General features: G+C 62.0%; 36 protein-coding genes and 2 tRNA genes. 13 read left to right on the top strand and 25 right to left on the bottom strand.

Features of this window, described 5'->3' with window-relative positions; genetic code table 11:
- Positions 1–630: 630 nt before the first annotated feature.
- The 3 genes from bamJ to ACIGHL_RS05275 all read right to left on the bottom strand — a co-directional run bounded on the left by bamJ (position 631) and on the right by ACIGHL_RS05275 (position 1,781).
- A complete protein-coding gene (gene bamJ / locus ACIGHL_RS05285) occupies positions 631–1,383 on the bottom strand; it encodes a BamJ family beta-barrel-assembly machinery protein (RefSeq protein WP_181689953.1) in 753 nt (250 codons plus the stop codon).
- Positions 1,384–1,615: 232 nt separating this feature from the next.
- Positions 1,616–1,692: transfer RNA gene (locus tag ACIGHL_RS05280), tRNA-Asp, on the bottom strand.
- A 13-nt stretch (positions 1,693–1,705) separates the two neighbouring features.
- A tRNA-Val gene (locus tag ACIGHL_RS05275) sits at positions 1,706–1,781 on the bottom strand.
- Positions 1,782–1,996: 215 nt separating this feature from the next.
- Here ACIGHL_RS05275 and rdgC point away from each other — a divergent pair.
- The 3 genes from rdgC (at position 1,997) to sugE (ending at position 4,369) form a co-directional block, all read left to right on the top strand.
- Complete coding sequence (rdgC, locus tag ACIGHL_RS05270; RefSeq protein ID WP_128119565.1) at positions 1,997–2,917, top strand: recombination-associated protein RdgC; 921 nt, start codon at positions 1,997–1,999, stop codon at positions 2,915–2,917.
- Between the two features lie 62 nt (positions 2,918–2,979).
- On the top strand, positions 2,980–3,924 hold the full coding sequence (locus tag ACIGHL_RS05265; RefSeq protein WP_128119343.1) for a bile acid:sodium symporter family protein: 945 nt from the start codon (positions 2,980–2,982) through the stop codon (positions 3,922–3,924).
- A 130-nt stretch (positions 3,925–4,054) separates the two neighbouring features.
- Complete coding sequence (gene sugE, locus ACIGHL_RS05260; RefSeq protein ID WP_128119344.1) at positions 4,055–4,369, top strand: quaternary ammonium compound efflux SMR transporter SugE; 315 nt, start codon at positions 4,055–4,057, stop codon at positions 4,367–4,369.
- 57 nt (positions 4,370–4,426) lie between these two features.
- On the opposite strand, the gene malK is transcribed toward sugE, so the two are convergent.
- Both malK and ACIGHL_RS05250 read right to left on the bottom strand, forming a co-directional pair.
- Positions 4,427–5,542 carry a maltose/maltodextrin ABC transporter ATP-binding protein MalK gene (gene malK / locus ACIGHL_RS05255; protein WP_128119345.1) on the bottom strand — a complete coding sequence of 372 codons (1,116 nt, stop codon included), beginning with the start codon at positions 5,540–5,542 and terminating at the stop codon, positions 4,427–4,429.
- 105 nt (positions 5,543–5,647) lie between these two features.
- Positions 5,648–7,267, bottom strand: a complete 1,620-nt coding sequence (locus ACIGHL_RS05250) for an alpha-glucosidase family protein (RefSeq protein WP_216706875.1) — start codon at positions 7,265–7,267, stop codon at positions 5,648–5,650.
- A 335-nt stretch (positions 7,268–7,602) separates the two neighbouring features.
- Here ACIGHL_RS05250 and ACIGHL_RS05245 point away from each other — a divergent pair, with 335 nt between their 5' ends.
- Positions 7,603–8,880, top strand: coding sequence for a hypothetical protein (locus tag ACIGHL_RS05245; protein ID WP_128119346.1), 1,278 nt, complete (start codon positions 7,603–7,605; stop codon positions 8,878–8,880).
- 47 nt (positions 8,881–8,927) lie between these two features.
- On the opposite strand, the gene ACIGHL_RS05240 is transcribed toward ACIGHL_RS05245, so the two are convergent.
- From ACIGHL_RS05240 to malE, 5 genes are all read right to left on the bottom strand, one after another.
- Positions 8,928–9,476, bottom strand: a complete 549-nt coding sequence (locus tag ACIGHL_RS05240) for a sugar O-acetyltransferase (protein ID WP_128119347.1) — start codon at positions 9,474–9,476, stop codon at positions 8,928–8,930.
- Positions 9,477–9,551: 75 nt separating this feature from the next.
- Positions 9,552–12,296: an HTH-type transcriptional regulator MalT gene (gene malT, locus ACIGHL_RS05235; protein ID WP_216706876.1), complete on the bottom strand. Its 2,745-nt coding sequence runs from the start codon at positions 12,294–12,296 to the stop codon at positions 9,552–9,554.
- Between the two features lie 63 nt (positions 12,297–12,359).
- Entirely contained in the window at positions 12,360–13,250 is an 891-nt protein-coding gene (gene malG, locus ACIGHL_RS05230) for a maltose ABC transporter permease MalG (protein ID WP_045428621.1), read from the bottom strand.
- An 11-nt stretch (positions 13,251–13,261) separates the two neighbouring features.
- Positions 13,262–14,827 carry a maltose ABC transporter permease MalF gene (malF, locus tag ACIGHL_RS05225; RefSeq protein WP_128119348.1) on the bottom strand — a complete coding sequence of 522 codons (1,566 nt, stop codon included), beginning with the start codon at positions 14,825–14,827 and terminating at the stop codon, positions 13,262–13,264.
- A gap of 67 nt (positions 14,828–14,894) precedes the next feature.
- Positions 14,895–16,082, bottom strand: coding sequence for a maltose/maltodextrin ABC transporter substrate-binding protein MalE (malE, locus tag ACIGHL_RS05220; protein ID WP_446697512.1), 1,188 nt, complete (start codon positions 16,080–16,082; stop codon positions 14,895–14,897).
- A 259-nt stretch (positions 16,083–16,341) separates the two neighbouring features.
- Here malE and ACIGHL_RS05215 point away from each other — a divergent pair, with 259 nt between their 5' ends.
- The gene (locus tag ACIGHL_RS05215; protein ID WP_446697513.1) at positions 16,342–18,417 is read left to right on the top strand and encodes an alpha-amylase; all 2,076 of its coding nucleotides are present in this window, start codon (positions 16,342–16,344) and stop codon (positions 18,415–18,417) included.
- Here ACIGHL_RS05215 and ACIGHL_RS05210 read toward each other — a convergent pair.
- Complete coding sequence (locus ACIGHL_RS05210; protein WP_046162117.1) at positions 18,407–18,739, bottom strand: thioredoxin family protein; 333 nt, start codon at positions 18,737–18,739, stop codon at positions 18,407–18,409. The genes ACIGHL_RS05215 and ACIGHL_RS05210 overlap by 11 nt on opposite strands.
- Before the next feature lie 94 nt (positions 18,740–18,833).
- Here ACIGHL_RS05210 and ACIGHL_RS05205 point away from each other — a divergent pair, with 94 nt between their 5' ends.
- Positions 18,834–19,901 carry a protein kinase family protein gene (locus tag ACIGHL_RS05205; protein WP_446697514.1) on the top strand — a complete coding sequence of 356 codons (1,068 nt, stop codon included), beginning with the start codon at positions 18,834–18,836 and terminating at the stop codon, positions 19,899–19,901.
- 66 nt (positions 19,902–19,967) lie between these two features.
- Here ACIGHL_RS05205 and ACIGHL_RS05200 read toward each other — a convergent pair whose 3' ends face one another.
- Positions 19,968–21,629 (bottom strand): glucan 1,4-alpha-maltotetraohydrolase domain-containing protein, encoded by a 1,662-nt coding sequence (locus tag ACIGHL_RS05200; protein WP_128119352.1) that lies wholly within the window; start codon positions 21,627–21,629, stop codon positions 19,968–19,970.
- Positions 21,630–22,037: 408 nt separating this feature from the next.
- Here ACIGHL_RS05200 and ACIGHL_RS05195 point away from each other — a divergent pair, with 408 nt between their 5' ends.
- Both ACIGHL_RS05195 and ACIGHL_RS05190 read left to right on the top strand, forming a co-directional pair.
- Positions 22,038–23,327 carry a maltoporin gene (locus tag ACIGHL_RS05195; RefSeq protein ID WP_128119353.1) on the top strand — a complete coding sequence of 430 codons (1,290 nt, stop codon included), beginning with the start codon at positions 22,038–22,040 and terminating at the stop codon, positions 23,325–23,327.
- Between the two features lie 156 nt (positions 23,328–23,483).
- Positions 23,484–24,407, top strand: a complete 924-nt coding sequence (locus ACIGHL_RS05190; RefSeq protein ID WP_128119354.1) for a MalM family protein — start codon at positions 23,484–23,486, stop codon at positions 24,405–24,407.
- A gap of 24 nt (positions 24,408–24,431) precedes the next feature.
- On the opposite strand, the gene ACIGHL_RS05185 is transcribed toward ACIGHL_RS05190, so the two are convergent.
- The 4 genes from ACIGHL_RS05185 to ACIGHL_RS05170 all read right to left on the bottom strand — a co-directional run bounded on the left by ACIGHL_RS05185 (position 24,432) and on the right by ACIGHL_RS05170 (position 28,240).
- On the bottom strand, positions 24,432–26,309 hold the full coding sequence (locus ACIGHL_RS05185; protein WP_128119355.1) for an MFS transporter: 1,878 nt from the start codon (positions 26,307–26,309) through the stop codon (positions 24,432–24,434).
- A 97-nt stretch (positions 26,310–26,406) separates the two neighbouring features.
- Positions 26,407–26,733, bottom strand: coding sequence for an AzlD domain-containing protein (locus ACIGHL_RS05180; RefSeq protein WP_045428637.1), 327 nt, complete (start codon positions 26,731–26,733; stop codon positions 26,407–26,409).
- Entirely contained in the window at positions 26,733–27,446 is a 714-nt protein-coding gene (locus ACIGHL_RS05175; protein WP_128119356.1) for an AzlC family ABC transporter permease, read from the bottom strand. Before ACIGHL_RS05175 ends, ACIGHL_RS05180 begins: the two co-directional genes overlap by 1 nt.
- Positions 27,447–27,673: 227 nt before the next feature.
- Positions 27,674–28,240: a GNAT family N-acetyltransferase gene (locus ACIGHL_RS05170; RefSeq protein ID WP_045428641.1), complete on the bottom strand. Its 567-nt coding sequence runs from the start codon at positions 28,238–28,240 to the stop codon at positions 27,674–27,676.
- Between the two features lie 512 nt (positions 28,241–28,752).
- Between ACIGHL_RS05170 and ACIGHL_RS05165 the strand changes: the two genes are divergently transcribed.
- Together ACIGHL_RS05165 and ACIGHL_RS05160 are read left to right on the top strand one after the other, a co-directional pair.
- Entirely contained in the window at positions 28,753–32,223 is a 3,471-nt protein-coding gene (locus tag ACIGHL_RS05165) for a hybrid sensor histidine kinase/response regulator (protein ID WP_046161893.1), read from the top strand.
- A gap of 82 nt (positions 32,224–32,305) precedes the next feature.
- Entirely contained in the window at positions 32,306–33,550 is a 1,245-nt protein-coding gene (locus ACIGHL_RS05160) for an MgtC/SapB family protein (RefSeq protein ID WP_128119357.1), read from the top strand.
- 15 nt (positions 33,551–33,565) lie between these two features.
- Here ACIGHL_RS05160 and ACIGHL_RS05155 read toward each other — a convergent pair whose 3' ends face one another.
- Positions 33,566–35,038 carry a DNA recombination protein RmuC gene (locus tag ACIGHL_RS05155; protein WP_128119358.1) on the bottom strand — a complete coding sequence of 491 codons (1,473 nt, stop codon included), beginning with the start codon at positions 35,036–35,038 and terminating at the stop codon, positions 33,566–33,568.
- A 79-nt stretch (positions 35,039–35,117) separates the two neighbouring features.
- Positions 35,118–35,471, bottom strand: a complete 354-nt coding sequence (locus ACIGHL_RS05150) for a tetratricopeptide repeat protein (protein WP_413818158.1) — start codon at positions 35,469–35,471, stop codon at positions 35,118–35,120.
- A gap of 558 nt (positions 35,472–36,029) precedes the next feature.
- Between ACIGHL_RS05150 and ACIGHL_RS05145 the strand changes: the two genes are divergently transcribed.
- From ACIGHL_RS05145 to ACIGHL_RS05135, 3 genes are read left to right on the top strand one after another with little or no spacing between them, the layout of a single operon-like run.
- Positions 36,030–38,594 (top strand): intermembrane phospholipid transport YdbH family protein, encoded by a 2,565-nt coding sequence (locus ACIGHL_RS05145; protein ID WP_128119359.1) that lies wholly within the window; start codon positions 36,030–36,032, stop codon positions 38,592–38,594.
- A 38-nt stretch (positions 38,595–38,632) separates the two neighbouring features.
- On the top strand, positions 38,633–38,824 hold the full coding sequence (locus tag ACIGHL_RS05140) for a YnbE family lipoprotein (RefSeq protein ID WP_045431992.1): 192 nt from the start codon (positions 38,633–38,635) through the stop codon (positions 38,822–38,824).
- Between the two features lie 8 nt (positions 38,825–38,832).
- Positions 38,833–39,177, top strand: a complete 345-nt coding sequence (locus tag ACIGHL_RS05135; protein ID WP_128119360.1) for a YdbL family probable chaperone protein — start codon at positions 38,833–38,835, stop codon at positions 39,175–39,177.
- Between the two features lie 40 nt (positions 39,178–39,217).
- On the opposite strand, the gene ACIGHL_RS05130 is transcribed toward ACIGHL_RS05135, so the two are convergent.
- The 7 genes from ACIGHL_RS05130 to ACIGHL_RS05100 form a co-directional block, all read right to left on the bottom strand.
- Complete coding sequence (locus tag ACIGHL_RS05130) at positions 39,218–40,201, bottom strand: lipid A deacylase LpxR family protein (protein WP_128119361.1); 984 nt, start codon at positions 40,199–40,201, stop codon at positions 39,218–39,220.
- A 132-nt stretch (positions 40,202–40,333) separates the two neighbouring features.
- Positions 40,334–42,295: a PhoX family protein gene (locus tag ACIGHL_RS05125; RefSeq protein WP_128119362.1), complete on the bottom strand. Its 1,962-nt coding sequence runs from the start codon at positions 42,293–42,295 to the stop codon at positions 40,334–40,336.
- A gap of 34 nt (positions 42,296–42,329) precedes the next feature.
- Positions 42,330–43,166, bottom strand: coding sequence for an energy transducer TonB (locus ACIGHL_RS05120; RefSeq protein WP_241509019.1), 837 nt, complete (start codon positions 43,164–43,166; stop codon positions 42,330–42,332).
- A gap of 11 nt (positions 43,167–43,177) precedes the next feature.
- On the bottom strand, positions 43,178–43,639 hold the full coding sequence (tolR, locus tag ACIGHL_RS05115; protein ID WP_216706877.1) for a protein TolR: 462 nt from the start codon (positions 43,637–43,639) through the stop codon (positions 43,178–43,180).
- A gap of 12 nt (positions 43,640–43,651) precedes the next feature.
- Positions 43,652–44,365, bottom strand: a complete 714-nt coding sequence (tolQ, locus tag ACIGHL_RS05110; RefSeq protein WP_128119567.1) for a protein TolQ — start codon at positions 44,363–44,365, stop codon at positions 43,652–43,654.
- Between the two features lie 96 nt (positions 44,366–44,461).
- Positions 44,462–46,393 (bottom strand): phytase, encoded by a 1,932-nt coding sequence (locus tag ACIGHL_RS05105; RefSeq protein ID WP_216706878.1) that lies wholly within the window; start codon positions 46,391–46,393, stop codon positions 44,462–44,464.
- Between the two features lie 86 nt (positions 46,394–46,479).
- Positions 46,480–48,963 (bottom strand): TonB-dependent receptor, encoded by a 2,484-nt coding sequence (locus ACIGHL_RS05100; RefSeq protein WP_128119364.1) that lies wholly within the window; start codon positions 48,961–48,963, stop codon positions 46,480–46,482.
- Positions 48,964–49,360: the final 397 nt, after the last annotated feature.

Here is a 49,360-nt window from a genome sequence, read left to right as displayed (position 1 = left end):
CAGGTGATTCGCTTCGCTCACCCCTTCGGGGCCGCGCTGAAGCGCGTTCTGCTGCGCAGTCGAGTCCAGGTCGCGGAGCCAACTTCAAAGCCTCAGGTGAAAATCTGAGGCTTTTTTGTTTCCGTCGGACTCTCACCAGGGACGCTGTCCCAGGTGATTCGCTTCGCTCACCCCTTCGGGGCCGCGCTGAAGCGCGTTCTGCTGCGCAGTCGAGTCCAGGTCGCGGAGCCAACTTCAAAGCCTCAGATGAAAATCTGGGGCTTTTTTGTTTCCGTCGGACTCTCACCAGGGACGCTGCCCCAGGTGATTCGCTTCGCTCACCCCTTCAGGGCCGCGCTGAAGCGCGTTCTGCTGCGCAGTCGAGTCCAGGTCGCGGAGCCAAATTCAAAGCATCAGACCAGTGCCCGGCTTTACTTTGTAGGCGCTAACCTCTCACTCCCCACCAACAACGGTCTGTAGGAGCTCGCGTGCTGGCGAACCAAACACAGCCGTTATGCAGAACCGCATCACCACTGATCGCGCGCAAGCTCGCTCCTACAATGCGTAATCGGCGAACCAATTCTCACACAACGCTGACACTGGAAACTAAAACGCCCCGCATATGCGGGGCGTTTGGAACGCAAGGATCTGTTATTCCTTGGCAGCCTCGACAGCCTCTTCGACAGCTTCCGGTGGAGGCGTCGCCTCACCCTCTTCACCCTTGATGCCCAGGAGCTCAAGGTCGAAGACCAGAACGGAGTTGGCAGGAATCAGCGGGCTCGGGCTCTGCTCGCCATAGGCGAGTTCGCTCGGGATATACAGCTTGTACTTTTCGCCGACATGCATCAGCTGCAGCCCTTCGACCCAGCCTGGAATCACGCCGCTGACAGGAAGATCGATCGGGGTGCCACGCTTGATCGAGCTATCGAAGACCGTGCCGTCAGTAAGGCTGCCTTCGTAGTGGACAGTGACGACATCGTCCGGACCCGGCTGGGCGCCGTCGGCTTCTTTGATCACTTCGTACTGCAGGCCAGATTCGGTGGTCTTAACGCCTTCACGCTTGGCGTTTTCTTCCAAGAATTTCTTGCCAGCGGCGACGGATTCTTTGTTCATCTCGACCATGCGCTCTTCGGCACGAGTCTGCAGATAAGCGAAGGCTTCCATCAGCTCTTCATCGGTCAGCTTCTGATCTTTCTTGCCGATGGCATCATCGATGCCTTGCGCGACGGCCGTCGAATCCAGATCAGCCAAGCCTTCCTGCGCCAGGCTCTTGCCCATATTCAGGCCGATGCCATAGGAGGCTTTCTGCGCTGGCGTTTCCAGCTTAGCGCTGGTTTCCGAATCACAGCCCGCCAGGACCAGGCCAACCAGGGCTATCGCCGACGCCAAACGTTGAGGTCTCATTCTGTTTCCTTATTACCCAAGAAGTGGTGCAAAAACATTGCCGGAGCTTAGCAGCGAGCTCGGACAGTGGCTACCGAGCACACCGCGCTAATAGGTAAAGACAGTGAAAAGTACAGAAGTGCCGCACGAAACGGCGAAACAGGCAGAAGTGAATTCGAGGGCAAAAAAAAAGCGACCCTAAGGTCGCTTTTTTCGGGCCATCAAGGCGTTCAGTGGTCCTTGATGGCAAATATGGCGCAGCGGACGGGACTCGAACCCGCGACCCCCGGCGTGACAGGCCGGTATTCTAACCGACTGAACTACCGCTGCGCTAAACCTCGAGTGGTGGGTGATGACGGGATCGAACCGCCGACCCTCTGCTTGTAAGGCAGATGCTCTCCCAGCTGAGCTAATCACCCGTTTGCTCTCGAAGTGGGGCGCATTCTAGAGAGGGATCTGGACCTTGGCAACCCCCTTTTGAAAAAAAAATTGAAGAACTTACAAAGACTTAGGAAAGCCTCTGTTTATAGCCCGTTTTTGTGGTTTCCATCGGCATTGCCCTTGCGCAGGGTTGGCCTGCGTTCGCCGGAGGGGAATAATGCGCGCTTTGCTTTTACCGGAGTTTCAAATCGCCATGTGGTTTCGCAACCTGCTCGTCTACCGTCTCACCCAGAACGTCCCTTTCGATGTCGAGACACTTGAAGCTGCATTGGCCGCCAAGCCCGCGCGCCCCTGCGCCAGCCAGGAACTGAGCACCTACGGTTTCGTCGCCCCCTTTGGCAAAGGCGAAGATGCGCCTCTGGTGCATGCCAGCCAGGGCTTCTTGCTGATCTCCACGCGCAAGGAAGAGCGCATCCTACCCGGCAGCGTGGTTAAGGACGCACTGAAGGAAAAGGTCGACGAGATCGAAAACGAGCAGATGCGCAAGGTCTACAAGAAAGAGCGCGAGCAGTTGAAGGACGACATCGTCCAGGCGTTTCTGCCGCGCGCCTTCATCCGCAAGTCCGGCACCTTCGCCGCCATCGCGCCGGAACAAGGCCTGATCCTGGTCGACGCTTCCAGCCCCAAGCGCGCCGAAGACCTTCTTTCCACACTGCGTGAAGCCATTGGTTCGCTGCCGGTTCGCCCGCTGACCGTGAAAATTGCCCCTTCGGCCACCATGACCGACTGGGTCAAGACGCAGAAATCGGCGGATGATTTCTTCGTGCTCGATGAATGCGAGCTGCGTGACACCCACGAAGACGGCGGCACCGTGCGCTGCAAGCGCCAGGACTTGACCAGCGACGAAATCCAGCAGCACCTGGAAGTCGGCAAGCAGGTCACTCAACTGTCACTGGGCTGGCAGGACAAGTTGTCCTTCGTGCTCGATGACAAGATGGTAATCAAGCGCCTGCGCTTCGAGGAATTGCTGCAGGACCAGGCCGAACAGGACGGTGGCGATGACGACCTCGGTCAGCAGGACGCCAGCTTCCTGTTAATGATGCTGACCTTTAAAGAGTTTCTTCCCGCACTGTTCGAAGCCCTGGGTGGAGAGGAGATCCCGCAAGGAATCTAAACTGCCTCAGCGCCGGCAGTTGATGCTGACGGCGCTCCTTCCATCATTACAAGGTAAGTCCGATGCGCGCCCTCGCCTCCCTCAGCCGCTTTGTCGGCAATACCTTCGCCCTCTGGGTCCTGCTGTTCGCCGTTCTCGCTTTCTTCCAGCCCAGCTGGTTCCTGCCCGCCACCGCCTGGATCGTGCCACTGCTGGGGCTAATCATGTTCGGCATGGGCCTGACGCTGAAAGCCTCCGATTTTGCTGAAGTTGCTCGACGTCCACTCTGGGTCGCGCTGGGTGTCGGCGCGCAATTTCTGATCATGCCTGCTCTCGCCTGGGGACTCTGCACCTTGCTGGGCTTGCCAGCGGAAATCGCTGTCGGCGTGATTCTAGTCGGCTGCTGTCCGGGCGGTACCGCCTCGAACGTGATCGCCTGGTTTTCCCGTGGTGACGTCGCGCTGTCAGTCGCGATCACCGCCGTGACCACACTGCTCGCCCCGTTGGTAACGCCGACTTTGATCTGGCTGCTGGCATCGGCGTGGCTACCGGTCAACTTTGGCGCGCTGTTCATGTCCATCGTGCAGATTGTTCTACTGCCTATTGCCCTCGGCCTGGTCGCACGCCGTTTTCTGGGCAACCGGGTGCATCAGGTTGTCGATATCCTGCCGCTGGTTTCGGTAGTCAGCATCGTGATCATCGTTGCCGCCGTGGTTGCCGCCAGCCAGGCGAAAATCGCCGAGTCTGGTTTGTTGATCATGGCGGTTGTGGTGCTGCACAACAGCCTTGGCCTCGGCATCGGCTACCTGGTCGGACGACTGTTCGGCCTGCCACTGGCGCAGCGCAAAACCCTTTCGATCGAAGTGGGCATGCAGAACTCGGGGCTCGGCGCAGCCCTGGCCAGTGCGCACTTCTCACCTCTTGCAGCAGTGCCCAGCGCGCTGTTCAGCGTCTGGCACAACCTGTCAGGTGCACTGCTGGCGACGGTCTATCGGAGGATGAAAGACGACGGCCCGGACGCGCGCTGACACGGCCACCGGTCCGGCGCTCTTGCCCGGACCGGCTCGCTGTGGACAATAGCGCCCGCTGAGGACGACCTCAGGCTGTACACACTCACCGGGGACGGCCCCACCTGATTACCGTCCTGTCGAGGTGCGTATGTCCTGGGTCATTCTGTTTTTTGCCGGTCTGTTCGAGATTGGCTGGGCCGTTGGGCTGAAGTTCACCGAGGGATTCACCCGCCCTCTTCCCACATTGCTTACTGTCGCAGCGATGGCCGCCAGCCTGGGCCTGCTGGGGCTTGCCATGAAGGAGTTGCCGCTGGGCACCGCCTACGCCGTTTGGACTGGAGTAGGTGCAGTGGGAACGGTGATCGCCGGCATCATCTTGTTCGGGGAATCGATGAGCCTGTTTCGCCTCGGCAGCGTGCTATTGATCTGCACCGGACTGCTTGGCCTGAAGCTCAGTCATTGAAGCAGCATGACAGCTGGCCAACCGCCAGCCGTCATGTGCAATTGGCTAAATACCGCCTCAGCCGAACAGTGCCGGCTCCCGATAGTGCCGGTCACAAGCTTGGCCATCGGCCCGGAACAGGTGGCATTTGTTGGCCAACAGTCCCGTTGCGTAGGTCTGGCCCACCGCCACGCGGCGGTTACCGTCACTGGCAACTGCCACCATCTCGTCCACGCCTTCGAAGTTCAGATGCAGCAGATTGTGATCGCCGAGGCGCTCGGCCACTGCAATTTCGCCATGGAAGACGAAATCAGCCTGCTCGGGGTCAACGAAATGTTCTGGCCGGACGCCCAGGGTCAGCGCATCGCCTGGAGCAACCTGACTGCCATCGACCGGTAGCCGTAACGCGCTGCCCCCTGGCATCGCGACCTCCACCGACCCCGCATCGGCGCGTAACACCTTTACCGGCAGGAAATTCATCTGCGGTGAACCGATGAAGCCCGCTACGAACTGGTTCTTCGGGTAGTGATACAGCTCCAGCGGCGGCCCGACCTGAGCGATGCGGCCGGCGTTGAGCACGACGATCTTGTCCGCCAGCGTCATGGCTTCGACCTGATCGTGCGTGACATAGATCATCGTGGACTGCAGTCGCTGGTGCAGGCGCGAGATCTCGATACGCATCTGCACGCGGAGAAAAGCGTCGAGGTTCGACAACGGCTCGTCGAACAGAAATACCTTCGGTTCCCGCACCATGGTCCGGCCGATGGCGACACGCTGACGCTGACCGCCGGACAGATCCTTGGGTTTGCGATCAAGCATCTGATCGAGCTGAAGAATTTTCGCCACCGAGTCGACGCGACGTTTGATTTCAGCCTTGTCGATCTTCGCCAGCTTCAGACCGAACGCCATATTTTCTGCGACATTCATATGCGGGTAGAGCGCATAGGACTGGAACACCATGCCCACTGAACGATCCATGGGCGGCAGCTCATTGACCCGCTCGCCATCGATGCGCAACTCCCCGTCCGTGATGTCTTCCAACCCGGCAATCAGTCGCAACAGTGTCGACTTGCCACAACCGGACGGGCCCACGAACACCACAAATTCGCCGTCAGCAATATCCAGATCGATACTGCGGGTGATAGGGACGTCATCAAAGCTCTTGCAGATATTCCGCAGGGTTACGCTGGCCATTATTGTTGTTCTCCTTCAAACAGCCGCCACGACGCATCGCGGCAAGCGAAACGGGCGACAGCAACCCGGTCGAAACGGACCAGACGCCCGTCTCAACCGACTCGCTCAGCCAAGCCGGCGCGCAAATCCGAATCCATGCGCCGGCAAATGTACGCCGTGCCCCTCGAAAACGGCTGATGCCGAGGGCACGTCGAGGCCTTCGACCGGAGCCGACAGATCAAAGTGCCGTGCGCTATCGTCCATATTGAACAGACATACCCAAACCTCATCGTCCAGGCGGCGCTCGTACACCAGCAGCGCATCGTCATGGTAAACGGTGCGCATGCTGCCTTCGATCAACAAGCGCTGGTCCTGACGCCATGCAAGAAAACGGCGATAGATGTTGAGCATCGAATTCGGGTCTTGCTCCTGGGCGGCCACTGACATCGGCAGGTGACGGTCAGCCATCGGCAACCAGGGCTGCTCCCGACTGAAACCGCCGTGCTGGTCCCGATCATGCCAGGGCATTGGCGTCCGGCAACCGTCGCGGCCCTTGAATTCCGGCCAGAAGCGAATGCCATAGGGATCGACCAACTGCTCGAACTGCAGCTCGGCCTCATCCAGCCCCAGCTCCTCGCCCTGATAAAGGCACACGCTGCCGCGCATGGTCAGTAGCATCGCCATGAACATGCGGCCGCGCGCCAGATCAGGCTGATTGGCGAGTGCCCAGCGGCTCATGACCCGCACCACATCGTGGTTGCCGATGGACCAGCACGGCCAGCCGTCTACCAACTCGCGTTCCACGCAGTCGATGGTGTGCCGCAGAAAACCTGGGCTGCACTGTTCGGTCAGAAGATCGAAGGAGTACGCCATGTGCAGCGTGTCGCTGCCTCCCGTGTAAGCGGCCATGGTGCTCAACGAATGGTCGCAACCGATTTCGGCCACCGTGGCGCTGCCCGGATAGCGTTCCAGCAACTGGCGAATACGCCGCAGAAAGTCGAGGTTTTCCGGCTGGGTCTTGTCGTATACGTGCTTCTGAAAGGCGTAAGGATTGTCAGCGCGAACGCCGATACTGCCTTCGCGAATGTCATGGTTCGGCGGGTTGTCCCGCAGCTCGCGGTCGTGAAAATAGAAGTTCGCCGCGTCCAGACGGAAGCCGTCGACACCGAGTTTCAACCAGAACTCCATGTCCTCGAGCAGCTGTTGCTGCACCGCTTCGCAATGGAAGTTGAGGTCCGGCTGGCTGGAGAGGAAGTTGTGCAGGTAGTACTGCTTGCGGCGGCTGTCCCAGGTCCAGGCGGCACCGCCGAAGACCGACAGCCAATTGTTGGGCACGGTGCCGTCATCTTTCGGATCGGCCCAGACGTACCAGTCGGCTTTGTCGTTGTCGCGACTCGAGCGGCTTTCCTTGAACCAGGCGTGCTGATCGGACGAGTGATTGAGCACCTGATCGATGAGGATGCGAATGCCACGCGCATGGGCAACATCGATGACCTGTTTGAAGTCTTCCAGCGTGCCGAACAGCGGATCTACGCCGCGGTAATCGGACACGTCATAGCCGAAGTCCTTCATGGGCGAGGTGAAGAACGGCGACAGCCAAATGGCATCGACGTTGAGGCTGGCGATGTAGTCGATCTTCTCGACCACACCGAGCAGATCGCCGACCCCGTCGCCGTTGCTGTCGAAAAAGCTGCGCGGGTAAACCTGATATATGACGCCGCCGCGCCACCAGTCATTGCGATTCATACAACCAACCTTCGATGTTTGGGGGAACACGCCGCCACTCTAGGTGCGTCATCCCGCCGCAACATCCTCCCGGCAGCGCAATACCGAGGCGTATGGCTCGGGCGTAGAGGCGGCCTGAGCGGGGGGCGTAGAGCGGGCTGCCGGAAGTCGTGTATAGCCGCCCCTGTCATTCGTCATAAAAATGTCGACAAACAAGCGAATCGACACTTATCTGTCACGAGCGGTATTTAGGATCGATGCAGTTCCAAGACTGATCCGCAGTAGCCGCCGCCCAGCAGACCTGCGCAGCCGCCCAGTCAGGAGCGACACGCATCCAAAATCCATGGAGAGATGAAATGTTCAAGTGCAAGCCCCTCGCAGCCGCCATCATCGCGATTCTGGCCACTCAGGCTCACGCCCAAGACAACAGCGCAGAACAGAATCAGAACGGTGCCGACAACATTGTCGAAGTGACTCAGACTGGTGGTCAGGACAACATTTCCTACCAGGCCCAGACCGGCGCCAGCAACGACGGCATGGTGACCCAGACTCAGGCCACGATGTCCGACGCCGTGCAGACGCAAACCGGCGACCTGAACCGCGCGGACATCGTGCAGACCTCGACCGTGCAGAGCGAAGCCATCCAGCTGCAAAGTGGCGACAACCATGATGCGAGCATTGTCCAGAGCGACTCCACCGGCGCCACCGCTCGCCAGTACCAGGCGGGCAGTTTCAATACTGCGTACACCGAGCAGACCGCAGCTGACCTGAGCACCGCCGTTATCGACCAGGACGGCAGCGACAACTTCGCCGAATCCATCCAGAGCAACACCGAACTGAGCGTTTCGGAACAACGCCAGATCGGCAATGACAACGTCTCGCTGGTCTGGCAGGAAAATGGCGCGCGCAACGACGGCGTGGTTAATCAGGAAGGCAACGGCAACGACGCTACTGTCTATCAGATGGACGTTTCTGACTCCGTCGCTGATATCGACCAGCAGGGTGATATGCAGGTCGCGTCCGTCACCCAGGAAGGCGCCGAGCATAGCGCTGAGATCCGGTCCAACGGACTGCAGAACGAAGCCTACATCGACCAGAGCGGCTCGCTGCAGACCGCGTCGATCTACCAAGACGGCACCGCCAACAGCGCCGACATCTTCCAGGTTGGCGATAGCAACACCGCCAGCACCGAGCAGACCGGCAACAACAACTATGCCATCGTCGATCAAGACGGCAGCATGATGACTGCTTCGCTGCAGCAGAACGGGCAGTTCAACGAGGCTTACGTCACTCAGGAAGGCACCGATCAGCTGATCGACTTCGCCCAGGATGGCTCTGACAACCTGCTCACCGCCAACCAGAGCGGCAACGGCAACGAGCTGACCGGTTCCAGCTACGGCGACAACAACCGCGTGGACGTGCTACAGGGCGGCGACCTCAACGTGGCCGACATCCAGCAGATCTATGGCTCGGACAACGAAGTCAGCTTGACGCAAGCTGGCCAGGACAACATGGCGACCGTGATTCAGGGCGGCGTTGGCAACCAGGCCATGCTGATGCAGAGCGGCATGGGCGACACGGCAATGGTGTCGCAGATGGGCTCGGGCAACATGGCCACCGTGACTCAGCAGTAAGCAGTGCCGGCAGCCGGCCTCGGAGCCGGCTGCCATTCTTAGGTCTATCAGCGACTACGGGCCGGATTGCCTACGACTGTCGTCCCCGCCGCCACATCCCGAGTCACCACACTTCCGGCTCCGATCACGGCGTCATCGCCGATGGTTACGCCCGGCAGAATGATTGCGCCACCGCCAATCCAGACATTCTCACCAATCACCACCGGACGGCCGAATTCCAGGCCGCTGCGGCGCTCTTCCGCGCTTCGTGGATGGTCCGCCGCGTAAATCTGCACGGCCGGCCCGATCTGCGTGCCATTGCCGATGCGCACCTCGACCACGTCGAGAATCACGCAGTTGAAGTTGAAGAACACATCGTCGCCCAGATGAATGTTGTAGCCGTAGTCGCAATGAAACGGCGGCCGAATCACAGTGCCTTCGCCTACGCTTCCTAAACGCTCTTTCAGCAAGTTACGGCGCACCGCCGGTGTTTCGCCGAGCGCTGCGTTGTAACGCACCATCCAGGCTTTGGCGGCGGCTTGATCAGCCTGCAACTCGGCGTCACCGGGACGGTAGAGTTCGCCGGCGAGCATCTTCTGTTTTTCGGTCATCGGCATGTCGGGCTCCACTGGAATGAACTGGCGCATTCGGCCTTGGACCGGCCGGATGCGTCATCGCTCGCATGCCACCCGCTATTCGCCCTGGATTTTGCTCAGCAGGCTGCGCGCCAGCTGCACAGCTTCGTTGCGATGGGTGATGTTGAGCTTCTGATACAGACTGCGGATGTGCGTTTTGATCGTCGTCGGCGCGACATTCAGGTGCTCGGCGATCTGCTCGTTGGACTGCCCGGCGTGGATCAGGCTCAGCACCTGCCACTCTCGGCGGGTCAGCGGCGAATGGCGGATCAGCTCCGGCACATCCGGGCGGTTGATGATGTCCTGAATCACCGCTTCGTCGAGGGTGATGCGGATCGCCCGGCTGAAGTCCCGCTGCTGTTGCGCCAGTTGGATCAGGCGATCGGCACGCTGGGCTTCGAGTTCGTCCAGACGCCGCTCGTGCTGCAGGGCCTTGAGCATAACGATCAGCAGCTTGCCGATACGCAGGAAGCTGCCGATGGCACCGGTGCTGCTGGCCAGGGTCAGCGCCAGCTGCAGGTTGTCCAGCGCCTGCTGACGCTCCTCGCGCAGCCAGTGCAGCTGCGCAAGCAAGATATGGTTGCGATTCAAGTCCATAACTAGGCCGTGCTGCTCGGCATCGATCTGCAGCTGCCGAAGGATCGGCAGCGCCTTGTCCGGCTGCTTCAGCGAGAGGTGGGCTCGCGCGTGGTTGCGGCCGTTGTACTGGGCGAAGTGATTGAGGCCGCGCTCGAGTGCTGGCGCCGTCAGCAGCCATTGCTGGATCGCGGTCTTGTCCTGGGTGGAGTCCCAGTAACTGAGCATTACCGCATGGGCGTTGGCGAGCCAGTCGACATGGTAATTGTCGTCGGCGAGCATGCTCTGCATCTTGCCGATGTAATCGGCGCAGGCGCTCTGCTGGCCGCGCGCATGAGCGATTCCAGCCAGCAGCGCGTAGCACTGCAGCAGCCAGCGGTCGCCGACGTCTTCGAGTATCTGGATGCCCTGCAGCGCGCACTGCTCGGCGGCATCCAGATGGTGCCACTCGAGCAGCACCTGACCACGCACGCGGTAGATGAACTCCATGATCGGGGTCGCCTGCAGGTCGGCCTGTTCGACGTACTGGATCGCCCGCTCCTGCAGCGAATAGGCCTTCTGTAGATAGCCCTGGGCAATGGCGATTTCAGAAAGCTGGCCGAGATTCCATACCACCAGATGCGAGGCGCGAATCTCACGGGCACGGCGTTCGGCCTCTTCATACTGCTTCTGCGCCTGCGGTAGCAGGCCCTGAACGAAATGCGCCTCGGCCAGGCCCGAGAGGGCTGCGACCTTCGAAGTACGCATGATCAAAGGCTCACGTACCAAGGCTTCCCGTGCCAGGGCAATTGCCTGCTCTTCATCACCACGGTTCATGGCGACCTGAGCGCGAACGGCGTTGAATTCGCCAACGATGCGCGCCCAGTCGTCTTCCGAACAGCTCTGCTGTAGGGCCTGCTCGCCGGCCTTGAACCAGCGTTCGACCTGATCGAACTGGTAGGAATTCTGCGACACCCAGGCCTGCAGCAGGGTCAACAGCGGCGAGCCGGCAATAACCGCCTCCGGCAGTGTTTCCAGGCATTGCTGCAGCAGCTCAAGACGGCCCTGACGGTAGAACTGCCGGCCGTGGCGCTCCAGCACTTCGCCGACGCGGGTCGGGCAGCCGGCCTGTACCGCATGCCGCGCGGCCTCTTCCGGCAGGTTTTCCGCCATCAGCGCTTCGGCCGCACGCAGGTGCAGATCGGATAGCCGCTGCGGCTGATGGGTGCGCAGTTCGCCCAGCACAAAGGTGGCGAACAATGGGTGGTAGGCATACCACTGACGAAGGCCATCCAGCGATTGCAGGAAGAGCCCGTTACGCTCCAATTGCTCGAGCATCCCGCGGGCATTGCAGCCCTGAGTCAGTCGGTCGGCCAGTGCTGCATTGAAGCGATCCAGCAGACAGGTCGCCTGGAGGAAATCCAGCGTGCTTGCGCCCAGGTTGGCAACGACCTGCTCGCGCATGTAATCGCGAATATACGGATGGCCGAGCTGCAGGTTTTCCAGGAACAGGTCCATACCACGGCCCGTCTGCACCTCCTGCAGAACCAGCTGCAATGCGCACGGCCAGCCGCCGATACGCCGGTTCAAGCGCTCGACCTGCTCGCGGTTGATCGAAACCGGCAGGCCCAGATCCAGCAGCGCCTGAACTTCGTCGGTTTCGAAGGCCAGATGCTGAGCGTCAACGGTAAGCAGCTGATGCTTGACCCGTAGATCCGCCACGCCCAATTCCGGCAGGCCGCGGCTGCAGACCAGCAGCGTCATCCAGGACGGCATGTTGCGCAGAAAGAAACGCAGCGCAGCGATGACTTCTGTGGTGTACAGCGTTTCGAAATCATCCAGTACCAGCAGCAGCGGTTCGTGCTCGCCCGGCAATTCGGCCAGCAGATGCGTAAGCAGCGTATCGAAAGCCTCCCTGCCCTGACCGGCCAGCAAGAGGCTGCGGGGACACCCATGCTCCAACTGAGCGTCGAGGGCGTGAAGCAGATAGCGGCCAAGCTGCAGCGGATCATTATCGCCCGGATGCAGCTGCAACCAGGCGACACGACCCTCGAACGCCCTTGCCCACTGGCACGCCAGGGTCGTCTTGCCGAAACCGCTCGGTGCGTGCAGTACAGCCAGCCGCACCTCGCCAAGACGTTGAAACCACTCGTCAAGGCGTGGCCGCGCCAACAGACCGCGCGGCAACAGCGGCATGTTCAGCTTTGCCGGTATCAGCGGCAAGGGTGCAGGTATCGCGGCGTTCATGGTCGTCTCCCGTTGTTCGTTCCCTGTTCGGGTGTCGTGACGCATCGAGCTGTCCTGGGTCGATTACCCCTTTACGCCTCCGGCTGTGAGCCCGCCGACGATCCACTTCTGGCAATACAGGAACACCGCGGTGATCGGCAGTCCGGAGAGCACCGCCGCCGCAGCGAAGTCGCCCCAGAGGTAGTTCTGATCGTAGAGATACTGTTGCGCACCGACCGACAAGGTGAGCTTGTCTACATCCATCAACAGCACCGAGGCAATGGGGTACTCGGTGACACTGGTGATGAAGGCGAGGATGAACACCACCGCCAGAATCGGCACGCTCATGGGCAGCAAGATGTGCACGAAAGCCTGCCAGGTGGTGGCGCCATCGACGATGGCCGCTTCTTCCAGCGAGCCGTCGATGCTTTCGAAGTAGCCCTTGATGGTCCAGATATGCAGCGCCATGCCACCCAGCGAAGCGATGATCACGGCGCCGTGGGTGTTAACGCCCAGCCAACTGATGTGCTCGCCCAACTGGTCGAACAAGGCGTAGATGGCCACCAGCGTCAGCACCGGTGGGAACATCTGGAAGATCAGCATGCCTTTGAGGATCGGACTCTTGCCGCCGAAGCGCAGCCGCGCAAACGCATAGGCGCTGGTGGTCGACAGCATGAGGATCAGCAGCGAGCTGATCAGCGCGATCTTCATCGAGTTCCACAACCAGGTCAGCACGGGGAACGGCGGGTTACTGACCTCACCGTTGTCGTGCACGTAGGGGATGCCCAGCGCCAGCGACCAGTGCTCCAAAGTCGGATTGTCGGGCAGCAGGCTACCGGTGGCGAAGTTGCCCTCCCGGAAGGAGATCGACACCACCATCAGCAGTGGGAACACGATCAGGGCGACAAAAGCGAGCAAGCCTGCGTGCGTCAGCCAGAGGCGGTATTTGACGGATTTCGGTTGAACCATGGCCATGTGCGTAATCCTCAGACCTTCACTTTCGAGAGCTTCAGGTTCAGCCAGGCCATGGCGCCGACGACGATAAAAATCAGCGTGGCGATGGCGGCAGCCAGGGCGAAGTTCTGCCCCGAATCCTGAAAGGCGATGCGATAGGTGTAACTGACCAGCAGATCGGTCGTCCCGGCTGGCGTGGTGGTGCCGAGAATGTCCGGCCCGCCGCGCGTCAACAGTGTGATCAGTACGAAGTTATTGAAGTTGAAGGCGAAGCTCGCAATCAGCAGCGGCGCGAGTGGCTTGATCAGCAGCGGCAGCGTGATCTTCAACAGGTTGTCGACTGGCGTCGCGCCGTCCATTGCCGAGGCCTCATAGAGGTCGCGCGGAATCGCCTGCAGCAGCCCCATGCACAGCAACAACATGTAGGGATAACCGAGCCAGGTGTTGACCATCAGGATCATGCTGCGCGCCAGGGTCGGGTCACTGAACCAGTCCGGCCGCACCCCGAACAGGCTGTCGAGCATCAGGTTGATCTCACCGAAGCTCTGGTTGAACAGGCCTTTGAACACGAGGATCGAGATGAACGCCGGCACCGCGTACGGGAGAATCAACATCAGCCGGTAGAACGCCTTGCCGCGAACCATCTCCCACTGCAGCAGACTGGCCAACACCAGGCCGACCGCGAGGGTGAAGACCACCGTCAGCGCGGCGAAGCACACCGTCCAGACGAAGATCTGCAGAAACGGGCCGCGAATCTTCGGATCGGTCAGCACCTTGGCGAAATTGCTCCAGCCGGCATAGACCGTGTAACCCGGCGCGACCTTCTGCCCTTCGGCATCGACGTAGAAGCCGATCTCATCGTTGGCCGTAAGGCGTTCACCGGTCTGGCTATTGACCAGCGAGCCGTCGTCGCGCAACCGGTACAGCGGCTCCACCGCGGCGACTTCACGCAGGCCATAAAGGCGCAGCAGCTGACCTTCATGGCCGCGCATGACCCACTGTTCCAGTTGTTTGCGCTGGCGGATCACATCACGCAACGGCAAGGCCGCACCCAGGTTTTCGACCTCAGCCTCCCGGCTCATGCCAAGCGGCTCGCCCGCGACCGGCTCACCCGCCAGCGGAGCGGAAACCCAGACGCCCTGCTCGCCACGGTCGACCCGCAGGCGCATCTCACCGGCATCGTTCTGGTGCAGGCTGAAGCCGAAGCGTTCGCCTGCAAGGTAGGTCTGATTGAGGTGGTAACGCTGCGCCTGCTCGAAGCTCAGCAGGTTGGTGCCGCTGTAATTGGTGAAGCCGATGCCCACGGTGTAGAGCAGCGGGAAGATCACAAACACCAGCATCCCCGCTACCGCCGGGAATATGTAGCGGTGGGCGTAGGCACGGCGGTTGATGAACACGAAACTGGCGATTCCGGCGACCACCAGCCCGAGCAGAGCGAACACGGTTTGCCCCTGCGCATAGAGCGCGATGATCAGGTACAGGGCAAAGGCGTTGCACAGCAGCCAAAGGCCCCAACGCATCGCCGCTGGCAGCTTGGGTATCGACAGTTTCGGCACGGCGCGGCCGGGCATTTCGGCGGGAACATTCACGGCGGACATCGGGATCTGGGCCTCAGGGCGCGCAGCCGAAGACGCAGGCGTCTCCAACTGCGGCTGTGGGTTGTCGTTATTTGACGATGCGTTTGGCGGCGTCATCCAGGGCGGCATCCACAGTTTGGCGACCGGAGGTGATGTTCGTCAGGGCAGGTTCCATGGCTGACCAGAACACGCCCATCTGCGGAATGTTCGGCATCGGACGGCCCTGCTGAGCACTCTCGAACGTCGCCTTGATCATCGGATCGTCGGACAACTCGGCCATGAATTCCTTGTTCACCACCGCACCCAGCGGCACGTCGGCGTTCACCGCTTTGAGACCATCCACTTCCAGCAGGTAGTTTTCGAGAAACTCGACGGCGAGCGCCTGGTTCGGGCTGGCGGCGTTTAGGGTTGCGGCCATCACGCCGGAGAACGGCTTGCTCGGGCTATCGCCTACTGCCGGGATCGGCGCCACGCCAAAGTCGATGCCGCTCTTCTTGATGTTCGACCAGGCCCAGGGGCCGCTGATGAACATTGCCGACTCCCCCTTGTTGAAGGCTGCCTCGGCGGCACTGTAGTCAGCCCCCTTGGGCATCACGCCTTCGTCGATCAGACGCTTGAGCACCGCTGCGCCCTGTTTGGCGCCCTCGTTGTTGACACCGGTCTTGCTGACATCGAAACCCGAGCCCGTATCTTCGAAGGCATAACCGCCGTTTGCAGCCAGCAAGGCCCAGGTGAAATAGGTGTTGTTGTAGTCCCACAGAATTGCGCGCTTGCCGTCTGCGGCGAGGTCTTTATGCAGCGCCAGCACTTCGTCGAAGGTCTTCGGTGGCGTCGATACCAGGGCCTTGTTGTAGATCAGCGCGGGGGCTTCGACGGCCATGGGATAGCCCCACAGCTTGCCGTTGTAGCTAACGGCGTCCCAGGCGAAATCGGCGACTTCCTGCTTGGTCTCGGCGCTTGGCGTAACGGGAGTGATCAGGCCGCTCTGGGCCCACTCACCAAGGCGGTCATGGGCCCAGATGAAGATGTCAGGGCCATTGCCGGTGGCGGCGGCCTGCTGGAATTTGTCCGTGGCCGCGTCCGGATGCGCCACCTCGACGGGAATGCCGGTTTCTTCGGTGAACTTCTTGCCTACCTCGGCCAGTCCCTTATGGCCTTTATCGCCATTGATCCAGACAACCAGCTTGCCTTCTTCGATGGCGGCCTGGACAGACAGCGGCAGGCTCAGAGTTGCGGAGAGACCGATCGCGGCCGCTGCAAACAGCTTTTTATTCATGTAGGTATTTCCTCGTGGCTTCTTATTTTTGATCCACAACGTTCTGCGTGCCGTCTGACGGTCTCGCAGTGCATCCATACTCGCCCCGCCAGTGGGCGAAAACATCCTCCCCGAAGGGAGGATGAGGGGCGTAGAAGCAGGGCGTAGTTTTGCATTCGCACCGCACCCGCAGAGCACTCGAATCGCCCTTTCTCAGCCTGCACGGGTCACCGAAAACAGGCTTGAATAGCGCCTCTACCCCGCCAAGCCGGAGCCGGACATGCGCCCTCTGCCGCCCCTTAGTCCATCTATCCTAGCCCTTTGTTTCGGACTGCTCGCACCCGTTATACAAGCGGAACCGCAAGTCCCTATCAGACTGAACGGTCACCCCCTGCAACCGGCCTGGGAAACGCTAGCCGAGGATCGCTTCGCGGCGGAGCTGGAGCTAACCAAAGGCACCCTCGAACTGGGTACTGGCGAGGCCGAACAGAAGCCGCTCAAGCCGTTTCAACGCCACGCGCTGAACGCTGGCGATCGCTTCGATTTCGATGTAGTCAAACCGGGGCGCTACCGCGTGCTGGTGCAGACGGGCGATGACGCCAACCTGCGGTTGTTGCCCAGTCGCCAATCGCAGGAGCCGATTGAGCAGGCCTGCCAACCATGGAATGGCGAAGCCGTACAGGTTCCGGTCGCTGGGGTATTCGAGAATGGCCAGCGATTGCGCGACGCTTACAGCGGCAACACGACCATCGTCAAGGACGGCAAGGTCGAACTGACCCCGGCGCCCGGCAGCAACGGCTTACTGCTGATCGAAGCCGTCGACGCGCGCCCGGTACGAGCGCGAGACTGGCGCAACGCGACCGTCTATTTCGCCCTGACCGACCGTTTCGCCAATGGCGACCCGAGCAACGACCGCAGCTATGGCCGTGAGCCCGACGGCGCTCAGGAAATCGGCACCTTCCATGGCGGCGATCTCAAAGGACTGACCGGCAAGCTCGATTACCTCGCCAAGCTGGGCGTGGACGCGCTGTGGATCAGCGCACCCTATGAACAGATACACGGCTGGGTCGGTGGCGGCGATAAAGGCGACTTTCGCCATTACGCCTACCACGGCTATTACGCATTGGATTACACCCAGCTGGACGCCAACATGGGCACCGAAGCCGACCTGCGCGAGCTGATCAAGCAGGCACATGCCCGCGGCATCCGCGTGTTGTTCGACGTCGTGCTCAATCACGCTGGCTACTCCACCCTGGCGGACATGCAGCAGTTTGGCTTTGGTGGCCTGCGAGACGGGATGGCGCAATACCTGCCCGAACGCTGGACCGCTTGGCAGCCGGAGCCCTACGAGCACCTGCACGCCTACCACAACCTGATCGATTACGATCACCCGGCCTGGTCTCGCTGGTGGGGCAAGGATTGGGTGCGCGCCGGTATTGCCGACTACCCGGTGCCACCCAGCGTTCTGGTGGACCCGCTCAAAGGCTCGCTGGCATTCCTGCCGGATTTTCGCACCGAGTCCGACACTCCGGTCGGCCTGCCGCAATTCCTTCGCCATAAACAACCGACCCACGCCGTCGAACGGGACGGCTATCGTGTGCGCGACTACCTCAATGAATGGCTGACCAATTGGGTGCGCGAGTTCGGCGTCGACGGGTTTCGGGCCGACACTGTCATGCACGTCGAGCCGACCGCGTGGGCGCAGCTGCGCCAGCAGGCGGACCAGGCCCGCAAGGCATGGTCTGCGGCTAACCCGGACGATCCATTGGCTGGCGAGCCGTTCTGGATGGTGGGCGAAGTCTTTGGCCACGGGCCGGAAATCAGCGATTACCAGAGCAACGGCTTCGATGCGCTGATCAACTTTGCCTTCCAGCAGGAGGTCGCCGGAGCTGCCAGCGATTGCCTGGTCCGTGCCGACAAGAGCTACGGGCATTACGCCAGCCTGCTGGCGGACAATCCCGGGCATAACTTCATGAGCTATGCCTCATCCCATGACACCTCGCTGTTCAGCGCGCAGCACGACCTGGAGCGTCAACGCGGCCTTGCCAGCGCGCTTCTGCTGAGCCCCGGCGCCGTGCAGATCTACTACGGCGACGAGAGCGCCCGCGCTTTCGGCCCCACCGGCTCCGACCCCTATCAGGGCACACGGTCAGATATGAACTGGAGCGAGCACACCAAACCCGAGATCGCTGCGCTAATCGGTCACTGGCAACGAATCGGTCAGTTCCGCGCACGGCATCCAGCCATTGGCGCCGGCCGGCACCAACAGCTTTCAAATCAGCCCTACACGTTCTCGCGGATACAGGGCAGCGACAGGGTCGTCGTGGTGCAGCCGGGGGCTCTGGTCAATCGCTGAGCGGGTTGGTGGCCTGGGCAGCGGCATCGCCGACCACCTTGGCGTCGGTCGGCCGCACCACTCGGGCCAGCTCCTGGCCGAGACGCACGAAGACCAGGGTTGGCCAGAGCTTGACGCGATAACTTCGCCCAAGTGGACGTCCCGGGCCGTCCTCGACCTTGATGTGGTTGATCTGCGGATACTCGGCCAGTGCCCGCTCGATGTGCGGCTCGGCAGAGCGGCAATGTCCGCACCAGTTGGTGCCGAAGTCGAGCACCGTTACCCCGTCGAGCGAGTCGACCTCGGCGCGCGTGATGGTTTCAGTCTTGTACACATCGGCCATGTTCACCTCCACGTCTGTTTTCCTATCGACCCCGACACGCCGCGACCGATCCATGCAATCTCATCCATAGCGCACCCTGTGCGGAGACCTCGCCATGAACACGTCGAACACGCGCCAGCAAGCGCAGCTGGCTTTCATCGCCAGCAATGCCGAACTGGAAGTCGGGCACCCGGACGATTGTCCGCTACCGCTGGCAACCCTGGCGACCACCGATGGCAGCGAAGACTACGTCAGCCGCGTAATCTCCGGCGGGCTCACAGCGCATGTCTACCGGATCGAGGCGCAGGGCCGGAGCTGGACGCTCAAACGCGCCCGCGAGAGGTGCCTGGTGCAGAACACCGATGGCCAGACGTCTTTTCTCAATGAGGTGCAACGCCGTGCGGACTTGCGCGAGCTCAAGCGCGACCCGACTCTCGGCGCGCGGCTGGTCGGCATCGTCGACACCTGTTATGGCAGCTTTCGCCAAGGCGTACTGCTTTCGCCCTGGATTGAGGGCGACCCCATCGCGACCTGGAACGAGCGACAGCTGACGCAGCTGTTCGAGATGCTGGCGGCGCTGTTGCTCGGCGGGCTGTTCGAATGGGATCTATGTCCCGGCAATACACTGGATGACGGCCACGTGCGGCTGTTCGACTTCGGCTATATGTACCGCTTCGACCCGCTGCGTCAGTTCAACAGCAACGGCACCGAAATGCCTCAATTTCACGCCGCCGAGCGCTTCGAGACGCGCCAGTACTTCGCCCATCTTTTAGCGCTGGAGCAACGGGAGGAATCGCTCGCGCTGGCCGCGTTTGCGCTGGAGAAACGCATCGCCCTGGAGGCATACGGGCGCCTGCACATGGAGCTTGAGACACGCGGCGCCAGTTCGACGGTTCTCGACTGGCTGGCCGGCATCATTGGTGAATGGAAGCACGCGATGCGCGGCGATCTGGAAGCGCTGTACCTGAAGGAAGCCTGGCGTTCGCATTGGCTCGATCTGCACGATGACCTCAGCGGCCAGACCTGCACCGCCTCGACTCTTGCGCGCATTGGCTGGCTGGAGCGCACCACGCGCGAGCGGCATGGCGACCTGCAGCGTTTGCTACCCGTCGAGCCACAACGACAGCTGGTAGAGGAGCTGCGGCGGGCACGACAGCTGGCCGAGCGCTGGCAGATCGCCTAGTAAAACTGCGGCCGGCATGGGGTACCGAATAGGGAGCCGGGCCCGAGCGGGCCCGGCAGGCACGCGCTATAAACGCCCTAGGGTTGTTGCGCCTTCGGCACTGGTCACCCGGTTATTGGCACCCGGCTGCCAGCTTTTCACCTGAGTCGGGCTGGCATCGCTGCGCACGATGCATTTCCACTCGACCGCTTGTTGCGCGGGCAGGCTGATGCTGCCCTTCCAGGCGGGATAGCTGCTGACGTCCGCGAGGCGCACCGCGCTGGCCGGTGCCCAGTTGCCAAGCTGAGCCAGGTTACCGACGGCATAGATGCTGTCACCCGGCTGGGTTATGCCGTTCTCGCAGCGGAAATTGACGCTAACCAGGCCGCCATTACCGCCATCGACCCCACCACCGGTCATCCAGATTTTCAGCTGACCGCTGTCCTCGTTCAACGCTGGACTGAAGGTGCCGCTGCTGACCAGGGATGGATCGTTCAGGTTCGAGCCCAGGGCGATCACGAGTGTCTGTGTCGTGCCTCGAACGGTTGCCACCAGGCCGGAATAGCCGCCGTGGAACTCAATCGCCGAATCAGCCCGAACGCCCGCAGCACGACGGATCTTGATCAGTTGACGGATCAGCGGCGCCTGCCCCCAGTCGTACATGTGCGACCAGTACACAACCGGCGTGCCCGGGCTCGTGAGGATATAGGCGTAGGCCTGGCGTACCAGCTCGTCACGCAGCGCCCAGTGGTGCTGCCCGCCGTTCTGCCCAGGCGAATAACCGGTGTCGTGGTTATCGACGAAGGTTACCGCCACTTCACGCCAGCGCGGGTCGGGGTTGCCGTTGAGGCCGTTCTTCCAGTCGGCGATGGAGCCGTTCTGCATACGCTCCTTGAGTGCGAAGTCGAATACCGGGCACTTGGCGCGATCGGACCAATCCTTGATGACCTGCTGCCAGCTGGCCGTGTTGCGCCAGTCCCAGCTCGGGTATTCACCCGGCGCCTTCCACAGTTCGCCCACGCAGAAGGCATTGTCGTGCGCCGCGGTCATCCAGGCGTCCACCCGCTCAGCGGCATACCCGCGCACGAAGTCGAAACGCAAGCCACCGGCGCCGTAACTGCTGCGCAGATTGGCGAACTCGTCGCGGAACATCCCGTATACCTGCGGGTTGGCAGTGTTCAGGTCGGCATCGCCACCGACGAAACGGTCGCCATCGTCGCAATCATTGGGGTAGTTGCCGGGATCGGAACAATCGTTGCGCCAGAAGCCCTGGCCAGCCGGCAGGTTGATTTCCTTGTTCGGGTAACCGCGATTCGTGTGGTTGGGAACCGCGTCGTAGAGCACCTTCACCTGCGCGCCGTTAAGTGCAGCAGCCGCCTGCTTGAGCTGAGCATCGGTGCCGTAGCGGCCATTCTTGTTGAAGTCATGCCAGAAGTAGCCTTCGCCACCGCCGGAGTTGGCACCATCGCTCCAGCTGGAGAAATCGCGCCACGGCACTGGCATCCAAATCGCGCTGAATCCATCAGCTGCAATGGTTGGCGCCATGTCGCGCAGAGTGTTGTACCAGTTGTTGGGAGACTCCCGGACTACGTTCCAGTGGAACCCTTGAAGGATGATTTCGTCACCACCGTGGTAACGAACGCCGGCCGGGCTCTTGCCGGCGAGATCAGCGGCATGAGCGCTACCCAGTGTCAGCAGCAGGGAGGTGGCCGCCAAGGACAGACGGGTGGGAAGCAAGGAATAGTTCATCGAAGTAGCCCCAGTTTTGTAGTTGTTGTGAGCACCCGACAGCGATACCGGCAACCCCGGAAACCGGATGCAACGGCCAATGCGAACCTCATTGGCCGGTCCAGCCTGCGCCGGTGATTGCGCTGACCATACCTCCCCCCACGGTTTTTCCCGGGCTTAGTGGCCAGGCGTAATGGGCACTGCTGCGCGTGCTCGTCTCCCTCCTCCCCCGCTACGCCCCACCGCTCCGCCTCAAAAAAGATCGGTCGGGAGGATGTCGCGAATGTCGCCGATCCGCAGGCTTTCGGTCGCCACCAGCCCAATCCGGCGCAGCAACCCGGGCAGTGGCAAACACCGACAGCTGCCGTGGACCAGCCGGCCGCAGCTCGCCGGCCGCACAGACCAACAACAAAAACAAAGGACTTCGCGATGAACCCCCAACGATCCGTACGTCTTCTGCAACCGACCCTGCTTTGCACAGCCCTCATAGCGGCAATGCCCTCGCATGCGGTGGATTTTCACGGCTATTTGCGCTCAGGCGTCGGCACCACCGTTGGCGGTGGCGACCAGGCTTGCTTCCAGGCAGCCGGCGCTCCCGCCAAGTACCGCCTGGGCAACGAGTGCGAGACCTATGCCGAGATTGGTCTCGGCCAGGAAGTCTGGAAGGAAGGCGAACAGAGCTTCTACGTCGACACCATGATTGCCTACAACTCGCAGCAGGCGAATGACTGGGAAGCGACACGCACCGACACCAATGGCGATGCCAATAACCCCTTTGATGAGAGCGGCGACGTCGCGATCCGCCAGTTCAACGTGGTCGGCCACAACCTCATCGAGAGTCTGCCGGGCGCCGACATCTGGGCTGGCAAGCGCTATTACAAGCGCCACGACGTACACATCAACGACTACTACTACTGGGACGTATCCGGCCCCGGCGCCGGCATCGAAGACATTGATCTAGGCTTCGGCAAGGCCAGCATCGCCTGGATGCGTAATACCGACGGTGAGTGGACTTATCAGGGCTCGGGCACCGGCACCAACCTGGCCAACGACACCCTGGACTTCCGCATCGGCGAGATCGACGTCAACCCCAACGGTAAGCTGGAGATTGGTTACGACTACGGCAAGGCCAACCTGACCGATTTCCAGGAACGTGACGATGGCTACCAGGACCAGAAAGGTCACCTGGTTACGCTCGAACACACCCAGGCGGGGTGGTTCGGTGGCTACAACAAGCTTGCCGTTCAATACGGCACCGACGGCATCATCGCCACCAGCGGCCGCAACAACACCGGCAACAGCGACGGCGACATGCTGCGCCTGGTCAACCAGGGCGTGGTCGGCATTACCGATGACATCGAGATGATGTACGTCCAGATTTATGAAGACCGCGACTTCGACAACGAGTCCGGCCAGCAATGGCTCTCCTTCGGTGTACGCCCGGTCTACAAGTGGACCGACGTCATGAGCACCGCGCTGGAATTCGGCTATGACCGAATCGACCCGCAGGCCGATGGCGAGCGCAGCCGCGACCTGAAAAAACTCACCCTCGCCCAGCAGTGGTCAGCTGGCCGCAGCTTTTGGGCACGTCCGCAGATTCGCGTGTTTGCCACCTACGCCCAGTGGGACGGCGGCCGCTATCAGGCCGCTAGCGAATCCATCGACGCGGGTGAAGACGACGGTTTGACCTTTGGCGTCCAGGCCGAAGCCTGGTGGTAATCACCTGAGGTGCGGCGAGGCGTAGCGGTCGTCTCCTTCCGTATCGCCCGCTGCTATCGGCAGCACTGCATGTTCCGCTCCCACCGTTTTGGCGGTGTTTTACCCCGACCGTGGCTGGTCGGGGTCTTTTTTCGATTGGCGACTGGAGTTGCCCTTATGAGCTATCTGAGAACGTCCCTGCTTGGCTTCGCCATTACGCTGGCTGCCGGATGCGGCAGCGAACCCTTGCGCCGAGTGGACGCGCTGACCCATACACCCGCGCCGCTGGAACAGTCCGCGAGCACTGCCCGTCAGGCGCTGGCCAATGCCCCGATCTGCTGCGACACGATCGCTGATTTTCCCTTCCAGCCACTGCCCGCGAGCTTCAACGGGAACGTGACGCTCGACGCCTCGGCGCCGGCGTATCGCTTTGACAGTGGCAAGAGCTTCTTTCGCGCCTTTGCATTGCCCAAAGACAGCAAGTCCTTCGAGATCCGCCTCTACAGCCAAGCCGGTAAGACCGTTTTGGCCCCCAGCGTGATGCTGCTCGACAGCCGCTTGCGGCCCACCCGCATTCTGGATGCGGATGACTTCACCTATGCCCCCGCTTCCGGCCTTAAAGGCGACAGCCTGGACGCGCAGCTGCGCATTGATCGCACCTACCTGGACAACCCGGGCAACGAGTACTACCTGGTTTTGTATGCAAACGGAGCCCAGCTAGACGGCCAAACGGCGCTTGAGCACCCGGCCAAGGCCTACGCCAGGGCGCTGGGTAATGAGCCACCGAGCCTGCCCGACCCGGTTGCGCAGCATTCACCTACCGGCGTCGTGAAGATGGTGCTGATCGAGGACAAGGTCGCCGGCCAGCAGGCCAATACTTATGTGCCTTCCTATAGCATCGGCCGCGAAATGGGTAACGATTTACCGTCAGTGCCCGCACCGGCAGTTCTGCCGGAAACCCAGGCGTACTACCGACAGGGCATCGACGCAGCGCTGGCGAGCAAGGATCTGGAGCGCGCGCTGCGCCTGGCCGACGAGGCTGCGCGGGTCGGCGATGCCAGCGCCAAGGCCTATCTGCTGGAACGCATCGAGATCAAATAGGCCACACGACACGGCGACCTGCGCTCAGCGCCGGTCGCCGCGTAACAGATGGACCTGCGCCTGTAACTGTTGACGGCTGGCTTCGCTCGCGGCGACAGGCGAACTGGCGATCAGGTCCACCTGCGACCAGATCCGTCGGAAGAAGCCCTTGCCTGGATCGCGACTGAAAAAACTACCCCACAGCCCACGCAGCGCCATCGGCACCACGGGCACCGGGTTCGCCTCGAGAATACGCTCGACTCCCGCCTTGAACTCGTTGATCTCGCCATCGGTGGTGAGTTTGCCTTCGGGAAAGATGCACACCACTTCGCCATTGCTGAGGTAGTGGCTGACGCGCTCGAACGCCTCGGTGTAGATCGCCTCGTCTTCATGACGCGCAGCGATGGGCACCGCGCCCGCCGTGCGAAAGATGAAATTCAATACCGGAATGCGGAAAATCTTGTAGTACATGACAAAGCGTACGGGGCGGCGCACCGCTCCAGCGATCAGCAGCGCATCGACATAGGACACGTGGTTGCAAACCAGCACTGCCGGACCCTCCTCGGGAATCGCGTCCAGTCCCTGATGGCGCACCCGGTACATGGAGTGGCCGAGCAGCCACACCAGAAAGCGCATGCTGAATTCCGGCACGATGCTGAAGATGTAGGCGCTGACCGCCACGTTCATCAACGACACCACGAGAAACAGCTGCGGAATAGACAGCTCCGCGACGCTCAACAGCAGGATGGCGACCAGCGCGGACGCGACCATCAACAGCGCATTGAGGATGTTGTTTGCGGCCACTACCCTCGCCCGCTCATGCTCCGGCGTGCGCGCCTGGATCAACGCGTACAGCGGCACGATATAGAAGCCGCCGAACACACCGATGCCAAGCACCGAGGCAAGAATCCACCAGGCCTGACCGATGCCCAGCAACGCCAGCCAGTCATGCGGCATCGCAGCCTGCGGAAAGCCGCCCGACCACCACCACAGCAGCAAGCCGAACAGCGTCAAACCAAAGGAGCCGAACGGCACCAGCCCGATCTCCACCTTGTGGCCGGATAGCCGCTCGCAGAGCAGCGAGCCAAGAGCGATGCCGACCGAGAAGACCGTCAGGATCAGCGTGACGACGGTTTCGTCGCCATGCAGCAGATCCTTCGAATAGGCCGGGATCTGGGTCAGGTAGGTCGCGCCAAGAAACCAGAACCAAGAGTTGCCAATCAGCGAGCGCGACACCGAAAGGCGCTGCCCCAGCCCCATCCGCAGGATCGCGCCGGTCTGACGAAACAGATTCCAGTCCATCTCAAGCGACGGCAAGGACGCACCGGTCGCAGGCACCCCTCGACTGGCGAGGTAACCGGCGACCGCCACCAGCACCACGCTGCCGGCGACCAGTTGAGCGTAGCCTTCGCTGGCCATCATCACGCCAGCGGTGATGGTGCCGGCGAGGATAGCCAAAAAGGTGCCCATCTCCACCAGCGCGTTGCCGCCGACCAGTTCGTGATTCTCAAGCAGCTTCGGCAGCACCGAGTATTTGACCGGCCCGAACAGCGCGGACTGAGTCCCCATGCAGAAGAGCACAGTCAGCAGCAAAGGCAGGTTGCCCAACAACAAACCGGCCGCACCGCCGAGCATGATGAAGATCTCGCCAGCTTTGATCGCCCGGATCAGCCGCTCCTTGGCGTACTTCTCGCCCAGCTGGCCGCCCAGCGCCGAGAACAGAAAGAACGGCAGGATGAACAGCAGCGCGCACAGATTGATCAGCAAGCTGGTGTCGGCATTCGAGCCGATCTTGTAGAGGATCGCCAGAATCAGCGACTGCTTGAACAGGTTGTCGTTGAAGGCGCCTGATAGTTGCGTCAGAAAGAACGGCAGGAAGCGCCGCTTGCCGAACAAGGTGAATTGCGAGTGAGGCTTGGTCATCGATCCGCTTCCATGGATAAGACGTCGGCTATTTGAGTCTTAAGGGTCCGGTAAAGGCACAGCACTGCTATGCCCATATCGCGGACTGGGCAGCCCATCACAGGGGCAACTGCCCAAACGCCCAGCGCAACAGAAAAAAGAACAGCAGCCCGCCCGCGATGGTCGCCAGCAGGTTTCGAGTCAAAGCCGCAATCAGGATCGACAGCACACCCGCCAGCAGGTAGGCGTTGTGCCAGTCCAGTGCCCATTCGCCGGCTGGCATCAACATCCCTGGCACTACGATGGCGGTCAGCACCGCGACGGGTACGTAATGCAGCCCCTGCTCCACCAAGCGAGGAAAGCGCAGGTTGGGCCAGGCGAAGAAGCTGTATCGAGTCAGAAAGGTGATCACCAGCATTCCCAGGATCAGCAACCAGATTTGCATCAGCACGCCTCCGCTTGAAGCTGGCGCTCGGCCCGTCGCTCGAGCCAGACGCCAACGATAATGCCGGCCAGCGCTGCAGCGATCAGGCCGAGCTTGTAGGGCAGTTCCCATGTCAGCAGCGCGACGCCCGCTGCCACAAGCGCTGATGCGACCTGCGGGCGGGTGCGCATCATGGGTACGGCAATGCCGATAAAGGTGGCAATCATGGCGAAGTCCAGACCCCAGCTGGCAACGTTGGGCACTGCCTGGCCAAAGGCGATACCGGCAAGCGTCGCCAGCTGCCAGCTCAGGTACATGGTCAGGCCAGCGCCGAGGAAGAACCAGTGTTTGTACGGCGAAGCGTCGTCTCGAGCATAACGGTGCTGGATGACGGCAAAGGCTTCATCGGTCAGCCAGAACGCCAGCGGCACGCGCCAGCGGCTCGGCAAATGCCGGACGAAAGGCTGCATCGAAGCGCTATAAAGCGCATGCCGCAGGTTGACCACGAAGGTCGTGAGTAACACCACCGCTGCACCCACGCCACCGGTAATCAAGGTAATAGCGATAAATTGCGCCGAGCCGGCGAACACCAGTGCGGACATACCAATGGCCTGCCAGCTAGACAGCCCTGCACCAATAGCCAGCGTTCCGAAAATGATGCCAAAGGGAATGGCGCCGACGATCAGCGGCAGGATATCGCGGCAGCCATGCAAGAACTCTTGCGAGCGGGACATCGGGGCTCCTTAGTTATGCACCGCAAACGATGATGAGCTACGCACCGCCGTTTGGGCCGGAGCATAGGGAAAGGTTGAAGACAAGCTGATGAACGCTGAGATAGCGTTCCTGAAGGGACCCAACATTACCCCAAGTCCAGCCCTGAGAGCGATGGCCGGCACACGGGGTTTTGGTTGCCCAGGCCGAAATCAAAAGGCCGAACCGGGCCCGACCGGCTCAGGCGGGTTCAGCGCGTGGCGGGCTCGAGCAAGCGCTTGACGGCCGGCCATTCGCGGTCGGTGATGCTGTACAGCACGGTGTCATCCAGGCGGCCATCGGCGAGTCGCCGGTGATTGCGCAAGAGTCCTTCACGCTGTGCACCCAGCTTTTCGATCGCGCGCTGGGAGCGCATGTTGCTTGCCGCCGTCTTCAGCTGCAGGCGCACCAGGTGCCAGTCCTCGAAAGCATGTTTGAGCAGTAGGTGCTTGATCGATCCGTTGAGGCCGCTGCCATGCTCGGCCTTGTCGATCCAGGTCCAACCCAGTTCTGCGGCAGGCAATGCCGGGTTGAAGTCGGCGAAGCGGGTCGTACCCACGATGCGCTCGGCCATGCGCAGGGTGAACACTACGGCGCGACCCTGGCGTTGTTCGGTCACGGCCAGGCGATACCAATCGGGGCGCAAGGGCCCGTTCAGGTAGATCAGTTCGTCGCGGTTGTGCTCGGCCAGTTCGACCAAGGCCGGAATGTCGGCTTCTACCAGCGGCTCCAACCGTAGGGCGCCCCGCTGTAAGGTGACCGGACCCGGCGTGAACATCAGTTTTTCTCCAGACTTGAACGGAATGAGGCCCTGTTGTGATCGCAGGGGCAGCAGTAAGTGCCCCGGTCATTAATGGGCCAGCGCGACGCGGTCAAACGGTCGTCAGTCTAGTGGCTCGCTTCGGATCTACAGCACCCGGACCGCGCTGAAGCTGCAAATCACCAGACCCGGCATGCAGATTGTCTAGCGCAGTGCTTTGCGGCGGATTCAGTCGTGTTTGCCCAGCTCATGCGACCATGGTCGCAGCCGCAACACGCCGCCCCGTTTTACTGCGAAACTTTACCCTTTCAAGTATTCAACAAGCGGTAGCTTCCGGCCATCGAAACCTGCTGAGCCTGGGCAGCCCCAAGCACCATCCCGGTAGTCACCATGCATTGGCCGTCCCTGACAACTTCAGTGGTCAGGCTACCTACCGGCGACGGTAAACGCTGCCCGGCCTGGCATGGATCGACCACTCTGTGGAAACGGCCAGGCTGGAGCCCGCTTACTTATGTACATCTGGAGTTCGCATGTCGTTGTCCGGTGGGCTGATTGCGCTGGTCGCCCTCACTTATATGGCCGTGCTGTTTGCCATTGCCTTTTACGGGGATCGCAACCGCAGCCAGTTGTCGCCGCGGGTCCGTGCCTGGGTTTATAGCCTGTCGCTGGCGGTCTATTGCACCAGCTGGACCTTCTTCGGCGCGGTCGGCCAGGCAGCTGAACAACTCTGGGCCTTCTTGCCGATCTACCTTGGCCCGATTCTGCTGATGCTGCTGGCGCCGCAGGTCATCCAGAAGATGATCATGATCAGCAAGCAGGAAAATATCACTTCGATTGCGGACTTCATCGCCGCGCGCTATGGCAAATCGCAACCGCTGGCGGTAGTGGTGACACTTATCTGCCTGGTCGGCGTGCTGCCCTACATTGCGTTGCAGCTCAAGGGCATCGTCCTCGGAGTGAACCTGCTGGTGGGCAACGAGGGCGAGGCCGCGGCCGGCTCCGGCGCGCAGGACACCGCGCTGATCGTATCGATGGTGCTGGCGCTGTTCACCATTCTGTTCGGCACCCGAAACCTGGACGTGACCGAGCACCACCGCGGCATGGTCCTGGCCATCGCTTTCGAGTCGTTGGTCAAACTGTTTGCCTTCCTCGCGATCGGTGCCTTCGTCACCTTTGGTCTGTTTGATGGGTTTGGCGACCTGTTCAACCGGGCTCACGATGCCCCCGAACTCTCGGAGTTCTGGCAGGAAACGGTGAACTGGCCAGCCATGATGGTGCAGACCACCGTCGCGCTGATGGCCATCGTTTGCCTGCCACGCCAGTTCCACGTGACGGTGGTGGAAAACATCGAGCCGCACGATTTTCGCCTGGCCCGCTGGGTGTTCCCGTTGTACCTGGTACTGGCCGCCGTGTTCGTCATCCCGATCGCCCTGGCTGGCCAGCTGCTGTTGCCCAGCGGCGTCAGCCCGGACTCCTTCGTGATCAGCCTGCCACTGGCCGAGTCCCATCCTGCCCTGGCGCTGCTGGCGTTCATTGGCGGCGCGTCAGCCGCGACCGGCATGGTGATCGTGGCGAGCGTGGCGCTGTCGACCATGGTGTCCAACGACATGCTGCTGCCCTGGTTGTTGCGTCGCAAGGAAGCCGAGCAACCATTCGAAGTGTTCCGCCACTGGATGCTCTCGGTGCGCCGGATCAGCATCGTCGCGATCCTGCTGCTGGCCTATGTCAGCTATCGCCTGCTGGGCTCCAGCGCGAGCCTGGCGACCATCGGCCAGATCGCCTTTGCCGCGCTCACGCAGTTGGCCCCGGCCATGGTCGGCGCGCTGTATTGGAAGCAGGCTAACCGCCGCGGTGTGTTTGCTGGCCTCACCGCAGGCGGACTGATCTGGCTTTACACGCTGATTCTGCCGCTGCTCGGCTGGCCGCTGGAAATGTTTCCTGGCCTGCAGTGGATGTACACAACCGATCTGCCATTCAATACCAGCGCGTTGACACTTGGCGTCACCCTGTCGCTGGTGGGCAACGCGACGCTGTTCTTCTGGGTGTCAATCCTGTCGCAGACACGTGTCGCCGAACACTGGCAGGCCAGCCGGTTCATCGGACAGGAAATCCACCCCACGGCCAGCAGCCGCCGGCTGCTGGCCGTGCAGGTCGAGGACCTGCTCCTGCTGGCCTCACGTTTCGTCGGCGCCGAGCGCGCCGAACTCAGCTTCCAGCGCTTTGCCCGGCGCCACGGCCATGATTACTCACCCCGGCAGCAGGCCGACGGTCAATGGATCGCCCATACCGAGCGATTGTTGGCCGGTGTGCTGGGCGCCTCGTCCACCCGCGCCGTGGTCAAGGCCGCGCTGGAAGGCCGCGACATGCAGGTCGATGATGTGGTGCGCATTGTCGGCGAAGCTTCGGAAGTACTGCAGTTCAACCGCGCACTGCTGCAGGGCGCGATCGAGAACATTACTCAGGGCATCAGCGTGGTGGACCAGTCGCTACGGCTGGTGGCCTGGAACCACCGCTACTTGGAAATGTTCGAGTACCCGGACGGGTTGGTCTACATTGGCCGGCCCATTGCCGACATCATCCGCTACAACGCCGAACGTGGCCTCTGCGGGCCTGGCGATCCGGACACCCACGTGGCCAAGCGGCTGTACTGGATGCGCCAGGGCCGCGCGCACACATCGGAGCGCACCTTCCCTAACGGCCGGGTGGTCGAACTGATCGGCAACCCCATGCCCGGCGGCGGCTTCGTCATGAGTTTCAGTGACATCACCGCCTACCGCGACGCCGAACGCGCCCTCAAGGATGCTAACGAAGGCCTTGAACAGCGCGTCAGCGAGCGCACCCATGAACTGTCCAAACTGAACAAGGCGCTGACGGCCGCCAAGAGCGCGGCCGAGGCGGCCAGCCAATCGAAGACGCGTTTCCTTGCCGCGGTCAGCCATGACCTGATGCAGCCGCTGAATGCGGCGCGACTGTTTTCCGCCGCCCTGTCACACCAACACGATGCGCTGCCAGCGGAAGCGCGGGATCTGGTTCGGCATCTGGACAGCTCTTTGCGCTCGGCCGAAGACCTGATCTCCGACCTGCTCGATATCTCGCGCCTGGAAAATGGTCGCATCACCCCCGACCGTAACCCCTTCCCACTTGCGACCCTGTTCGACACGCTGACCACGGAGTTCACCATGCTCGCCGCCGAACAAGGCGTCGATTTCAGGGTGCATGGCAGCCGACTGCGGGTCGACAGCGACATCCGCCTGCTGCGCCGGGTGCTGCAGAACTTCCTCACCAATGCCTTCCGCTACGCCAAAGGTCGCGTGGTACTAGGGGTGCGTCGCCAGGGCTCCTCCTTGCGTCTCGAAGTCTGGGACCACGGCCCGGGCATCGCCGAAGACAAGCTGCGAGTGATCTTCGAGGAGTTCAAACGCCTGGACAGCCATCAGACGCGCGCCGAGAAAGGGCTCGGACTGGGCCTGGCGATTGCGGACGGCTTCTGCCAGGTCCTCAACCATCCGCTGGCGGTGCGCTCCTGGCCTGGCAAAGGAAGTGTATTCAGCGTGACGGTACCGATCGCCAGCCAGGTGCTGCGACAGGTCACCAGTAATGGCAATGGCGAAGCGCAGCAAACCGCTCTGACCGGCATCCAGGTGCTGTGCATCGACAACGAAGACAGCATTCTGGTGGGCATGAACAGCCTGTTGTCGCGCTGGGGCTGCCAGGTCTGGACGGCCAGTAACCGGGCCGAATGCGAGGCACTGCTGCGTGAGGACGTGCGCCCGCAACTGGTGCTGGTCGACTACCACCTGGATCACGGTGAGACCGGTTCGGAACTGATGGCCTGGCTGCGCACCCGCCTCGGCGAACCGGTGCCCGGAGTGGTGATCAGTGCAGACGGACGTCCGGAGCTGATCGCGGCTATCCATGCGGCAGGGCTGGATTTTCTCGCCAAACCGGTCAAGCCAGCAGCGTTGCGCGCACTGATGAGCCGCCACGTTCCGCTGCATTGACGTCGCGTTGCGCCAACGCAAACCGCGGCCGCAGCGAGACGGCTAGACTGGTCTCATTAGAAGTTGCCGACGGCCTTTGCCCATGACCCTCGAATTATTGTTGAACCTGGCAACCGCTCTCGGCGTTGGCCTACTTATCGGTACAGAACGCAGCTGGAGCGGCGGTGACAGAGACGGCCAGGAGATGGCCGGCATCCGCACCTTCGGCCTTACCGGGCTGTTCGGCGGCCTGGCTGCGCTGAGCGCCAGTCATTTCGGTACGCCCGCCTGGATCGCAATGTTCGTCGTGCTGGCCTTGCTGACAATCGCCGGCTACGTGATCGAGTCCCGCACCAATACTGATCGTGGCATGACCACCGAGATGGCGCTGCTACTGACCTTCCTGCTTGGCAGCCTGGCCGTAGCCGAAAGTCGCTTGCTGGCCGCGGCTGTGGCGGTCGTGGTGGCCTTGCTGTTGAGCCTGAAAGCGCGACTGCACGGCGCGCTGCACAAGCTAAACGAAGCGGAACTGAGCGGTGTGCTGAAGCTGCTGTTCATTTCCGTGGTGCTGCTGCCCGCACTGCCGAATCAGGGGTATGGGCCCTGGCAGGCGTTCAACCCCTATACCACCTGGTGGATGGTGGTGCTGATAGCCGGTATTGGCTTTGCTGCCTATGTCGCCATCCGTCTGTTGGGCACCCGCCACGGATTGATGATCACGGCACTGCTGGGCGGCATCGTTTCCTCCACAGCGATGACCATCACCCTCGCCCGCCTGGACTCGGGGAAAATGCGCCACGCCCTGGCCGCGGGCCTGCTGGCAACCTCGGCGCTGATGTTCCCGCGGGTACTGCTGGAAGTCGGGGTGATCAATAGGACGTTACTGCCGGCCTTGCTCGCGCCCATGCTGACGGCCGGCCTGATCTACGCCGCCGGCGCCTTGTTCTACTACTTGCGCGCCGGCCAGCAGCCCGACAACGCCGCCGAGCCACCGTTGAAGAACCCGTTCGAACTGGGTCCGGCGCTGCGTTTTGCCGGCCTGCTCGTACTCATCCTGTTCCTTGTCGAAGGCGCGCAAAGGGGGCTGGGCGACGCGGGGGTCTATCTGATTGCTTTGCTGTCCGGTCTCACCGATGTGGATGCAATCACCCTGTCGCTGGCCAACAGCGCCCGGACCGATCTGGCTGAACAGGTCGCGGTGCGTGGCATCTTTCTCGCGGCGCTGAGCAACAGTCTGGTCAAGGGAGGCCTGATCGTCTTTATCGGCGGCCGCGCCCTGGCGATGCTGACCCTACCGTTCATGTTCAGCGGTTTGCTGGCCGGGCTGGCGGTGTTGTGGCTGCTGTGACGCTAAATACGCGCGCTACTCCTCAGCTTCTAGCGGCAGCTCGGCGCCGGCACGCTCGAGCCAATCGGACGGCAGCCGCTTGCTCGCCCGCGCGCCCAACAGCTTGAGCTGTTCGGCGCGCCCCACCAGATTTCCGCGCCCGTCGGTGAGCTTGTTACGTGCCCCCAGGTAGGCCTTGTCCAGCTGCTGCAGCCGCGTACCGATCTCGTCGAGATCCTGGATGAACGCGGCGAACTTGTCGTACAGCCCCCCCGCACGCTCAGCGATCTCACGAGCATTCTGGCTTTGCCGCTCTTGGCGCCAGAGGCTGTCGATCACCCTTAGCGTCGCCAGCAGGGTTGTTGGGCTGACGATCACAATGTGCTTGCTGTAGGCATCCTGAAACAGCTCGGGGTCGGCTTGTAGCGCCGCTGCGAACGCCGCTTCGATGGGCACGAAAAGCAGGACGAAATCCAGGCTCTGTAGCCCTTCAAGGCGCTGGTAATCCTTGAGTGACAAGCCTTTCAGGTGATTGCGCAACGACAGGACGTGCTGCTTGAGCGCCAGAGCGCGGCTGCCCTCGTCTTCGGCGCAGATCAGCGCCTGGTAGGCCGTGAGGCTGACCTTGGCGTCCACCACCACTTGCTTGTCGCCGGGCAGCTGGATCAACACGTCAGGCTGGAAGCGCTCGCCATCGGCGCTCTTGAGACTGACCTGGGTGTGGTATTCGCGACCCTTTTCAAGCCCGGCATGCTCGAGCACCCGCTCGAGGATCAGCTCGCCCCAGTTACCTTGGGTCTTCTGCCCCTGCAGGGCGCGGGTCAGGTTGGTCGCCTCATCGCCAAGGCGCTGGTTGAGTTGCTGCAGCCGCTCGAGCTCCTTGGCCAGCGAGAAACGCTCGCGCGCCTCGTTCTGGTAGCTCTCCTCGACACGCTTTTCGAATGACTGGATGCGCTCCTTCAACGGATCGAGCAGCTGGCCAAGACGCTCATGGCTGGTCTCGGCAAAACGCTGCTCACGCTCTTCGAAGATCTTGCCTGCAAGCTCGGCAAACTGCGCGCGCAATTCATCGCGGGCACCCTGAAGATCTGCGAGGCGCTGTTCATGGGTCTTCTGTTGTTCATTCAGCTCGGCCGTTACGGCCGCATGGGCAGCGCTCAGTGCGCGAAGCTCGGCCTGCTGCGCGTCGCGCTCGGCTTGCAGGTCATCAAGGGTTTCGCGGGTTTCGAGGCGCTGTGCCTGCAACCATTCGGATTCACGGCGCAAGACAGCAGCTTCTGATTGCAGAGCGGCGCGGGATTCGTGGAGATCCGCCTGATCCTGGCGGCTGGTTTCCAGCTGTGCACTCAAGCCTTCCTGCGCCATCAGAGCCTGGCTAAGCCGCTCTTCGAGCAGCGACAGTTCAGCCTGCTGCTGAGACAGGCGCCGCTGCAGCAGCACCGCTACAGCGACCAGTACCAGGCAGAGCGCGCCAAGAGCAGCGGATAGATAGAGGGGATCGAGAGGCATGAACGGCTCCGGCTGAATTGCCGGGCAGTATAGCTAGCATGACCCTGCAGGTCAGGCCAGCCCGTCTGCGATGCAGCTTTTAGCGCGTGGCAATCAGCCGAGAAAGTAGGCGCGAGGCTTCGACCGAGCCTTGGGCTGCAGCCTGCTCCAACCAGTGACGCGCCTTGGTCAGCTCTTGGTACTGCCCGTGGAAGTACAGCTGACCCAGCTCGAATTGCGCCTGACGATCGCCGGCGCGAGCGGCCTGGCGCAGCAACTCGAAACCGATGCGACGATCACGCTGGCTGTCGCAGTCGTGGCAGAGCAACCGTCCCAGGCGGCTCTGCGCTTCAACCACACCTTCGAGTGCCGGCTGCTTGAGCATCCGACCGGCGATGCGTTTGACACTCTTGGTCTGTCCTAGACGCTGGCTGTCCAGCAGCCACAACGCCATGCGCATCGGCAGGCGTGGAGAAGATGAAGTGCTCTCGAGCGAGCTCGAGGCGAGTGGACGCGTTCTCATGGTCACCGAATGGTTCGGGGGGACAAGGGCGCGCACTCTACTCCTTTTTTCACAGAGTTAAAGTCTTGCAAAAATCGAAATACACGATCTGGATCACACAAATTTTTAATCCACAGAAGCTGTGGATAACTCTGTGGGCAAACAGGTTACAAATTCCCCTAGCGCCTGTGGTTAGCGGGCTGCAGTTAAACTGGCGGTTTTTTCGCCAATGTAAAAAACCTTTATTTTTCAGTAGGTTATTGTCGATATAAGCTTCCGCTTGATTTGCGACAGATTGTCATAAGCGCTTGACAAGGCTCGACAGCGAATGTGCACAAGTTTGGCGCAACCTTCTCGAAACGCCCGTCTGGGCACGTCCCTCCAGCGTTTCGCGGTATGGCAAGGAACTTTCCGCTCCCAGTTCGGTCTCGACGACCTCGCTTCGTGAGGCGGTCGCAAGCGCGCAACGACCGGCCTATGCTTACGCATCGATTTTCAGCGGAACGGGTCATGACGAAGCGGCGGACAATCCTTGTCTGGGCGGTTGCCGGCCTGGCTCTGCTCGTTCTGGGGTTCGGGTTTTACGGTGGCTTCCGCTGGCAGCAACTCAAGCGCGACCTCGGAATTGTCACGCTCGATGTGAGCGGGGTGCGCCTGACGCTCGACCATTTTGCCGTGCGGCAGATGGTCCTCGTCCGGCAGCCATCAGCCGACGAACGGCTCGCAGTGACACTCGACAATCTGCGCCTCGACTTTGCAGACGGTTGGCGACTGCTGCCGCTTCGGTCACTGAGCATCGATCGCCTCGACGCCCGATGGCAGCCCGCTGCCAGCAAGAACGACGACAACCAGCCCCTCCCTTTACCCGACCCTGAGCAACTGAACGACTGGTCGGCTTGGCTGCCCCGACAAGGACAGATCGCTTCGCTGGACTTGACTGTGCCCTGTACAAGCGGAACCTGCCGGGCCCAGGGGCAACTTGGCTGGCAGCTTGGCGAGGAGGAGCTGCTTCCCGCCACCCTCGACCTGCAGCTGGACCACCAGCCGCATCGCCTGGCCTTGGCGCTGCACGCGTATGAACAAGACAGCGACACCCATCTGGACCTCGGTTTGCAGCTGGACGGCCAACAGCGCTTGAGCATGCAAAACCAACTGACAGCACAGACCGATTCGACGCTCTGGCGCGGTACCTTGGCGATGAACGAGTTGCCGGAAGCGCCGTGGCTGCTGGCCTGGTTGAAAGAATGGCTGGCCTATACGCCGCCGGCGTTGCCCACACTACCCGAGCAGATGCGGATCGGCGCCGGCTGGGCACTGCAACTCGACACGCAAACCCTGGCGGAGGATTGGCAGGCGCTGAATGGCGAGCTGCGACTATCGGCGAATCTACCGGCGCCCTGGCCCGTGGTCGGGCTTGGCCAGCTACAGGGCCAGCTGGACTTGAGCCTTCTTGCCGATGACGGCCTGTGGATACCAACCGAGCTGGCCGGCGATGTCACCCTGCAGCCGGCCGCGGATCTGTTCGCGGCGTTGCCGGCACAGCTGCGGCCCAGTGCCGTGAGTCTCAAGATCATACCGACAGAGGCTGACGAGGCGACTCAGGCTCTGCCCTTGAGCGTGCAGCTGTCTGCCAGCGGCCCCTCGCCTGTGACGCTGGATACGCGTCTCGTACTGGCAACCGCTGTGCCCTATGCGGCGACCTTCGACCAAACCCGGCTCACGCTGCGCAGCCCGACGATGACAGAGGCGGACTTCAGCCTGCAGGGGCTCGAAGCAGATCTACGGCTGAGCGGGCGGGTTTCGCAGCAGGGCGCCACCATTCGCTTCGACAAAAATTCAAGGCTGCGAGTAGATAGCCTGTCAGCCGCGTCAGGCCTGACCGCCAGCAAGCTGATGCTGCAGCTGGCGGGAATCGGGGTGGAAGCAGGCTTCGCCGAGGGCGAACTGCAACGTTTGGCGATCACCGGCAAGCCCGCTGTAACGGCCAGTGAAGTAAAGCAGCCGGCCTTGCGTCCGCAGGGCTGGCGCTGGAGCGGCACGCTCAATGCGGACTTATCAAAGGCCACCCTCGACGGCCCCCTGGGCAACGATGCCGGACTCAGCCTGCCGTTGAAGCTGAACCACACCTGGACCAATAGCGCGACTCGCCTCGACCTCACCCTGCCTGAGCTGTTCCTGCGCGCCGGCAACCCGCTGGCCGCGACTTTCGCCGACTGGCCGCCCTTGCTGGAGCTGAACAACGGACGCCTGCAGGGGCAGGCACAACTCAACCTGCCGGGCAGCGGCCCACTCGCAGCGTCGGCCAAGCTCAGCGCCAAGGGGCTCGGCGGCATTTATGATCGCACCGAATTGAGCGGGCTCGACGTAGAGATTTCGGCCGCGTTACGGCGCGATCAGCTGCGGTTGGACGTGACGGAACTGACCCTGCGCGAGGCCAATCCGGGCTTCACGTTCGGCCCCTTGCGCTTCGCCGGTGAATACGCGGGCCCGCTCGACAACCTCGATCAGGGCCGCCTGGCCTGGAGCATCGCCGAGGTGCGGCTGCTGGGCGGTCGGCTATGGCTGGAACCGGGTATGGCTGACCTTGGGTCGGGCACGCAGCAGTTGAAAGCGCACCTGCGCGGGCTGCAATTGCCGTTATTGCTCGAAGCCTATCCCGCCGAAGGGCTATCCGGCACAGGCGTGATCGATGGCGAGCTGCAGCTGCAGCGCAGTGAAGCCGGAATCAGTATCGAACAAGGCTCGCTGCAGGCACGCGAGCCTGGCGGCGCGCTGCAATTCCGCTCGCCGAAAATCCAGGCATTGGGCCAAGCCAACCCGGCGATGCGCCTGATCACCGAGGCGCTGGATGACTTCCACTACGATCTGCTCGCCAGCGATGTGCACTATGCCGCCGACGGCACACTCGACCTGGGCCTCAAGCTGCACGGTCGCAACCCCGCGCTGGAAGGCGGCCGCCCTATCAATTTTTCAATCAACCTCGAGGAAGACATTCCCGCCCTGCTAACCAGCCTCCAATTGTCTGATCGTGTCAGCGAAAGCATTCAACGGCGCGTGCAGGAGCGTCTCAGATGAGGCAATGTAGCAGCGACTTCGATCTGGAGAACACCGTCATGCGGTTGTGCCATCCCATCAGCATTCTGGCGCTGGCCCTGCTGGCCACTGCCTGTACCCCACGCGTTGAGCTGGCCGTGCCCAACGAGCCGATCAACATCAACCTCAACGTGAAAATCGAGCACGAGATCTACATCAAGGTCGACAAGCAACTCGATTCGATCATCAACGAAGACAGCGGTCTGTTCTGAGGAGCCTTATGAAGACCTATCTGAAACTCGGAACCCTGCTAGTGGCGCTGTGCCTTGCGCTGCCGGCTGCCGCCATGTCGCTCAACGAGGCCATGTCCGCGCTCGGCCAGGCCAAGGCCAGCGGTCAGCTCGGCGAGAAACCCGACGGCTATCTCGGCGTCGTGCAGAGCGGCGGGCAAGCCGAAGAAATCGCCAGTCAGATCAACCAGGCCCGACGCGCCGAGTACTATCGCTTGGCACAGAAGAACGGCATCGGCGTCGCAGACGTGGAAGCCATTGCCGGTAAGAAGGCCATCGAAAAAACCCCGCCTGGCCAGATCATCCTGCTAAACGGCAGCTGGGTTAGGAAGTAAGTGAAGCCTTCGCGGGGGGCACTCGCTCCCCGCTTGATCCTCAAAACCAGGTCGAGACCGTCAGCGAGCCGAACTGATCATGATTGGCCTGGCCATTGAATTCACGCGTCCGCCAGACCCTGGCAAAGGCCAGCTGCCAGCTGTTCCAGGTGAGCGCGATACCGGCCTTCGCATCACCCACCCACTCGTTCGGGTCCACTGAATGACTGCTTTTCCAGGTGTTACCCTCAAGCAGCACGTTCTGCGCCATATAGCGCCCTTCGACATCGGCGAAAAGGCTCCAGGCGAAGCCGCCCCCCTGATCGAAGAACATGCTGCCGCTCTGTGCCGGCGCCACTGCCGGAATGCTGAAACTGCGCTCTAGTCGCTGCCCGATGCGCAACCCGAACCCCGCAGAGCCGTACGTATAGAGATTGCCTAGCGCAAAGCCGGCGCTCGGACCGTACTCGAATTCCAGACCGCCAAGGCGCTGCTGACTCCACCAGCGGTAGTGGTACGCCAGGTTGACGAAGGGTTCGTTGCGCAATTGGTTGTCCCAGCCGCGCGGCTCGTCACTGTTGGTGATTTCGTGGACCCGCCGCTGAATCTTTTTGCCCCCAGCTGCCGGGCCGACGATCCCAACATCCAGATGCAGACCGCTGGTCCCGCGCCAACCTTCATGCTGATCATTCGAGAAAATCGAGATGCCGGCAAACAACAGCGCGGCGTACGGACGGTCGTCCTCGATCAGCTCAGCTCGAGTGATATCGTCCGGCGTGTAAAGCTGATGTCCCAGGCGATAGGCGACGTTATCGACCTGATCGGCACTCCAGCCCGGCATCGCCTCGGCGAAACGCCGCGACCAGTGATCGGCGCCAGGCTCGAACGAACGCATCAACTCGAAACCGTTGGTGTAGTGCCCATCGTCAGAAGCAAAAACATCGTTTTCGATTTTCAGCGAGTAGAGGTCCGCCTGGCTCACCAGCGGTGTACAGGAAATGACGACGGCGAGGGACACGCGAGTGCGCAGCTGCGAAATGGCCATGGCCCGACTCCTTGGTTACATGCAGAGAAGTATGTATCAGGATGTTAGAGCCGGGCTGCGGCCTAAACGTTCAGCGTGACTGCGGCGCACGAACATGAGCGCGCCGGCAGGCCTGTCCGTCGCTAACAGCCATCAGGTCCCGATGATGCCGCCATCGTCCTTGGTAATAAGCACTGTCGAGGCCCGGGGACGCGTCTTGCCATCGCTGGCCGGAAAGCTCAACTCGGGGTGCTGCACGTTAATCCACATGGCGCGGTAGTCCGGGCTCCAGGTGATACCGGTGATCTCGCAGCCGCGAGGGCCGACCAGAAAGCGCCGCACCTCGCGGGTGCGCGGGTCAGCACAGAGCAGCTGGTTGGTGCCCATGGCCTGCATCGCGGCCTCCTCGTCGCCGTAGTCGGTCTCAATCCACAGCCGGCCAGCGCTATCGAAGGCCAGCCCATCGGGCGAGGAAAAGATATCCCCGTTGATGGTGCCGGTGAGGTTGGCCGGTACTGGCTCACCCTCTGCGCCCTTGGCGCCAGGCTGCTCGCCAGCCAGCAGGAAGACTTCCCAAGTGAAGGCGGTCGCGGTGGGGTCGGCGCCCTTCTCGCTCCAGCGCAGAATTTGGCCGTGCAGGTTCACGGGACGCGGGTTGGCCTTGTCGGTGGGCCACTTGATGCCGCGGTTGTCGTTATTGGTGAGGGTTACATAGACCTCGCGACTGCGCGGGTGCACGGCCACCCATTCTGGCCGGTCCATGGGCGTCGCGCCCACGTGGTCGCCAGCGGCGCGGGCGTTGAGCAACACTTCAGCCTGGTCGGCGAAACCGTTCTCGGCGGTCAAACCGTTCTGTCCGTGGACCAGCGCCAGCCACTCGCCGCTGCCATCGGCGTTGAACCGCGCCACGTATAAGGTGCCATCGTCCAGTAGTCGTCGGTTGGCCTGATCATCACCCGCTATATAACGGCCGCTTGGGACGAATTTGTAGACATATTCGCCCTTGGTGTCGTCGCCGGAATAGAAGGCCATGCGGCCGTCGTCACCCAGCGAAAGAACGGAACACTCGCGGCAGTAGCGACCGAACGCGGTGCGCTTGACCGGCTTGCTCGCTGGATCGAAGGGATCGACCTCGACCACCCAGCCGAAACGGTTTGGCTCATGTACGTGGCCACCATGAGGTTGCGCAGGGTCCGGTGTGGCGTTGAAGCGGGCGTCCGCGGTTTCCCAACCGTAGAGTTTGCTCAGGCCCTTGCCTTCGATGCCGTAGCGCTTGTGCGATACGCGCTTGGCCAGGTCGGCCGCGTCGTGGTTGACGAAGTAGTTGTGCCAGTTCTCCTCGCAGACCAGATAGGTACCCCAGGGCGTGACGCCGCTGGAACAATTGTTCAGCGTGCCGATGATTTCGCGGCCGCTGGGATCGGATGCGGTTTTCAGTGCGTCGTTGCCGGCCAGCGGGCCGCTCACCGCCATCGGGGTCATGCCCGATATGCGCCGGTTGTAGCGCGACGGCATAACCCGTTGCCATTGGCCCTGTGCATCCTTTTTCACTTCGATGACGCTGACGCCATGAGCTGCCTGCTCTTTGCGCACCTCATCCAGCGGGCGCTTGCCGTCGGTAAACGTCATGCCGTTGGGATGCAGCGGCGGATTGACGTACTCGTGGTTCATCACCAGCAGGCCGTGGCTGTCCGGATTTTCCGGGAAGGGAAAGAAATGCATGCCGTCATGGTTGTCGCCCGCCTGCTTGAGCTGGGCCTGCCAGTCATCGGTGGCGTCCGGGTTCCACTCCGGGGCGTCGGCCATGACCGCATCGCCCCAGGAAAAGAACGTCCGTGCACTGTAGCCCGGTGCGACCTGCACGCTGTCGAACGCTGGGTCTAGCTGGGTGGGAATACCCTTGAAGCCGATCAGCGACTCAGACTGTACGGCGCTTCGACAGGCGCCCAAGCTGCCACCGAGAAAGCCCAGTGCGGCAAGGCCCATCCCCCCCTTCAGCAGGTTGCGTCGGCTGCGATCGACAAGCTGCTCCAGCGAGACGTTGGCGCTCGGGTTGATGGCCTGATCATCGAGCGCGGAAAGGTTGGCGTGAAAGCTTTGGAAATCCTGTTTCATCATTAACTCATTAAGCAAATGGGTCTGGTCCGCATCACTGGATGCGGTAGTGAAAGGTGTTTTTGACCTCGGGAACGGTCACGGCGCGACCGTCGACGATCCGAGGTTGGTAGCGAAAACTTTTAGCAGCCGTAAGTGACGGTCGGATAAACAGCGGATGGCAGTCTTCCAGCGCTTTCGGGTTTTCGATCCGCCCCTGTCGGTTGACCGAATAACTGACGGTGCAGGTGCCCTCGATGCCCTTGTCCAACGCCCGCGATGGGTAGTCAGGTGCATCCTTGGCGATGGGCAGATACTGCCGACTGGCAGCCGCTGCGGCTTCGGCTTGGCGCGCGCGTTCTGCAGCGGCCGCCGCTTCGGCACGTGCCGCCTGTTGGCGCTGTTGTTCCTCACGAGCCAGCTGCTCGCGGCGCTGGGCTTCGCGCTGCTGCCGCTCGACTTCGATGCGTTCCTGCCGTTCGCGCTCTAGCTGCTCTTTGCGCTGCTGCTTGGCTCGTTGCTGCTCTTTGACGCGCGCCTCCTCTACCTGTCGCTCCTGCTCGGCGCGCTTGTAGGCCAGCTCGGCCTGTTCCAGGCGCTGCTGTTCGATCTGCGGATCGACCTGCGGTTCCTCGATAACCGTCTCCACCAGCGGCTCCGGGACGGCTGTGGGCTCGGGCTCAATCACAGCCTCCGCCGCCGGCGTGGGAGTCGGCAGGCTGATCAGCTGAGTCTTGAGTACTTGAGTCTGGCTCGGCGCGCTCAGCTCGGGCGTCCAGCCATGCAGCAACAGACCGAACACCGCCGCGTGCAGCGCCAGGGTGGCCGCCGCCGCACCGGCATGGCTGCGCCACTGCGGACGCGCTACCGGGAAGCTCGTTGGTAGTGTCATGGTCAGGCTGCTCATGGCGTAGGCTGCCCAGGTGGCGCCTCGGTAATCAGACCGAGGTTCACCACCCCGCCGCGCTGCAGCTCGGCGATCCCGGCCACCACGCGGCCATAGTCCGCAGCATCATCAGCACGTACGTAGACCTGGGTATCGCCGCGCTCGGCGATGATCGCGGCGACCTTCTCGCGCATTTCCCCGAGGTCGATGGCGCTGTCCGTCTGGTCCTCGGCATTCAGCTCGCTGCCCAGGTGCCAGTAGAAGCCGCCGTCGGCCTTTACCGAGAGGGTCAGGATCTGCCGCTCATTCTCCGTGGGCAGCGCCTCGGCGGCGACCTTGGGCAATTCGATCTTCACACCCTGCACCAGCATCGGCGCGGTGACCATGAAGATCACCAGCAGCACCAGCATCACATCGATGTAGGGCACCACATTCATTTCGGCTTTGGGGCCGTGTTTACGCTGCGGTTTGACCAGCATGGCGAAGCTCCTTCAGGCGGCAGCGGCGACGCTGGGCGAGCCGGCATGCAGGCGACGATGCAGGCGCGCCTGCAGCTCGTTGGCGAAGCTGTAGTAACGCGCGCTCAGGGTCTGGCCGCGGGCGGAGAAGCGGTTGTAGGCCATCACCGCAGGGATCGCCGCGAACAGGCCGATGGCTGTGGCGATCAGCGCTTCAGCGATGCCGGGAGCAACCGTTGAAAGCGTCGCCTGTTGCACCATGGACAGACCAAGGAAGGAATTCATGATCCCCCACACCGTACCGAACAGGCCGATATAGGGGCTGACCGAACCGACCGTGGCGAGGAACTGCAAACCGCCTTCCAAGCGCTCCTCCTGCTCGGAGATGGCGACATAGAGGCTGCGCTCGACCCCCTCGATCACCGCATCCGGCGCAATGCCCGGCTGGCGCTGCAGCTGGCTAAACTCCTGATAACCGGCGAGAAAGATGTGCTGCAGGGCCGCCTCGCGGGGCAGCGGCTGATCTCCGCCCTCGCGATACAACTGCGTCAGTTCCGCGCCGCTACGAAAGCGCTGCAGGAAGGTTTTCAAAAGGCGTTCGCTGCGGCGCAAGGCGGCGCCACGCTGGATGATGAGGTACCAGCTGGCGATCGAGGCCAGCACCAGAATTACCATCACCAGTTGCACCACCAGGCTGGCTTCGCTGACCAGACCCCAGACCGACATGTGTTCACTTTGCATCTGTATTCCTCCGGCCGCCCCGTGGGACGGCACTCGTTGGATCGCTTCGGGCAACGCTTCGATTGCTGCAGCCGTTACCAGAGGGGGTTATGCCGACCGGGCTCAGTCCAGCCCCAGCGCGTCGGCAACCGCTGCCCACGGCAGGTATTTATAGTTCTGAGCCCCTTCGGGCATACGCTTGCGGCCGTCCTGCACCACCAGCATGCCGCGGCTCCAGATACCGCCGAGGTCGGCCGAAGTGACCTCCAGCCCATCGGTTTCCGATGCACCATCGATACCGAGTTCGGCATTCAACCCGACGCGGAGGGCGCCGCGAACGGCGTAGGGCGCGGAGGCATCGAGCACCAGATAGCTGTCGTTGCCCTGACTCGAGATCACCAGGTAATCGGCCTTCTCACCCTGATAGAGCGCCAGACCCTCGACGTCGTCATGCAACGGGCCGCCGACACCGATGACCTTTTCCAGCTTCGCTGGCGCATCGCCACGGGCATCCAGTGTCCAGACCGCCTCGTCTTCCTCACCGACGAAGAGCCGTTGCGTCCGGTCATCGGCCACGCAGCCCTCGGGTTGGCTGCCGACCTTGAACTGCCTTACCAGCTCGCCGCGCGGCGAGCCGCCTGTACCGTCAAGGCGGTACTGTAGAAAGGTGCCGTCCTTGTCGTTGGTGATCGCGTGGATGGCGCTTTCGCGGTCTTTGAACATGCATAGGCCATAGATATCGTTGATCGGCGTGGCGATCTGGCCGATATCGCTCAACTGCCCGCTCGTTGGTTCGATGGCGAACAGGTGCAGGCTGTTGTGATCCCGATTGCTGGCCACGGCGAGGTCAACCTGCTTGCCGCCGAGAACAAAGCCGGTGCGCACGTCCACGTTGTTCAACCGCCCGACGGGCAAGTACTGGAGCTGCTTGCCGGCCATGTCGTACACACCGAGCCCGCCCTTCTTGTCGGTGGCCAGCACACGGCTTCTGGCGCGGTCGCTTGCGTTGACCCAGATCGCCGGGTCGTCGGCAGCATCGCCGAGGTGCGGCACAGGGTCGGTCTGAACCTGGGCCGGCAACATCGGGATGACAGCCGTCGCGTTGGGCGTCGGAGGCTGCCAATCCAGACGAGCCGCGTGGGCGCCACGCTCATCGGTCAGCAGCAGGTCGATGCCACGCTCGGTCAATCGGGCGCTGATCTGCTCAGGCTCGTCGAAGCCTTCGAGCGGCAGTACCGAATGGCTACGCCAGCTGTCGGCGTCTCGCCCATAAAGGTGCAGCGCGCCTGCTTCCGGGTCTAGCGCCAGCAATCCGCCCGGCACCAATGCCATGCCGGCAGCGGCTTCAGCGATCCCACCGAACGGCTGAACGATGTCCACGGGTTGACGTACGAGCGGTGCTTCAGCATCTGCCGCGTAACGCCAGAGTCCCACGCCTTCTTCGTTGACGATCAGCTCGCCGGTTTGATCATCCACCTGGCAGTAGCCGCTCTCCGGCGGCAGGCTCAGGCCGCGTACGCGCTGCGGCGTCGCAAGTGGGCGCATGTTCGCGGCGACCAGCCATTGCTCGCCGACACCTTCTTCACCGACCAGAAAGAGGAAGCTGTTGCGCGCCGCGTCGCGGAACAAGCACAGCCCCTCGATGGCGAAGTCCGTTCGCGGGATGTACAGCGGCTGACTCCAGCGACGCTGGCGGTCAAGCCCTAGCAACACGGGCTGCTGTCGCTTGCGGTCGAGGGTGGCGATCAGCATGCCCTGCTCACCGACACGATGATCCAGCCCTTCGAAGCGGCCTTTGGAATCGCTGATCACGGCGCCATCGGCGTCGAGTATCTGCAGCCCGCGCGAATCCGGTCGAACGACCAGTCGCGACGCATTCGGCCAGAAATCCGTATTGGCGATCAGCTGAGCGTTCACGGCTTCCAGCGGTGCGGCATCCACGATGCTCAGGCTCGGCGATGGCTGCTTGTCGGAGTCGACGCCCGCTCCGGACTGACAGGCCGCAAGCGCAATGCAGAGGCTCAGCAGCATGGGTTTATGCAAAGTCATGTACATGGTTTTTCCAATCAGCAGCCGCTGACCGCCACCATTCCGAAAAGGGGAACAGAGCAGAGGCGGGGCGGCAAAAAAGTCGAAGTTGGTCAGAAGTGCGTCAGGGTCAGGCCAAGCTTGTAGGTCGGGCCGTATTCCTCGTACTGGGCGTTGTAGTTGCTGCGCCCGGTGTAAACGAAGTAGGACTCGTCCGTAAGGTTCAACGCCTCGAGCGTCACCTGCAGATTCGGCGTGATGAAGTAGCCTGCCTTGAAGTCCACGAACAGCTGATCGTCTGCGTAGAGATCGTGGGCTGCGTCATCGATACCGGCCACTTCGGCCAGGTACTCGGATTTGTAGTTGGCGGCCAGACGCATGTTGAACACGTCATTCTCCCAACCGACCATGAGGTTGCCGACGCTATCGGAGTGGTTTGGCAGGTCGATGCTGCGACGGCTGCCCTGCCCTTCGATCTCTGCATCGGATTTGCTGAAGGTGGCGTTGGCGCCCAGCAGCACGCCATTCCAGGGTGCCGGTAGCCAATCGAGCTTCTGCGAATAGGCCAACTCGACACCATAGAGCTTGGCGCTGCTGCCGTTCTCGAAACTCAGCGCTTCGTCGAATCCGGTCCATTGGCCCGTGCCGGCCAGATCGGTGTTGTAGATGAAATTGTCGATGTCCTTGTAGAACAGATAGGCCGACACAGCGCCCGCGCGGCCCATGTAGTGCTCAATGCCGAGGTCGTAGTTCATCGACTCCAGTGGCTTGAGGTCCGGGTTGCCGAACGCCGCCTCATCATCTTCGATGAAAAAACCGGGTGCCAGCTGCTCGAACGTCGGGCGCACCACTGTATTGGTCCAGGCGGCACGGATGAAGGTATCGGGCGTCAGTTCATAGCGTGTATGCAGGCCTGGCAGCCAGTGGTCATAACGGTTGTCGCTGGATACGGCTTCGAACTCACCGTCGCGCAGGCCGGTGCCCTTGGCGCTGAACTCGGTGCCCTCATAGCGCAGGCCGGCGATGATGCGCCACTTGTCCAGATCCACGGTGTTCATGAAATACGCGGCGTTGATGTCTTCGCTCATGTCGAAGTCGCCGATGCGCGACTCCTCTTCATTGTAGAACTCGCTCGCATCGAGGCCGCCAATCAGGCCCTCCAGGCCGCCGGCACTGATGCCCGGACCGAAGCGGTCCAGCGCGTAGTCGACCTTGCCGCCCTGGAAGTCGGCCAGGGTCAGGTCGTCGAAATCGTCGTAGGCCCAGATCTCGGCGTCGTTGGTCTTGTCGCGCCGGCTGAGCTTGCCACCGAACTTGAGCTGCGAGGCATAGCCCTGGATGTCGTAATCACGGGCCAGATCCAGACGGATGTTCTTTTCCTTGTCACGCGCATCGGTCTTCTCCCACTCCACCTCGTCGAGTTCGAAGCTGGCAGGATCGTAGAAAGACGGGTCGACGGTCAGGCGCGGTTTGTTCGTGCTGGAGAAACCGACTTCAGCGAAGTCACCCTCGAACGTCGCGCTGGAAATGCCGCCCGGGTTGCGCTCGCGGGCCTCGCTGTAGCCGACCTGACCACTGAGGGTCCAGAGACCCATCATGCGTTCGCCGCCGAACACGTAGGACTGGATGGTCTGGGTTTCCTCGCGGGATTTCAGCTCGCGCCAGCCCTCGGCATCGCCGAATTCACCTGCCAGCTGCGCATCTTCGAGTTCGACCCCGGCTGCGTTGCGGGTCTCGGTGTCCTTGAAGCGGCTGTATAGCGTGCGCAGGTAATAGCTACTGAAGTCGTCGGGCTGGTAATCGAAGTTCAGACCAAAGCCGGTGCGCTCGCGGGTGATCTCGTAGTCACGCTGCTCGAACTCCCGCATCCGGGCCCCATCGTCTTCGAAATCCCACTTGCCGCCGGTCTCGACGTTGTCCGAGCCAAAGTCGCGATCCTGCCAGCTCAGTGCCGCGGCCACGCCGAAGTTGTCGACGCCACCGCCCAGGCTGAAGCGGTTGCTGATGGCACCGGAAAATTTCGGGCTGGTCTCGCCGACGTTCTCGTCGTAGCTGGCTTCGGTGCTGAGGCTGTAGAACAGGCCGTCGTGGTCGAAGGCGGAGAGGCTCTCCACCTCGATGGTGCCGCCCAGGGAGTTGGCGTCCATGTCTGGCGTGAGGGTTTTGACCACTGAAAGCGACTGCACCAGTTCCGAAGGCAGCACATCCAGCGCCACGGCGCGGCGGCCGCTTTCCGGCGAGGGCACCAGGGTGCCGTTGATGGTGACGCTGTTCAGGTCCGGCGCGATGCCGCGCACGCTGACGAAGCGGCCTTCACCCTGATCGCGCTCGACGGAGAGGCCAGGGATGCGCTGCAAGGCTTCGGCGGCGTTGTCATCGGGCAGCTGGCCGATGCCATCGGCATGGACGACGCTTTTCACGCTGTCGGAGTTGCGCTGGTCCCTCAATGCCTCGTCGATGCTGACGGCCTGGCCGATCACCTCGACGTGCTCCATGACAAGCGGCTCCTCGGCCCAGGCCGAACCGGCGCTGACGGCCAGGGCCAGCAGGCTGATGCGGAACCCTGCATGACGGGTGCCGCTGCGGTATGTGCTCATGAACAATCCCCCGACGCTGTTTACCGGGTCCATCCCGGAACTGGAGCGGACGGTAGGGTCGGGATATGGCGGTTCTGTGACAGGGGTTTTTGCTGGGGCGCCAGAGAGGGGTTATTGGGGTGGTTTGGGGTATGAGGTGAGCCGATATGACCCGCCTCCGGCTCGGACGCAACGCTCAACCCGTAGGGTGGGCTTTAGCCCACCACAAGCACAGCGCCAATCCGTCACGGTGGGCTGAAGCCCACCCTACGGTGATGGCGGGGTGACGCATTGGTGGGAGCGCGGGTCGTGCCGCTGGCCGTTTCGGCACGGTCCGGGACGCTGGTTTCGCCCTGCTGGGCGAGTCCCTTTTGGCAGTTGCCCCAAAAGGAACCAAAAGGTCTTGCCCCTACATCCG

This window comes from Pseudomonas sp. NPDC077451 (assembly GCF_044543345.1).
In the GTDB taxonomy this organism is placed as follows: Bacteria; Pseudomonadota; Gammaproteobacteria; order Pseudomonadales; family Pseudomonadaceae; genus Stutzerimonas.
The sequence above is the reverse complement of the archived record's forward strand: the minus strand, read 5'-3'. Positions and strand labels throughout refer to the sequence as shown.

What these genes read in the sequence shown, in the direction of transcription:
- ACIGHL_RS05105 (WP_216706878.1), bottom strand. Translation starts at nt 46,393, where the DNA reads ATGTACATGACTTTGCATAAACCCATGCTGCTGAGCCTCTGCATTGCG.
- ACIGHL_RS05250 (WP_216706875.1), bottom strand. Translation starts at nt 7,267, where the DNA reads ATGAATCGCAATGACTGGTGGCGCGGCGGCGTCATATATCAGGTTTAC.
- sugE (WP_128119344.1), top strand. Translation starts at nt 4,055, where the DNA reads ATGTCCTGGGTCATTCTGTTTTTTGCCGGTCTGTTCGAGATTGGCTGG.
- ACIGHL_RS05160 (WP_128119357.1), top strand. Translation starts at nt 32,306, where the DNA reads ATGACCCTCGAATTATTGTTGAACCTGGCAACCGCTCTCGGCGTTGGC.
- tolR (WP_216706877.1), bottom strand. Translation starts at nt 43,639, where the DNA reads ATGCTGGTCAAACCGCAGCGTAAACACGGCCCCAAAGCCGAAATGAAT.
- ACIGHL_RS05210 (WP_046162117.1), bottom strand. Translation starts at nt 18,739, where the DNA reads ATGGCCGATGTGTACAAGACTGAAACCATCACGCGCGCCGAGGTCGAC.
- malG (WP_045428621.1), bottom strand. Translation starts at nt 13,250, where the DNA reads ATGGCCATGGTTCAACCGAAATCCGTCAAATACCGCCTCTGGCTGACG.
- ACIGHL_RS05170 (WP_045428641.1), bottom strand. Translation starts at nt 28,240, where the DNA reads ATGTTCACGCCGGGTCCGGTCACCTTACAGCGGGGCGCCCTACGGTTG.
- ACIGHL_RS05190 (WP_128119354.1), top strand. Translation starts at nt 23,484, where the DNA reads ATGAGCTATCTGAGAACGTCCCTGCTTGGCTTCGCCATTACGCTGGCT.
- ACIGHL_RS05240 (WP_128119347.1), bottom strand. Translation starts at nt 9,476, where the DNA reads ATGCCGATGACCGAAAAACAGAAGATGCTCGCCGGCGAACTCTACCGT.
- ACIGHL_RS05130 (WP_128119361.1), bottom strand. Translation starts at nt 40,201, where the DNA reads ATGGCCATTTCGCAGCTGCGCACTCGCGTGTCCCTCGCCGTCGTCATT.
- ACIGHL_RS05205 (WP_446697514.1), top strand. Translation starts at nt 18,834, where the DNA reads ATGAACACGTCGAACACGCGCCAGCAAGCGCAGCTGGCTTTCATCGCC.
- ACIGHL_RS05245 (WP_128119346.1), top strand. Translation starts at nt 7,603, where the DNA reads ATGTTCAAGTGCAAGCCCCTCGCAGCCGCCATCATCGCGATTCTGGCC.
- ACIGHL_RS05165 (WP_046161893.1), top strand. Translation starts at nt 28,753, where the DNA reads ATGTCGTTGTCCGGTGGGCTGATTGCGCTGGTCGCCCTCACTTATATG.
- malF (WP_128119348.1), bottom strand. Translation starts at nt 14,827, where the DNA reads ATGTCCGCCGTGAATGTTCCCGCCGAAATGCCCGGCCGCGCCGTGCCG.
- ACIGHL_RS05175 (WP_128119356.1), bottom strand. Translation starts at nt 27,446, where the DNA reads ATGTCCCGCTCGCAAGAGTTCTTGCATGGCTGCCGCGATATCCTGCCG.
- bamJ (WP_181689953.1), bottom strand. Translation starts at nt 1,383, where the DNA reads ATGAGACCTCAACGTTTGGCGTCGGCGATAGCCCTGGTTGGCCTGGTC.
- malE (WP_446697512.1), bottom strand. Translation starts at nt 16,082, where the DNA reads ATGAATAAAAAGCTGTTTGCAGCGGCCGCGATCGGTCTCTCCGCAACT.
- ACIGHL_RS05140 (WP_045431992.1), top strand. Translation starts at nt 38,633, where the DNA reads ATGCGGTTGTGCCATCCCATCAGCATTCTGGCGCTGGCCCTGCTGGCC.
- ACIGHL_RS05265 (WP_128119343.1), top strand. Translation starts at nt 2,980, where the DNA reads ATGCGCGCCCTCGCCTCCCTCAGCCGCTTTGTCGGCAATACCTTCGCC.
- ACIGHL_RS05185 (WP_128119355.1), bottom strand. Translation starts at nt 26,309, where the DNA reads ATGACCAAGCCTCACTCGCAATTCACCTTGTTCGGCAAGCGGCGCTTC.
- ACIGHL_RS05150 (WP_413818158.1), bottom strand. Translation starts at nt 35,471, where the DNA reads ATGGCGTTGTGGCTGCTGGACAGCCAGCGTCTAGGACAGACCAAGAGT.
- ACIGHL_RS05215 (WP_446697513.1), top strand. Translation starts at nt 16,342, where the DNA reads ATGCGCCCTCTGCCGCCCCTTAGTCCATCTATCCTAGCCCTTTGTTTC.
- ACIGHL_RS05200 (WP_128119352.1), bottom strand. Translation starts at nt 21,629, where the DNA reads ATGAACTATTCCTTGCTTCCCACCCGTCTGTCCTTGGCGGCCACCTCC.
- malT (WP_216706876.1), bottom strand. Translation starts at nt 12,296, where the DNA reads ATGAACGCCGCGATACCTGCACCCTTGCCGCTGATACCGGCAAAGCTG.
- ACIGHL_RS05155 (WP_128119358.1), bottom strand. Translation starts at nt 35,038, where the DNA reads ATGCCTCTCGATCCCCTCTATCTATCCGCTGCTCTTGGCGCGCTCTGC.
- rdgC (WP_128119565.1), top strand. Translation starts at nt 1,997, where the DNA reads ATGTGGTTTCGCAACCTGCTCGTCTACCGTCTCACCCAGAACGTCCCT.
- ACIGHL_RS05120 (WP_241509019.1), bottom strand. Translation starts at nt 43,166, where the DNA reads ATGACACTACCAACGAGCTTCCCGGTAGCGCGTCCGCAGTGGCGCAGC.
- ACIGHL_RS05125 (WP_128119362.1), bottom strand. Translation starts at nt 42,295, where the DNA reads ATGAAACAGGATTTCCAAAGCTTTCACGCCAACCTTTCCGCGCTCGAT.
- ACIGHL_RS05145 (WP_128119359.1), top strand. Translation starts at nt 36,030, where the DNA reads ATGACGAAGCGGCGGACAATCCTTGTCTGGGCGGTTGCCGGCCTGGCT.
- ACIGHL_RS05100 (WP_128119364.1), bottom strand. Translation starts at nt 48,963, where the DNA reads ATGAGCACATACCGCAGCGGCACCCGTCATGCAGGGTTCCGCATCAGC.
- ACIGHL_RS05195 (WP_128119353.1), top strand. Translation starts at nt 22,038, where the DNA reads ATGAACCCCCAACGATCCGTACGTCTTCTGCAACCGACCCTGCTTTGC.
- malK (WP_128119345.1), bottom strand. Translation starts at nt 5,542, where the DNA reads ATGGCCAGCGTAACCCTGCGGAATATCTGCAAGAGCTTTGATGACGTC.
- ACIGHL_RS05135 (WP_128119360.1), top strand. Translation starts at nt 38,833, where the DNA reads ATGAAGACCTATCTGAAACTCGGAACCCTGCTAGTGGCGCTGTGCCTT.
- ACIGHL_RS05180 (WP_045428637.1), bottom strand. Translation starts at nt 26,733, where the DNA reads ATGCAAATCTGGTTGCTGATCCTGGGAATGCTGGTGATCACCTTTCTG.